We start from the raw sequence: 57,671 nt of genomic DNA on the forward strand, positions 1-57,671 counted from the left end.
CCTGGCCCACAACGCAACCCTAAATGCCGATGAGCTTGCCGCCATAATTAGTCGGTTCAAACCTATGAAAGCCAAACGCGGCACGCCATTATACCGGCAGGGCGATATCTGCGATAAGCTTTTCTTTATAAACAAAGGCAGCGTACGGGTTTATTATCTCTCGCAACAGGGGGTAGAACGCACGAGGCTTTTTGCTTTTGAAGGCATGCTCGCTACCTCGTTGGCAAGTTTTATCTCCCGCCAGCCATCGTTCGAATTTGTAGAAGCGTTGGAAGATACCGAATTGCTTGCCATTGCCCGCCACGATTTTTTTGCGCTCACCGAAACGATTGGCGGGTGGAAAGATTTTTATTGCCGCCTTTTGGAGTCGGCCTATATACACAATAACCACCGGCTGGAAAGTGTGGTTACCCTCAACGCCAAAGAGCGCTACGAGCAGGTATTGGCGCAAAACCCGCAGATAGTTCAGCGGGTGCCCAATAAAATAGTGGCCACCTACCTGGATATAAGCCCCGAAACTTTAAGCCGGCTAAAATCTGATTGAATTTATTGACCTGCATCAATGCGAATTGAAATACCTTGAGCTATCCTTGTTAAAATTATAAGCCAATGAATTTCGACCCGGAAAATAAAGTAGTACAATTATGCGCCAAGGGGATGCAGGCCGAGGCCGAGGGTAATATAGCTGAAGCAAACGCCTGCTTTATGCAAGCCTGGGAGGCTGCCAGCAACGATTTTGAACGCTTTACCGCCGCCCATTACTGTGCCCGCAACCAGCGCGACCCATTGGTTAGCCTGCAATGGAATTTAGATTCGTTAAAATACGCCGAAGCTGTTGCAGACGCAACGCTGAGGGCGCACTACCCGTCGCTGTACCTCAACATTGCCAAATCGTACGAAACATTGCGGAATATACCCGCCGCCGCCCGCTATTACCAGCTGGCAGCCGATAACGCCATCCATTTGCCCGAGGGCGGTTTCGGCAATATGCTAAAAGCCGGCATAGCAGATGGCCTGAACCGCACTGGCATTAAATCTTTCAGCAACGCTTCAATAGATGAGCTGATAAACGCCTGGTGCGAACGGAAAGCGTTGCGGCCACTATCGTTGGTGTTGCCCGCCTATCTCCCCTGCATGGGTACCGAAACCGACATCAACAAACTGATAACCGCCCTGAGTTATTTGAGTGCCACCCGATGCCTGGATGCGGAGGAGCAAGGGAAAGTGGACGGCATTATCGCGGAACTGGTGCACTGATGCCCCATCGTCATTGCGAGCGAAGCGCGGCAACCATCGGCAAGCAGAGCGGTAATGCGAAGCCGATTTGCTCGACCGACCTGCTTGCCGATGGTTGCTTCGTCGCTCCACTTCTTAACCCACCGCGCCGCTTCTCGCAATGACGCGGTTGTTAATCGGTGAAATCAAAAAAATCGGTGCAATCGGTGAAAAACCTACAAATACGTAATACCGTCAAAAATCGACTTGGTGTAATATAAAGGGCTAAAGGGTTCCCGACTTGCGTATTCGCATGATGCCTGTATGTTGGTACAATACAAGTTGCCGAATATGCTGGCGATGGAGGCATCGGCAGCATCGCGGCTGGTGGCAATTTTCACCAGTCCGTTTAAGGGTACCAGGCGCGTAGCATCAAACAAAACCCAATCGCCGCCCAGGTAGGCTTCGAAACAGGCATGAAAATCTGGCGGGTTCAGTTGATAGGCATAGCCCGTAAAATACCTTGCCGGGATAGTTAGTGCACGGCAAAGTGCAATACCCAAATGGGCAAAATCGCGGCATACGCCGGCTTGCTGGGTTACGGTATCGTAGGCAGATGTTTCCGAATCGGTAGAGCCGCTTAGGTATTCAACGTTGCGATAAATCCAATCGGTAATGGCAAACACCTGCCCAAAGGGGCTGCTGATGTGGCCGAAATTGTTATTGGCCATGCGCGACAGCTTGTCCGACTGGCAGTAGCGGCTGGGGTTAAGGTACGGCAGTACCGATGCGTCGCAGCGGCCCACAGGCATTTCTTCTACGGAAGAATAATCTTTCACCTCGTAATAGGTGTCAACCAGTGCTTCGTATTTAATGCTAATATGGCCGGTATCGGGCAACTCCAGCCGAACGAAGCGGTTTTCGCCGTTTGTGGCATTAAGTTCTTCTATTTTTATGTACGGATCTATAAATAATGTCTCTTCCAGCACCGTTTGATGTGCTGTCCTTAGCGCATGTATGTTTAGTATTAAGGTGCTCGGCGCTATGATATCATATTCTAACCAGGCCGATACTTTAAATTTCATGGTTGTTATTTAGGTAATTTGTCAAACGCTTTATCCATCCATTCGCCCGGGATGTTCACCAGCGCATTTTTTAATTCGTCGGCCCATTGTGCAGATATGTCTGCCATATCGCGCTGGGTATAACGCTGCTCTACCAGTTCGAAAGTATTCCTTTTATACAAGGCCACGTCTATCGGGAAATCCACGTTATTGCTGCTTACCCGGGTGCTATCGAAAGACAGGAAACCCGCCTTAAGTGCCAGTTTCATATCCGAACCGTCTTCCAATATACGGTTAAGAATGGCTTTTCCGTGCCCCGAGTTGCCTATTACCACAAATGGTGCGCCAAGGCCAAGCTCTACCCAATTACCCTCGGGGTAAAGCAGGAATAATTTATGTTCTTCGTCGTCCTTCAGCTGCCCGCCGATGATGGTGTTCAGGTCGAACCTGAAGCCGCTTTTCTCCAGCACGGCACGGTCCTCATCGGCCACGCGCCGCACTTGCTGGCCAAATGCATTCATGGCCTGGTAAAGCTGGGTAAACTCTTCGGTTTTCAGCAGCTCGTTAAAATAAACGATCGCCTTATCGCGCACCGAGCGCAGGCCGCTGGTCATGATGAACAGGGAGTGATGGTCCTTCTGTACGATGGTGATTTTTTTTTTAACGGTAGTATCGGTACCGCTGGTAATGCGGGTATCGGCAATGGCCACCAGGCCCTCTTTAACTTTTATGCCTAAACAGTATGTCATTGCAGTACAACAGCAAGGTACAGACTAAGTTTCAGCGTTTCTACTATTTAAACACAGACGAAACAGGGACGTTGCAGGGCGACGGCCGCAGGGGCACAAAACTATTGCTGCTGCTGTTGTTGCTGTTGGATAATCTCCATATACCTTTCGTAGCTGTTGCGCGGCGGGGTTGGTTTTTCAACCACGGGGAAAGTGGTGGCGGTAAACACTTCTTCGGGGTGGGGCAGCGGGCTTTCATCTTCGTAACCAACGGAAACAGAAACCGTCAGTATATGCTTAGCCGAACCTTTGTAAACGCCTTTCACCGGCGAGCAATCGCTAAAATTGCGCCCCACGGCCAGGCGGATATGATTTTCGTTGGCTATGCAATTGTTAGTAGGATCAAGGCCCAGCCAGCCATAGCCCGGCAAATAGGCTTCGGCCCAGGCATGGGTTGCGCCTTCGCCGCGCATACCATCGCGGTTGGGGCAAATATAGCCGCTTACATAACGGGCAGGCATGCCCACCAGGCGCAGCATTACCATGAGTATGTGCGCAAAATCCTGGCAAACGCCGGCTTTAAGTTGCCAAATTTCATCAAGCGTGGTTTCAACTGTGGTTACGCCTTTTATGTATTCGAAGTTTTTGTAAACGTATTCTGTAAACTTAAGTGCGGTTTGATAAGGGGTATCATTAGATTGCCGCACACTGTTTACGATGGGCGTTAATTCGCTCAACCCTTCAAAATATTCCTGCTTCAAAAAATCGATGTACGGCACGATGTATTTGATGTTGTACAGTTCGTTCCACTGGGCTACCGATGGCTCATCATCAACAGGCAATGGCCTGGGGTGTGTGCTTACCGACAATATAGAGTTTATCAGCAGCAAATTGTGCGGCTCGCTATAGGTAAAGCTGCCCACCTCGTTGCCATAATAATCTATATAAGTATCTATTTGGGGGTGGCCGGTAATATCCAATTCGTGTTTTAAAACCTCCTGGTAAATATCGGCTATGGGGTAAAGTATGATGCTGTTGGCGCTATCGCGCACCTGGCTGTCGTATGAATATTTGGTGACGTGCTGTATCTTAAATTCGGGCATGGGGGTCAATAGTTAATTTGGGGATTTGAAGATCAGTTAATTTGAAAATTCGGCAATTCGAAGGTTTGAAAATGCTGTCGCGGTATGTTAATCTTCAACTTTTCAAATCACCAAATTTTCAAATTAGCTTTTCTTCGGGTAGTATTTTTTCAAATTCAATTTATCAGGAGTTTGCAAAATAATATTCGTTGAGTGAGTTGCCAATTTTGTACAGGTCGTCTTTTATCAGCGTCAGAAACTGGTGTAGCCCTTGGTTGGTGATGCTTTTTACCGAACTGTATTTGATGCTGCTTTGCAACTTGCCTATCAGGAACGATATCTCGCGGTAATCGTTTACGTTGCTGTTGTTTTTTAGCCGCTCGAAATATCGCTGTATGTTGTTTACCGAATAGATAACCGAGCGCGGGAAATCGTTGTTGAGGATAATCTGCTCTATCACGTTTTGCGCCTCCAACCCGTCGCGGTAGGTTTTAAGGTACAACTCGTATCCGCCGATGGATAGCAGCAGGTGTTTCCAGTAAGTGATATCCGTAAGCAAGGTTGGATTGGCACTTGTGGGTTTGTATTTAATATCCAGGATATCGATAGATTGTATGGCCCGCTCCAGGTACTTGCCGATGTTCATGAAACTGCGGCCCTGGCCACGTTCCATGGTGATTTCGGCGGTACCGTAGTAAAGCATTACCTGTTTGATTACGATATCCAGCACCGTTATCGGGTCCTCCCGCTGCAGGCGGATATCAAGGTTAGGGTCTTTAACGGTATGGTAGTACTCGTTTAGGCACTGCCACAAATCCTTGGGGATATGTTCCTGCACGCTACGCGCATTTTCGCGGGCAAACGTAATGATGTTGAGTATGGAGTTGGGGTTATTTTTATCGGTAACCATGTACCTTAATACCGTGCGGCTATCATTGCCCAGGCGTTGTTCCAACTCTTCATCGTGCCCCGAAAATATGCGTATAACCGGTGCCCAATCGAATCCCTCGGTAGAATCCTGCGAGGAATTGTAGTTTATCTTCAGCATCCTCAGGATACCGTCGCTCCGTTCGATGTAACGGCTTAACCAATAAAAACTTGCTGCTACCCTGCTTAACATATGAGCCCCCTAGCCCCCTTAAGGGGGGACTTTTGATTAGTATTTTCTATTATTTCGAATAACATTTCTTGTCTCTTGATTCTAAAACTCTTGCCTCCGTGTTTTAACTCCTGCTCCCCCTTCAGGGGGGGGGCGGGCTACGCCAATACCCAGGTATCCTTGCTGCCACCTCCCTGCGAGCTGTTTACCACCAGCGAGCCTTCGTTAAGTGCTACGCGGGTTAAGCCGCCGGGCACTATCTCTATGCCATCGGGGCCGCAAAGGGCGTATGGCCTCAAGTCTATACGGCGTGGCTGCAATACGCCGCCGATATAACAAGGCGCCGCCGAAAGACTGATGGTTGGCTGCGCGATGAAGTTGCGCGGATCCTTCAGTATCTCCAGCTTATATTCTTCAATCTCTTCCTCGCTGGATGCGTGGCCCATCAACATGCCGTAGCCGCCGCTGCCATTCGTTTTCTTCACCACCATTTTGTTGATGTTCTTGAAAACGTGCTCGCGCTCATCCGGGTTGTTCAGGCGGTGGGTAGGTACGTTCTTCAGTATGGGTTCCTCGTTAAGGTAGTACTTAATCATATCAGGCACGTAAATATAGGTGGCCTTATCATCGGCCACGCCGTTGCCTATGGCGTTTACAATGGCCACATTGCCTTTGCGGTAAGCACCCATCAGGCCCGCTACGCCCAAAACGCTATCGGGGTTAAACACCAGTGGATCTAAAAACTCATCATCAACCCGGCGGTAAATTACATCAATCTGCTGCAGGCCGGTAGTGGTTTTCATGTACACCTTGTGGTTGTTCACTACCAGATCCCGGCCTTCTACCAGCTCTACGCCCATCAGGCGGGCAAGGGTGGTATGCTCAAAATAGGCCGAGTTGTATATACCCGGACTAAGCAGCACGATGGTAGGGTTACTTATTTGCCTTGGCGAAAGCGAAAGCAGGTTTTTGTACAGGATTGACGGGTATTCGGTAACGCTGCGCACATTGCAATTGGGCAATAAATCGGGGAAGAGGCGTTTGGTTATCTCGCGGTTCTCCAGCATATAGCTTACACCCGATGGCGTGCGCAGATTATCTTCCAGCACGTAGAAGGTGCCGTCGTAATCGCGTATCAAATCTATCCCCGCAATGTGTACATATACATCGTAAGGCACGTCCAGCTGGTACATCTCGCGTAGGAAATGCGGGCAGGAGTAGATGATATCTATCGGCACGATGCCGTCTTTAACAATGAACTGGTTGTGGTAAATATCCTTCAGGAACAGGTTCAACGCTGTGAGGCGCTGCTTGATGCCCCGCTCTACAAACTCCCACTCGGCGGCGGTAATAATGCGCGGGATGATATCGAAAGGGAAAATCTTCTCTATGCCCTCGCCGCTATTGTACACGGTAAAGGTAATGCCCTGGGTCATGAAAAGCCTTTTGGCCAGTTCCTCTTTTTTGTTGAGGTCATCCGGCGATTCTTTGGCTAAATAATCAATTACCTTCTTATAATGGTCGCGAACGATGCTTTTTTCGTTGTACATTTCGTCCCATACGCCGTTTATTAGATTGTATTTGTCAAAATGTTGCGATTGGTACATAAAAAACTCTCCCTTGTTGCCTAAAATATTGCCGGAACGGTCTATAAGATTGTAATAATAATCAAAAAACGCATTAAAGCCCTAATTTTTTTGGTAAATTATGAAAAAATTAAGGTAATTAATACAAGTTTAATATTTATCTCTCATTTTTTATCAAAAAAAGCAGTTGTATTTGTAAAAAGTGCCAAACTTATTTATCCGCATAGTGGAAACAAACACCTGCTTTTGCGCAAGCAATCGCAGACGCATAAATAGATGAGGGTAAGTTAAAAAGAAAAATGCCCCCGGTCAAGGGGGCGTTTTGGCAAATAGATTAACGCTATGTTATTCTTCTATAACCTTTACTCCCTGGCATTTGAGCGCCCCTTCCCCGTTTGTCCGTTTTTGATAAATCAAGTGACTATTTAATCAGCTCCAAAAAATGCTTCGAGGCATCGGTCTACATCTATAGTTTGTAGAGCAATTTAAGTACTTTGCAGATATATATTATGCAAAACAGGCACCTGCCATTCGTCGGCGTTTTTGTTTTAATCAGTTTTTTGCTGTTGGTGGCCGTAACCATGACGCACCGCACTTGCGACGCTTTAAATTATTATAGATTAAACTGGGATTTTTTAGGGGATGTTAGTTCTCAATTTTTGGCGCTTGCCCTGTTTGTCGGCGGCGTGGCCTTATATTTCATTGTCACCCGTTTGTTTAAATGGGATAACGAAATTTTCAAATACGCCTATTGGGGCTTGCTACCTCTTTTGGTGTTCCATGGCGCAATATTCACTGTAGGGCACAATTTAAAAGTTGGGGCTACCGAGCAATCTATCTGCAACAAAACCACCAGGGCAAAAAATCGCGGCGGCATGGTATCAACCAACTTAACGTTGAAGGAATACCAATACCTGCAGGAAAGCCGCGGTGAATTCCCCAACTTACCGCTAACGTCGAAAAATATTACTTTTTGGTTTAACGGAGGTGATTTTATCGGCGATTACACCCTCGAACTAACTTTTACCTGCAGCGTTAAGGAAACCATAGATAAAAGTAAGGGATGGACTGTAAAAAACATCGATAGAAATTCGGGAACGAAAATGGTGAACTATTTTGATTTCGACCGATAACAAAACAGCCCTGTATTTATTTTACCGGGCTGCCTTGTTGTCGCGTAAACACATTTTTTTTCGACCAAAAAGGGCATAAAATATGCCCTTTTTTTGATGTATTGTTACAAAAACACGGAGATTTTCGACGGTAATTTTGGCGATTTTGCCGAAAACGCGCCTATATCTCCGCCAAATATTTATGCACGAAACTGATAGCCATAGAGCCCTCGCCCACGGCCGAAGCTACTCGGTTCATGGCACCGGCACGTACGTCGCCGGCGGCAAAAATGCCTGGGATGCTGGTTTCAAGTAGGTATGGATCTCGTTTAGATTTCCACATCTTCTCGAAGTCCTGGCAACTGTTCAGGTCGCGGCCGGTTTCTACGAAGCCCTTGTCGTTTTTGATGACGGCTTTGCCCAGCCAATCGGTAAAGGGTTTGGCTCCGATGAAAATATAGAGCGCATCGGCATCCTCGGTGCGGGTTTCGCCGTTATCCAGGTTTTTGATCACCAATTGCTGCAGACGGCTCTCGCCTTTGGCTTCAACAATTTCACAGCAGGGAAGCAGGGTAATATTGCCCACGCCGGCAATCTGGTCGATAAGATATGAGGACATGGTAGCCGCTAAACTCTCCTTGCGTATCATGATATAAACGTGCCTGGCAAATTTGGAAAGATACATGGCGCCCTGCCCTGCCGAGTTCCCCCCGCCTACGATGTACACATTGGCATCCTTGCAGCTTGCAGCCTCCGTCATGGCGGCGCCGTAGTAGATGCCCGCGCCCGTGAACTTCTCTATGCCAGGCGTGGTTAACTGCCTGTAATCCACCCCGGTAGTTATCACAACCGATTTGGTTACCACCTCGCTGTTATCATCCATCACCACGGTTTTGTAATTGTCTTTCAGCCTGATTTCCTTCACCGATTGCGGCGAAAGGAAATCTGTACCGAAACGGGTGGATTGCGTAATGGCGCGCCGCGTAAGGTCGGCACCACTTAACCCGGCCGGAAAGCCCAGGTAGTTTTCGATGCGGGAACTGGTACCTGCCTGGCCGCCTGGCGCTTTACGCTCTATCAGCAAGGTCTTCAATCCCTCTGATGAACCGTACACCGAAGCGGCCAGCCCTGCGGGGCCGGCACCAATAATCACTACATCATACAACTCGTTCTTGGCCGACTGGCTCAAGCCAATCTTCGCCGCCACATCCCTTATGGCGGGGGTTTTCAACAGTGTGCCATCCGCAAATATGATGGCCGGGAGGTGTTTGGCGTCAAGCTTGTTGATGGCCGAAAGTTTTTTTGCCTCTTCGGAATTGGCATCCAGCCAAAGGTAAGGCACTAAATTTCCCGATAAAAACTCCTTGATATCGTGGGATTTCGGAGAAAACTGATACCCGATCACCTTTATCCCCTTAAAATCGGGGCGGTAGTTGCCCTGCCAATCCTCCAGCATGTCGGTTATGATGGGGTATAGCTTTTCTTCGGGCGGATCCCAGGGTTTGGTGAGGTAGTAATCCAGCTTTACATCGTTGATGGCTTTGATGGCTGCTTCCGTATCGGCATAAGCGGTAAGCAATACACGCTTGGCCTGCGGGAAAAAAGTTAAAGCCTTGCATAAAAAATCCACGCCTTCCATTTCGGGCATGCGCTGGTCCGACACGAACATCGCCACCACCTCGCCTTTGTTCTTCAGCTCCAGCAGGCTGTCTAGTGCCTCTTTTACCGAAGTGGTGCTCAGGATGCGGTAGTCCTGCCGGTAGTGGTTCTTCAAGTCGCGCGTAATGGCCCGCAATACTTGCGGGTCGTCGTCTATAGCAAATATGATAGGTTGATCCATGTCTTTCTAAATAAATTAATCGTCGTTTATTGGGAAGCAGATGATGAACTCGGTACTCCCCGGTACCGATTTTACTTTCACCGTGCCGTTATGCTGGCGTATGATGCGGGTAACCACATCCAGGCCCAACCCCGTACCTTTGCCCATGTCCTTTGTGGTAAAAAACGGGTCGAATATCTGCGATTGCAGTTCTTCGGGTATGCCGGGTCCGTTGTCTTTTATGGTTATTTCGACAAACTGCCGGTCTTTTTTTGTTTTTATTTCCAACAGGCCGCCGCCGTTTACCTCCATGGCATCTATGGCGTTGTCAATAACGTTGGTCCATACCTGGTTCAGCTCGCCGGCCATGGCTTTTACCTGTGGCAGGCTAAGGTCAAAATCCTCGGCTAATTTAATATTTCCTTTTTTAAGCTTATAATCGAGCATGGTGAGGGTGTTGCGTATGCCGGCGTGTATATCCAGCAGCTGCTTGTCGCTATCCCTATCCATGTGCGTAAACGTTTTTACCGAGGTAACCAATTGCGATATCCGTTGCGATGATTCTTTGATATCAGCAATCATTTTGGTGGCCAGCAGGTAATTATTTACCCAGGCCAGTACAATTTCTAACTCCTCCGAAACCGGCGTGCAGGCATTCATGTGGTCCAGGTCTTCCGGCTTAAAATCAAAGTCGACCAGGTTTTCGGCAAATTCGAGCTTTTTTATTTCGTGGTCCATCAGCCAGTCGCTCAGGTCGTCTTCGCGGTCGGCTTTATCCATCATGCTTAGTACCGGTCGGTCGGTTTGGTTGGCGCGTGTAACCAGCAGCTCGTTAATGGTATCCACCTTTTCAGGTGTCATATTCAGGCTTACTATGGCTTTAAACATGGCCGGCAGGTTCTGTATTTGCGCGTTGAGCGATGATGCCCCCCTGCTGATGGCCGCTGCCGGGTTGTTCAACTCATGCGCCAATCCTGCCGATAGCTTGCCCAGGGCAAACATTTTTTCGTTTTGTTGCTGCAGCGAAGTAAAATCGCGGATGCGGCTGGTCATGGTGTGTACCAGCGCTTCGGTCAGTTCGTAATGGAGTTGGGTGGCTTCTTTTATCTTTTCGGCCGGCACCCTAAAAATACGTCCTTTTTTGGTGCACTCGCCAAAGCCCGGCGTTTTCTTGGCTCGCGAAAATGGCAGGTAACCGGTAATTCCCTGCTCGCGGATCACGGCTACCTCGCGAAACTTCCCGTTCTGCATTACACATATACGTATGCGGCCCTCCAGTATAACGGAGGTCATGTTTACGGGTTCGCCCACTTCAAATATGCGCTGGCCTTCTTCCATCTCTACTATTTCGCCGTTATCTAAAAACCACTGCAGCTGTTCATCGGGCACCTCGGCCAGCACGGGGATAGCTTTTAAATCGTCTAAGGATATTGCGTTCATTATTCTTCGGGTATATAAGGGCCGCCTGGCACGCCCCAGCCCCATTTGGGCATTGGCGCATCGTGCTGCAAAGGGTTATCGGTTAATTTGGAATTGATTACGGCTATGCGGCTGCCCCACTCCAGGTAAGCCACCAGTGCCGACCGGAACTCCGGGTCGTCGGCCAGGCCAAGCTCATCTACGCTTTGCAGCAGCAGGGCTATCCATCGCTGGCGCTGTTCTTCGGTAAGCAGTTTGCCTACGTGGTGCGCCACCATTTTTGCATGACTGCCGTCATCGTCTTGCGTGTATAATTGTGGGCCGCCAAAAACTTCGGCGATAAAATGCGCTACGTGCTTGCTATGCACAGCCGACATGTTTTTGAACACGGGCTGTAGCAAATCATCGCGTAGCACCTTATCATAAAAAACTTCGGTAAGTTTTTCTAAGGCATCGTTGCCACCCACCCAGCTATACAAGGTTGGTATGTTTTTCATAGTCCATAAAATTAGTAATAAAAAAGGTTTGGTTGCAAGGAAGGGTTGTCTGAACTCGAATTTCAAAGAATTTGCGGAATTGGCAGAATTATTTTAGCAGGCTGGAGAAATCGGCATAAGCTCGTAGCATTCTGCTAATTCTTTAATACCATAAAAACGACGACGCCCTCTTGAGCGCCTCAAAACAAACACCCGCGAAAAATTCGAGTTCAGAAACTATTTTCAAATAAATTTGCGTAAGCAATTACTTACGTATTATATTTGTAAGCGAACGCTTACATAATTGAAAGGATTTGATGAGAAGAGATGTTTTCCAGGCCATTGCCGACCCAACACGTAGGGACATTATTAATTTGATAGCTTATAAACCGTTAAACTTAAATGCGATAGCCGAGAACTTTGAGGTGAGCAGGCCCGCCATCTCGCAACACATCAAAATACTGATGGAATGCGGGCTGATAGAAATGAAGAAGCAGGGCCGCGAACGTTACTGCGAAGCCAAACTTAGCCAGTTAAACGAAGTAGCGCAATGGATAGAGCAATACCGCAAGCTTTGGGCCGATAAGTTCGACAGGATGGACGAGATACTGGAAGAGTTGAAAAAAGCCCCACCTAAATCCTCCCCGGAAGGGAGGACTTAAAAAAGTAAACGCTTAATATCTGAACTCGAATTTTAAAGAATTTGCCGAATTCACAGAATTAATATAGGCGACATTCTGCCCATTCCTCAAATTCGTTCAATTCGAGTTCAGAAATTGAGCCGCTTCCGGCCCGTTAAATGGTCGCATTAACACCCTGCCCGCACGGATATGCGGCAGTAATTTTGGATAAACTTAAAACTAAAATATTATGCAAAAGATCAGTCCGTTTTTATGGTTCGATGGCCGGGTAGAAGAAGCCCTCGACTTTTACACATCTGTTTTTAAAAATTCGAAAATAACAGATAAGCGCCATTACCCAGGCGATACCCCGGAGCATAAAGGCAAGGTTTTCACCGCCACTTTTGAGCTGGAGGGCGTAGAATTTATGATATTGGATGGCGGCTCGCATTACAAGATTGACAGCCCCGCAATTTCCTTCTTTGTGAAGTGCAAAGACCAGGCGGAGGTTGACGAACTTTGGGATAAAATTGCCGAAGAAGGCAAGCCATCGCGCTGCGGCTGGATTACCGATAAATACGGCGTATCGTGGCAGATCATTCCTGATGCATTAGGCAAATACCTTGGCGGTGCCGATGCTGCAGGTGCGCAACGCGCCATGCAGGCTATGATGAAAATGGTAAAGATAAACGTGGCCGAATTGGAGGCTGCTTATTACAACAAATAACCCATTATGCGGACTCCAAAAGACGTCGCGGAGTATTTCTCCTGGTTCCCACGGGAAACGCAGGGTGCCATGAGCCTGGTAAAGGATGCCATATTAAAGGTAATGCCCCAGGCCGAGGAAAGCATTAGCTATGCTATGCCCACCTATAAATACAAGGGGCTGTTGGCACATTTTGCCGCTTACGAGCATCACATTGGGCTTTACCCCGGCTCATTGGCTATAGAAATTTTTGCGGAGGACATTGCAGGCTACAAGAGTGCTAAGGGCTCGGTACAATTCCCGCTGGGTAAACCGATGCCGCTCGACTTGATTACCCGCATCGTAGAATTCAGGTTGAACGAAAATTTAAAGACACCGAAAAAATCTAAATAATACACCTATGGCAAGCAAGAACGAAACAACCATTAAAGCCGAACCCGGCAAACAGGAACTATTCATCACCCGCGAGTTTGATGCCCCGCGCGAACTGGTTTTTAAAGTATTTACCGACCCTGAACTGGTGCCCCGCTGGCTCGGCCCGCGCGAACTGACCATGAAGATTGATAAATGGGATGCCCGCAGCGGCGGCCATTACCGCTATTTACACTCAGATGCGCAGGGCAATGCCTTCGGTTTCCATGGCGTAATGCACGAGGTAACAGCCCCTGAACGCATCATCCAAACCTTCGAATTTGAGGGCATGCCCGAGCGTGGCCATGTTTCACTGGAAATAGCCCGGCTGGAAGAGCTACCCGGCGGCCGCACCAAAGTTGTAGTGCAATCCATTTTCTCATCCGTTGCCGATAGGGACGGCATGATACAGCACGGCATGGAACGCGGGGTTAAAGATTCGCACTGGCGGCTGGATGAGCTTTTTGAAGAAATGCAGAAATAAACGCATAAGGCTTGTATGCAGATGCTTATATTTGATAAACCCAGCATATAAGCATCTGCATTCATGATTTATTACACCATTCCCTGTGCTCCACACCTATCGCCTTATGTGTGCTTTTTCTGGGTGCTGGAGCATGATAGGGTTACGGCAGCACAGCCTTACATTCACCGGTCTATGGCAGATGGCTGCTGTGAAATGATTTTCCATTGTAAAGGCCGCTTTACCGATATCGCCGCCAACGGCACAAGCAACCCCTCCTTTACATCAGGCGTTGGCGGGCCTTCCCAAAGTTTCAGCAGGTTTCATACCCAGGAAGCCTTTGGCATTTTTGGTGTGTACCTTTACCCCTATGCGATTGCGGCCTTGTTTGGCGTGCCCGCATCTGCCATTGCCAATCAGCAGGTATCGCTTTCAAGCCTGCTCGGACAGGCGGGGACAGATATAGAGGAACAGGTGATGCTGGCGGCTACTAATCATGAACGCGCCGCTATCGTAACCACCTTTTTTGAAGCACAATTACAGCACCGGTATCAACAGCCAACAGCAGTTTTCAGTGCTATTAGCTATATCATCAAAAGCAAAGGCACGGTTACGGTTGATGCGTTGGCACAAAAGCATTTCCTCTCCACCCGGCAGTTCGAGCGCAGCTTTAAGGAGTTTGCGGGCTTCAGTCCCAAATTATACTCCCGCATTATTCGTTTCCAGGCAGCGATTGAAAAGTATAAGGATAAAAACCGTTCGCTTACGGAGATTGCTTACGATTGCGGCTACTACGACCAATCGCACTTTATTCATGATTTTAAGGAGTTTTCGGGATATCATCCAAAAACATATTTCGCGGGCAATAACGAGGGCACCGATTGGAAGGAAGCGGAATGATGTCGCATTTTTCCAATTTTGGCCATGCCGACCGGACTACTTTTGATGTATTATTTAATTAATCGACCAACAACAATGGAAATCCCAAAAGTACACCAGGCCATTATGCCTTACCTGATGCTGAAAAACGCCGCAGCATTTATTGATTTTACCAAAACTGTTTTTAATGCCGATGCGGGTATGCAGCGCATGCGCGACGATGCTGACACCATTATGCACGCCGAGATTATGATCAGCGGCTGTACCATTATGTTCTGCGAAGCCAGCGATCAATGGGCCGTAGCTAACGCCAACCTGTTCATTTATGTAGACGATGCCGACGTAACCTACGCCCTCGCCATTGCTAATGGCGCATCTACCGTAATGGAACTAAGCGACCAGGACTATGGCCGTACCTGCGGCGTTACCGACCCATTCGGTAACACCTGGTGGATAACGTCGGTTAAAAAGTAGCGCTGCTTTTATTGTACCGAGGCTGCCCCAAAGGCGGCCTTTTTTGTTTTATGGAGTGACATTCCGGTTAGTTATGCTATATATACGTAATATGTTGGTTACCATCGTCTAAATCAAAACAAAAGAGGCCGATAACCTTTGTTACTTAAATATTGTGCAATGCCTAAGTGGTTAAAAATTTTATTGAAGATACTGGGAACTTTAATACTGCTATTCATCCTGACAGCAGTGGGGATAACCATTTACGTGGCCAACAACAAAGAGAAGGTGCTGGCGCAGGTCATCAAAAAACTCAACGAGAATTTGGATGGCACCCTTACCGTAGGCGATATCAAGCCGTCGTTCTTCAGCAACTTCCCGGATGTATCGCTGGCATTGAAGGATGTGGTAATCCGCGACAGGCAGTTTGCCAGGCACCATCATACTTTATTGGAGTCGAAAGACTTCAAAGTATCGGTAAATGCTGCGGCCTTATTCAGGGGTGCTATCAGCATCAATAATATCGCCATCAATAATGCATCTATAGATCTGTACACAGATAGCACCGGCTACAGCAATACGGCGGTTTTCAAAAAGAACAAAAAAGACAGCATCAAAACAGAGGCTAACGAAGGCAATTCTTCAACCCAGTTAAAAAAGTTCAGCCTGGCCAACGTAAACTTCACCATCAACAACCAAAAGGCAAACAAACTATTCAACTTTACGGTGGACCAGCTCAACGGCAAAATGAATTACCCCGATACCGGCTGGCACGCCGCCGTGCATTTGAACGTGTTGGCAAAAAGCCTTGCCTTCAATACCAAACGCGGCAGCTTCATCAAAAACAAGCAGATACAAACTGATTTGGAGGCCGGCTTTAACGAGAAAACCGGGAAGATTTCTGTAAAATCAAATAATTTCGATATAGGCGGCGATGTATTTGGCCTGAACGCCCTGTTTGTTACGGGCAAAGGCGATGATAGCTTTGCCTTTCACCTCACAAACGACAACCTGCTTTGGCGGCGCGCTGCTAGTTTGCTGGCACCCAATATTGCCAAAACACTTAACAGGTTTAATTTAGATAAGCCGATAGCCGTTAAGGCTGATATATCCGGTAGCTTTGGCGGTGGCGACCCTTACTTTTATGTTTCTGCCATAGTTGGTAATAATCGCCTTACCATTCCTGGTGCCGTGATAGATGATTGTAATTTCAATGCCGTTTTCACCAATGAAAATATCAAAGGCAAAGGTTTCACTGATGCCAACTCCATCATCCGGCTGGCAAAATTTAAGGGTAGTTATAGCCATTTGCCTTTTACCATTGATACGGGCAGCGTTGCCAACCTGGAGGTACCCATAGCAACCGGAAACTTTAAAGCGAATTTCCCCGTCACCAACTTCAACTATTTGCTGGGCAGCAAAGTGGCCAAATTTACCAAGGGCTCGGCCGACATGAACCTACGCTACAAAGCCGATGTCGTTAACCTGAAACTAAATAAGCCCATAGTACAGGGCACTATCAACCTAAAAGATGTTAGCATCAGCTACATCCCGCGGAACCTTAACCTCAGCAACTCCTCTATATCTATGAATTTTATAGGAAACGATCTGCTGCTGAATAACATCCGCTTGCAAAGCGGAAAAAGCATCGTACGGATGGAGGGGCAGGTAAAGAACTTCCTGAACCTGTACTACAGTGCCCCCGAAAAAATATTGATTGACTGGCAGGTGACCAGTCCGCAAATTTATCTGGCGGAGTTCATTGGCTTCCTAAACAGCACAAAACCATCGGCGGCGCCGGTTAAACGCCGCAACAGCGGCAACGTAGTAGAACAGCTGGCTACCGTACTGAACAGCGCAAGGGCCGATATGCACATGCGCATAAACGAATTGCATTATCACAAATTTTTGGCAACCAATGTAGCCGCCGATTTGTTGTTATCAGAAGACGGCATCCGTATAAACCAGGCTAGCCTGAAAACGTCTGATGGTTCGCTTAGGCTGAATGGCAACCTGGTGCAGAAGGGAAAAGTGAACGATTTTATCGTGGCCAGCACCATAAGCAATGTAAACGTAAGCAAGTTTTTCTATGCGTTCGATAACTTCGGGTTGACGGATTTAACCAGTGAAAATCTGAAGGGCTACCTTTCGGCAAGGACAAGTACCGTAGGCTCTATCACCAATACAGGCGACATCGTAAAGCATTCGATAAGAGGCAAGGTGCTGCTTAATTTGAAGGATGGTGCGCTGTTGAATTTCAAGCCGATCAGAAGTATTGGCAAGTTTGCTTTCCCTTTCCGCGATGTGGATAATATCATGCTATCGAGCCTGGATGGCGATTTTGATTTGATGGGCGACAAGATTATCATCAACCCTATGGAGATCAGCTCGAGCGTGCTCAATATGGATGTGGCCGGCGTTTACGGCTTAACCAACGGTACCGATATTGCGCTGGACGTGCCTTTACGCAACCCCAAAAACGACGCGCAGATAACCGATAAAGAAGAGTTGAAAAAGAAACGCTTCAAAGGCATCGTGTTGCACATACGCGCACACGAAGAAGAAGGTAAGCTAAAGATAGGCTGGAATAAAAACCACAAGTAGCTTCTATGGATTAGGCACATCTGAAATCTGCACACCTAAAATTTACACATTTATTACCATACCAATTGGTATATTTGCAATATGGAAAGCAAATTATCCAAAGCAGAAAAAACCCGGCAGTTCATTATCGAAACTACGGCCGATGTATTTAATACAAAGGGATATGCGGGTACCTCCATGTCTGACATTACCGACGCCACCCGCCTAACCAAGGGCAGCATCTACGGAAACTTCGAAAATAAGGAGGATGTGGCGCTCGCCGTTTTCGACCATAACCACGCCAGGGTAAGGGCAGTAATAAAGCAGCAAATGGCGCAGGCAAGCACTTATTATGAGAAATTGATGGTTTACGTAAAGGTTTACGACCATTTTACGCGCACCAATTACTTCCCAAAAGGCGGCTGCCCTATTTTAAATACCGCGATAGAGGCCGACGACACCAATCCGCTGTTAAAAGAACGCGCCGCCAAAGCCGTACTCGATTGGAAAGAGCGGATACAGGAATTGATCAAAGAAGGCATCGCCGCTAAAGAATTCAAGTACGATGTAGACGACTCGCGAATCGCCCTTTCGCTCATCGCGCTGATAGAGGGCGGCATCATGATTGCCAAAGTGACTGATAGCCAGGCCAATTTAAACCAGATAATGAAGACTGCCGAACTGCTGATAAAAATGATGCGCGTCTAAAAAATTTGACATAAAATATACCAATCGGTATTTTTTATAATGTAATATTGCGTCCTCAAAACAAAGCATGAGTGCCCGTTTAAAATAGGATTTCACACCAAATAAAAAATACCGATTGGTATAATAACATGTCTCCCTTAAAAAGAAAACTACTCATCTTCACCGTTATCCTTGCCGCGATAATGGAACTGATAGATACCTCGATAGTGAACGTAGCCCTATCGTACATGAGCGGCAACCTGGGTTCAACACTCGAGGACACCTCCTGGGTTATCACCTCCTATGCCATAGCCAACGTCATCATCATCCCCATGACCAGCTTCCTCACCGCCAAGCTGGGCCGTCGCAACTATTATATCGGCTCCATTATCCTGTTTACCTTCTGTTCGCTCATGTGCGGCCAGGCAAGCAGCTTGTGGGTACTGGTGCTGTTCCGCTTTTTGCAAGGATTGGGCGGCGGCGCACTGCTCTCGGTATCGCAGGCGGTAGTATTCGAACTGTTCCCTAAAGAAAAACAAGGTGTGGCTAGCGCATTATTCGGCGTGGGCGTGTTTCTGGGGCCAACCATCGGGCCAACCCTTGGTGGTTTTATTACCGAGCAAATCTCCTGGCCATGGATATTCTATATCAACATTCCCATAGGCATCGCTGCCGCGGTATCTTGCTACTTCCTGCTTACCGAGGCACCTATTAAGGTCGTCGTTAAAAGCATCGACTGGACGGGCATCGCGCTGCTGGCCATTGGCGTAAGCACCCTGCAAACCGTACTGGAGCGTGGCGAAACCGAAGATTGGTTCGAGACCAATTACATTATATGGTTTACGGTGATAGCCATAGTCGCTTTAACTGCGTTCGTACTTTGGGAGCTGAAAACCCCGCATCCGGTGGTAAACCTGCGCGTGCTCAAAAGCAAAACGCTGAGCATTGCTGCCATCCTCACCTTCGTTACCGGTATAGGCATGTTTACCTCGGTGTTTTTAACGCCGGTAGTTGCACAGCGCCTTTTGGGCTTTACGCCCTCCCAAACGGGCTTGCTGCTGTTGCCTGGGGCTATACTGGCCATTATCGGGCTGATGATATCCGGAACGCTTTTGCAAAAGGGCGTGCCTGCGGTGGCTATTATAGCCGTAGGCTTTTTCTGCTTCATTTATTTCAACTGGCGTATGGCCCAAATAACGCTGGAATCGCCTGCATCAGAAATAACCTTTACGCTTGTTTTCCGTGCATTGGGGTTAGCATTTTTGACGGTGCCGCTAACGGCACTGGCAGTTTCCTCGCTCGCAGCGAAAGACGTGCCGCAGGGGGCCGCGCTCAACAACATGATGCGCCAGCTAGGTGGCTCGTTCGGTATCTCTATCATCAATACCTATTCGTTCCAGCGCATCGCATCGCACAGGGTAGACCTCATAACCCACATTACCGCCACCAACAGCATCGTTACAGAGCGGCTTAACCGATACGTGGCCAACTTCCAAAGCCATGGCATGGGCCTGCAGGAAGCCAAACTGAGGGCCATGAAACTGCTGGATCTCACGGTTGTAAAGCAATCAACCCTGATGAGCTACCTGGATAGCTACCTGCTCATCGGCGCTCTGTTCGTGCTGGCGCTGCCGTTGCTGCTTTTTGTGTTGAATGCCAAAAAGCCTGTGCCCGGGGTAATCATATCCGACCATTAAATAAACAAACATCTATACATAACCATAAACAAAATAACATCATGAAACTGATCAATAAAACAGTACTGGTAACCGGCGGAGGCTCGGGTATCGGCTTAGAAATCGCCAAGCAATTAAGCGAAAAGGGGAATAAAGTAATCATCACCGGCCGCAGCGACGCAAGGCTTAAAGAAGCCGCCGAAAAACTGAATGGCGTAGACACTTTCGCCTTCGATATCACCAATGCCGAAGATACTGCCAGGCTGGTTGCCTACCTTGCTGCCAATCACCCTACCCTGGATGTGGTCGTAAACAACGCAGGGCAAGCCTTTTACTATAACCTGGCTACAGAGGCCGACAGCTACGAAAAAGCCAGTGCCGAAATACTGACCAACTACACCGCCATATTGCGTCTTACCGATAAACTGCTGCCTACCTTATCGGCACAGCCAGAGGCGGCCATTGTAAACGTCAGCTCCATTTTGGGCCTTGCGCCGCATTACGTTATCCCAACCTATTCGGCCAGCAAGGCGGCTTTGCATGCCTATACCCAATCGTTAAGGTATGCGTTGCAGAAGGCCGGGAGCACCGTAAAAGTATTCGAGTTGATGCCTCCGCTGGTAAACACCGATTTCTCCAAAGAAATAGGTGGCGAAAACGGCATACCGGCATCGCAAGTGGCGGCCGAACTGCTTGAAGGCCTGGAGAACGATATTTTTGAGATACACGTTGGCGGCACCGCCGATTTTTACAAGGGCTTCTTCTCTAATTCTGCAGCAGCGTTTGAAACATTAAACACTCGCGGCGAATAATCTTGCGGCATGGGAGGACGTGGGCGGAAGTAGTACTGGCTTAGCACCAGATAATTAATGCAAAAGGGCGGACAGCTAAACGCCGTCCGCCCTTTCATGAATAGCGTAGTCGTCTACTTATTCGCCAACTCCGCAGGCACCGGCTTCATCAATAAATATTGATAGATAAACCTGTTCGTCTCCATAGTTTGATGGGCAGCCTTCTGCGGATCGCGGAAGCCGTGGCGCTGGCCCGGGTACAGCATAAACTCGAAATGCTTGCCCTCATCCTGCAGTTTGCTTATTAGCTGTATGCTGTTTTGGGCGTGCACGTTATCGTCCATAGTGCCATGCACGATGCGTAAAACGCCTTTTAGTTTATCGGTATAGGTTAAAACCGAGCTGTGTTTGTAGCCTTCGGGATTGTTTTTGGGCGTGCCCATGTAACGCTCGGTGTAATGGCTGTCGTAAAGGCTCCAATCCATTACGCCGAAGTTGGCAATGCCGTGGGTAAAGTAATCTGCACCGTAGGTTAATGCATAAGCGGTAATATAACCGCCGTAGCTGCCGCCTGTGATGCACATTTTGGTTGGATCCACATAGCTAAGGGTGCGCAGGTATTTCACCATCTCTATATAGTCGGCCATTTCCCATTTGCCCAGGTCTTTATACATATAATTCTGGCCAACTTTGCCAAAATGGCCCGATGCGCGGTGGTCCATAGCCACCTGTATCATACCCTCTTTGGCCCACCATTGCGCCATGCCGCTAAAACGCCAGGTATCCATGACGGTTCCGGCGTTCGGACCACCGTAGATGCTGATCATCACCGGGTACTTTTTATTAGGGTCGTAATTAAGGGGCAGCATAATAGTCATCGGCAAATCGAAGCCATCGGCCGTTTTCACGCGGATAAGCCTGGTGGTGGCCAGTTCGTAATCGCCATATTCGGGGCCTTTACTATCGCCGATTTCTTTGATCAATTTGCCTTTAGCATCGAACACGGCCGTTTTTGCCGGGGTTGCCACGTTAGAGTAGGTATCGGTAAAATAACTCCCCTGCGGCGACATGGAAACCGAGTGGTTAAACTCCCCTGCCGTTAGGCGGGTGAAACCCTTGCCGTTGAAGCCGGTTTTATACAGATCTACCCGCGCGCTGTTCTCCTTACGGGCTGTAAAATAAACCTGCTTGTTTTTTTCATCAATGTACTGGATGCCGGTAACCGTGTAGTCGCCGGTGGTTATTTGCGATTTTAGTTTACCATCCATACCGTACCAGTAAATATGCATCCAGCCGCTCTTATCGCTCATCACAATGAAGCCCTGGTTGTTCTTCAAAAAGTTGACATCCTTAAACCAGCTGATCCAGGTTTTCTGCTTCTCGTCGTAAATTTCTTTTTTGGCGCCGGTTGCCGGGGTAACGGCGTATAATTTCAGGTCGTTCTGGTCGCGGTTCATCCACTGCATCCAAAGTTCGGTACCATCGGGCGACCAGATAGGCGTGCCCAGGTACGTATCGTCGTTCTCGTTGAAATCGGCCCAAGTTATTTTATTATTCGGCACATTATAAAAGGCCAGTTTTACTTTAGGGTTCGGGTCGCCCGGCTCTGGGTAGCGGGTCAGTTCTGTAAAGCCATGCTGCCCTTCTGAATTGTATAGCGGGAACATGGGTACCTGCGTATCGTCGAAGTGCATCCAGGCCAAAGTCTTGCTATCGGGCGACCACCAGAACGCTTTGTAGCGTGATGAGCGGCCCAATATCTCCTCGTAATACACCCATGATGCATAACCGTTGTAGATAACATCGGTACCATCGTTCGTAATCCTTTCCGATTTGCCGCTGGCGACATCCAGGATGTACAGGTTACCCGCAAAGGTATAAGCTACCTTGCTGTTATCGGGCGATAGGGTGGGGTTTTGCTCTTCGTCGCTGGTTTTAGTGAGGCGGCTTTCGGTGCCGTCTACCTGTTTCAGGTAAATATCTTTATCGTGTACGCTCACTGTCATGTTGGTGACCGGCGGGGTATAAGGCGTTTCGGTACCGGTAAGAACATCGACGGATACGCTGCCACCACCATTGCCACCACGACCACGGCCTGCGCCTTTTATGTAATGGCTATCGTCGGCCCAGCCGGTGATGTTTGGCAGCGCTGTGATAGTTTTATTGGGCTCGTTCTTGAGCATTTGCCCGGTAGTAAGCTGCTTTTTTTGCGCTTGCGCGGATAATGCCGATACGGCCAGCGCAACCAACAGCGCCCGGCGGAGGTGGAGAGATACAGTCATAAGATCAGTAAAAAGTTTAACCGCTAATTTTGTAAAATTCAAGCAGATTGTGGGCCTTGTAAGCGGAATTTTACAAGCGGGGTGGGGGGTATGGCTTAAATGCAAAAAACACCGAGAGAATTGCTCCTTGTGCTTTTTGTTTTCTATTATAGTGATGGGTTTGAAACCATCGCTATATATTAAAAGGGAAATTATATCATGCCGTCATGCCGAATTTATTTCGGTACCCCATCATAAAAGCAGCCAAATGCTAAGTCGCCATGCAAGCTGCCTACTCCATAGGAGTCCTGTAGACAGGATGACGTTTGTATTGTGTTTCAAATACTCGAGGGTTCAAACCCATCGCTACATGGCCATCCTATTTTAGCATCGGGCAACGCAACTTATCCTTTCGCTTTCGCGGCAATCTCCGTCAACGCCTTTACGAATTTATCCAAATCGGCAATGGTGGTGTACACGTGCGGGGTTACGCGCACGCAGCTGAGATTTTGCCAAACAATGCCTACCACATGTATTTTATAGGTGTTCCATAGAGCGCTGTCGAGTTCGGCGGGTGTCATGCCATCTATGCTTACGCCGCAGATGGCGCAGGAATATTGCGCCTTTAAGGAGGTATGGATTTTGACTTTTGGGATGAGCTGAGCCTTTTCGGCCCAGTAGTTCTTGAGGTAACGGATGCGGTCTTCCTTACGCTTGGGGCCAATGGCCTGGTGGAAGTTGATGGCTTCGCCGATGGCCTGCTCAATGGCGAAGCTACGCGTACCCAGCTGCTCGAATTTGCGTATATCCGCGCTCTGCGGTTTATCGGCGCATGTGAGGGGCCAGGTTTTCTCGATATGGTCTTTACGTATCCACATCATGCCGCTGCCGATGGGTGCCGAAAGGAACTTGTGCAGGCTTGTGCCGAAGTAATCGCAATGTAAATCGGGTATCTTAAAATCGATAAGGCCGAAAGAATGCGCTCCATCTACCACCACTTCTATCCCTTTGGCATGCGCCATATCGCATATTTTGCGTACCGGCATCAGCTGGCCCACCCAGTTTACCATATGGGTTACATGTATCAGTTTGGTTTTCGGGGTGATGGCATCGGCATAGGCTTTTACGATTTGCTCGTCGTTTTCGATAGGGAAATTAAAGCTGAGCCGATTGTAAACGATGCCCTCGCGCAGGGCACGCTGCTCGTAAGCATGCATCATATTGGGGTAATCGAATATCGAACCGATTATCTCGTCGCCACGGTTGAGGGTGATGCCGTAGATGATGGTATTGAGCGCCTCGGTAGCGTTGCGATTGATGGCAATTTCATCAGGCAGGCAACCGGCAAGCGCGGCCAGTTTCTCGCGCAGTGGCTCGCGGCCCGCATCCAATATGCGCCACATGAAGTATGATGGGCCCTCGTTGCAAAGCGCGTTGTACCTATCCAGTGCGCGTTGCACCACTGTGGGGGCAGGTGATACACCGCCATTATTCAGGTTGATGATGCTGGGGTTTACCGTGTAGGCTTGTTGTATGGTTGCCCAGTAATCCTCATCCGCAGCCACCTGTTCAGGCGTTAAATGTGACACCCTTGCCGATGCTCTTTCGAAACTTTCGGCATGGGCGTGGTTGAACATACTGGCGGCACCGAAGGCACCGGCCAGTGCTGTGGCTTGCTTGAGGAAAATGCGGCGATTGTTGTGGCTCATGATGAGGTGAATTTAAGCAATTGGGGGAGGAATTGCAAGGAGGGAACATGTAGTTTCAATTCACCATAAGTCCTTTGGCAATCACCATCCTCTTGTATAGAAATCCACCTTTTCTATACATATCATCTACAACATGTATAGGAAATCCACCTTTTCTATACATATTATCTACAACATGTATAGGAAATCCACCTTTTCTATACATATTATCTACAACATGTATAGGAAATCCCCTTTTTCTATACATATCATCTACAACATGTATAGGAAATCCCCTTTTTCTATACATATCATCTACAACATGTATAGGAAATCCAACTTTTCCATAGGGGTTTAAATAGAATTAAAACCTGGATTTATTGTTTGTATAGGGGGGGCTTGTTGCCTTATTTCCGGGTCATTTTTAAATAACTTAAATAAAGGAACATTTATATAAAAATTACTTCTTCCTATTTTTTCCTTAGTTAAGAACCCTTTTGCAACTAACGAATTAACATATTTAGTTGCTGTTAGCCGTGATACTATAAGTTCACTCATGACAAAGTCAATTTTGGTATAAGGATGCCTGAATATGTTATTTAACAAATCCTGGCTGTACATTTTGGGAAGTTCTTTCCGGATTCGTATTTTATAATCTTGCATCAAGGCGCGCATTTCGCCTATTAAAACGATAGTTTCCTTTGCGGTTTGCTCTACACCATTTAACATATAAATTATCCACTCTTCCCAATCGCCATCATCTCTAACCTTTTGCAGTAGTCTATAATAATCGCCTTTATTACTGATTATATACCTACTTAAATATAGTATTGGTAAATCAAGCAAATCTTGAATAACCAGATACAAAATATTTAAAATACGTCCGGTTCGCCCGTTACCGTCATAAAACGGGTGGATGCTTTCGAATTGGTGATGAATTACAGCCATTTTGATAAGCGGATCTAAATCACTTACAATAGCATCGTTCATAAACTTTACCATATTGTCTATCAATTCGACAATGACATCGTAAGATTGCGGCGGTTTATAGACACTTTCACCGGTAGATTGATTAACCAATTCTGTCCCGGGTAATTTCCGGAAACCGGCATCGTTTTGTTCTAGGATTTCTTGAATTTCTACAATGTAACTGGTTGTTAGAATTTTTTTTCTTCTGACCAAATCAAAGCCGTGTTTTAATGCTTCTGCATAATTATTCACCTCCTTTGCTGAAGCGGTTGTTATAAGTTCCTCAAAAAGTTGTGCTTTATAAAGTTCATCATGGGTAGTGATTATATTCTCAATGGCCGAACTATCTTTGGCTTCTTGCAAGGCCAAAGTATTAATCAAAATACTTTCATTGGGTATAGTCGCAGCAATGCCCTTTAATTCGGCTAATCTTCTGTGGGCAGAAGGAAGCTTTTTTAAAATTGCTTTTGTTTCTAAATCTTGCTTAGGCGGCAGTAAAGGGATGTCGTAGTGCATTTAAAGGTCATTCTTACTGAAAGTTATAAATATAGCAGTAATTAAATACGCAGAGCATTACAATCTAATTCCTACAACAACACCCCACCCAGATCAGCAGGCGAGTAATTGATGGATTTCAGCGTTTTGTTATCCTGCGCGCGGTACACTAAAAACAGGCCGTCCTCTTCTTTGTGGTAGGCTTCGCTACCGTCTTTGGCTTTGTAGTGGGCGATGGTCTGCTCGGCTTCTTCTACGGTTTTGCAGGCCTTGCTCATGTTAGAGCGGTGCACTTCATCAAACAGCGATTTGAATTTCTCGCCCAGGCCAAACTCCAGTATGGCACCAGCCAACACGTATTGTATATCGGCAAGGGCATCGGCTATTTCTACCAGGTTGTTATCGGCAATGGCTTCCTGTAGTTCTTTTACTTCCTCGGCCAGCAGCGAAACGCGCAAAGCGCAGCGTTCTTTTGAGGGTATAGCAGGGCTGCTTACTACGGGATGCTTAAATGTTTTATGGAATTCTGCAACCTGGTTGAGGGCGTTGGGTTCTTGCATGGCGGGATGTTTTTATTTTTCGGCGGCAAGATATTAATTATTTTTATGGGGATAAAAAATCGCAATCACAATGCTTCATAATTTTAATTCCGCTATCTTGTATCGATATGAAAACCTCTCTCCTTATCTTCTTTTGTTTACTATGTTCGCTCGGTAGAAGCAATTGTTACGGGCAAAACGGAAAAAAATCAGCCCCTAAAATTTATCCTGAAACACAACTAGGACTCAATCATTTCAAGCGATTGACAACGCCTCAAGGCAAAATCATCGATTATGCGTTTGTTAAGAATTCAAGGGTATATTTTTTGCAATGGGGTACTAAAACCTATCTCCGTACGCACCCAGACACGTTGACACTTGATGACGCACCCGTACGAAACCCTCTTTACATCGCTGAAGGCAAAGATTATATCTTGATGCGTTACGGTTGCGGTTCGCCTTGTTGGGTTGGGTTATTCTTGCCTATGGATAAAAACAAAGAACCAAGAGAAATTCATGAATATCAGGCTTATGATTTAGTCCATAATCTTGTGGCCTATTTTAATTACGATTCACCGTCTGCGGAGATAGTTGTGGAAAACTTAAAAACAGGAAAGAAACAAAGAATAGCGGTCAAAAGTCCCTGTACCAGCGCTTTTCCCGGATACTGCGGCAGCATGTACATTAAACATAAGGTTTTGTACTACGATTGGTCGCCCACAGCGGGCGATAAGCCTGATAACGTTAGCCGAAAAATTAAAATACTGATATAACCCCTAAATCGTCCTAATCACCCTGCACGGGTTCCCCGCCGCAAATACCCCTGCCGGTATATCTTTGGTGACTACACTGCCCGCACCGATGGTGGTATTGCTGCCGATGGTTACGCCGGGGCATATGATTGCGCCGCCACCCAGCCAAACATTATTGCCTATGGTAATGGGTGCCGCAAGCTCCGGGCCTTTGATGCGCTCTTCGGCCGCGAGCGGGTGGTACGCGGTATATATCTGTACGTAGGGGCCGCACATAACATTGTCGCCTATGGTTACCAGGGCACAATCCAGTATAACACAGTTGAAATTCATGAAGAAGTTTTCGCCGGCGATGATGTGCGCGCCGTAATCGCAAAAGAAGGGGGGCTGTATATCGATGGTACTGCATTTGCCCAAAAGCTGTTTGAGCACTGCGTTTTTCTTCTCCAGCGGCTCGGCCATCATTTGGTTGTACTGGCTAAGCAGCACGCGGGCGTTATCGCGCATATCGGCAAGTTCTTTATCGCCGGCAACGTATAATTCGCCATTTAGCATTTTCTGAAGTTCGGTTTTCATTTTGGTAATTGAGTCATTAGGTCATTGAGTCATTCGCAAGGTAGGGAATTTGGCAGAAAAGGGCGTGTGTTTTTGCTCGCGAATCGGTGCGAATCTACCTAAACAAAAAAGCGGCACACCCTTAATCCGGATGTGCCGCCTTCCTTTTAATCGATAAGTGTTACGATGCCAGGTAAAGCGTAATGGCTTTCAACGCTTCTTCTTTGTTTCTTGCGGCGGTCCATTTTTCTTTTACAGATTGATCGCCCAACTCGAATAACCTTTCGAACAGCAGCTTGCCATCTTTTTTGCCGCTCAGTTTAATGGTGGTGTTTTTGGCGAAAACATCGTCCCACACGGCGCGCACATCAGTCCAGTAGCTTTGTTGGCTGGCCCACCAGGTTTTGGCGAAGGCAAATTTGCCTTCATCAACACGGGTAAACTCTTCGTAACCTTTTTCCTCTGCGAGCAGTTTATCGCCATCAGCGCCGCGGATTACTTTTTTATTGTCCTGCTCGTACATCCAGCCTTGCGGGGTAATGTATATGCGGTTGCCGCGGTGCAGCACATTATAGTCGTTGCGTTTGGTAAACTCGCGGCGGGGCAGGGGCGAGTCGGTTTCGCTTTGCCACTGGTGGCGGCCATCTACATGTACCCAGGTGCCAATGCTTTCGTAACGCGGACTATCATCTACCTGCAAAACCTTTTGTACCCAGCGGCCTTTGGTATCGGCAGATGCGAGGCTTGTTTTTTTCCAGGTGTTGTCTTTATCGTAGGCCAGAATGGTAGGCTGCTCGTAAACCCAATCTTCGCGCCAGTGTTTGATAACGGTGCTGTCGCCAACAACCAATAAATGCTGTATCACTATTTTCTTAGGCGAATCTTCTACTATAACGGCCCACTCATATCCCCAGGAATGGTAACGCGGATGGAACTTGTAGGCGGTATCGGGCGCGAAGGTTTCGGCGTAATTGAACGTAACTTTATAAAAGCCGACCAGGGATTTGATGGCTTGCCTGTCTTGCTCAAGTTTCGATTGCGAAAAAGCGCTTATTGCAACGGTGCAGATTAGGAGGATTAGGATGAGTTTTTTCATTTCTTATTTAGATTTAATCTAATTACAAAGAAAGAAGAATATTTAATCATTCGCAAAAAAAACCGGGAAAATAAAATCGCTGATTGGGTGTTTGTAATCAATAAGTTAAACCGTATTTTTGAGCCATGGTAAAAAGGCAAGGGGCATTGTTATTGGCGTTGCTGTACGTAGTTACAGTGGCCGGCTTTGCTTTGAACCTGCATTACTGTGGCAATTATGTTGCCGATGTACAGATAAACGCCCCGGCAAAAACCTGCGGCCAGCCGATGGCCAAAGGCAAAATGAATTGCTGCAAGGATAGCAAGCTGGACGTGAAGGTGAAAGACGACCACCAGAAAGAATCCACTTCATTTTTCTCAAGGTTGTTTGTTTTCGATTTGCCGAAGTTTGCCTGGGCAGATTTCCTTTTTTTCGCGCAGCCCGCAGCATCAGAAAGCGTTTCTGACCGTGGGCCCCCGGGCCTCTCTGGCGGCGGGATCGCTGTTTTCATCAAGAATTGCGTTTTCAGAATTTGATAGATTGATTAATCACCGCATTAATTAATCATCCATAAAAATTCAATTCGTAAAATCATGAAAACCCTTAAAATATATATCCTACTATTGGTGGCAACCGTTTCTGTTGCCAAAGCACAATTCACCAAAGCCGAACTGCAGGTTAGCGGCCTTACCTGCTCGCTGTGCGCAAATTCTACCGAGAAAGCGATAAAAGCACTACCTTTCGTAAGTGAAATAAAACCCGACCTTATCCGCAATATATTCAATATAACCTTTAAGCCAGGCGTGCCGGTAGATTTTGAGCAGATTGCAAAAAAAATAAAAGGAGCAGGCTTTTTTGTAAATTATTTTAAAGCCACCTACAACTTTGCCAACACCCCCGTTGCCGAAAGCGCCTTTACGTACGGCGGCGATACCTACAGGATAGTGAACGCCGACAAACCCCTAACCGGCGAAGTGCTGCTAACCGTTGTGGATAAAGGCTTCGCGCCGAACTCGGTATCTAAAAAGTACCTGGGCAAAACGGTGGATACCCCTGCAGCATCGGGCAAAACTTATCACGTTACTATTTAAGCAGCTTCTTAAAATCCTTATTTTATGAAAGCTATTTTATTGGCCTGCTGCCTTATAGCAGCTGCGTGCACCGCTTTTGGGCAGGAGCTATATGTCAACACCGAACCGGCCAGCAATATGGCCGCGCATTCTCTCGGTATCCGCTTAGAGAACCAGGGCTTTACCTCGCCACAATTTAAAAACCGCACAACGCTGGAGATGATGTATGGCGCAACCGGCAAGCTGATGGTACACGCCTCGGCCTACATGTCAGATTTTTACCGGCAGAGCCAGCATCTGGAGGGTGGCAGTGTTTACGCTAAGTATCGTTTCTTATCGGTAGATACGGTGCAATCGCACTTCCGCGGGGCGGTGTTTGGCAAGGCGGCCATCAGCAATAATCCTTTTAACACGCAGGAGATTGCTTTAGAGGGCGATAATAGCGGTCTGCAGGCTGGGCTTATCTTCACCAAGCTTATCCATAAGCTGGCCTTATCCGGCTCGGCAAGTTACTTACGGGCCTTTGATAATAGCGGTAGCGCACCATCAATAGGCGGAGCCAAGAATGCCCTGGCGTACACGCTATCTGCCGGCTATTTATTGCTTCCTAAAAATTACCACAGTTACAAGCAGGTTAATGTAAACGTTTATGCCGAACTGCTTGGCAAAAGTAACCCCGGCTATGCGCAAAACTACCTGGATGTGGCGCCAGCCCTGCAGTTTATCTTCAACAGCGTTTGCCGGTTGGATTTTTCGTATCGGGCACCGCTGTTCAACAATATGGACCGCTTCAGCAAAAACATGTATTTGGTACGGTTCGAGTACAACTTCTTTAATTTATAAACAGGTGGCGCGGCAATCCGCGCCGCCTTAAATGAAAAACCCCTCATGAAAAAATATATTTTAATGGTAGCCTTATCGGCCACCACGGCAGCAGTACAGGCGCAGGATATGAGCCATATGCAGCACGTGAAAAAAGACACCACGGCAAAAAAGCCCATGCAGCACGACCATGCCGCCATGATGCGCGGCATGCAAAATGATACTACCCATAAAATGGGCATGATGAGCAGCCAGTTCTCGCTGGATTTGCCCATGAATCGCGATGGCTCCGGTACATCGTGGCTGCCCGACGAAACGCCTATGTATATGTACATGATACACGGCAAAAAATGGATGCACATGATACACGGCAGCATTTTTTTGCGCTATAACAAACAGGATTTGTTTAATAAAGGGAGCCGCGGGGGAAGCCAGGTCGATGCACCCAACTGGCTAATGTATATGGCCCAGCGCAAGGTGGGCAAAAACGGCCTGTTCGCCATCAATACCATGTTTTCATTCGATCCCTTTACCGTTGGCTCGGGCGGGTACCCGCTGCTTTACCAAACCGGCGAATCGTACAAAGGCAATAAACTGGTAGACCGCCAGCACCCGCACGATTTATTTGCCGAGCTAAGTATTGCCTACACCCAACGCATCGCCAAAAACACAGACATATCCCTATCGGTTGGTTACCCGGGCGAGCCCGCCTTAGGGCCGCCGGTTTTTATGCACCGTCTATCAGCTATGAACAATCCCGACGCGCCGCTTAGCCACCACTATGCCGATGCCACGCATATCGATTTTGGTACAGCAACACTGGGTTTCAGGTATAAAAACGTAAAGTTGGAAGGTTCGGCATTTACCGGCCGCGAGCCTGATGAGCACCGCTACGGCTTCGATAAGGCGCGGTTCGATTCTTATTCGGTACGCCTATCCGTAAATCCATCAAAAGAATGGGCCTTGCAGGTATCCAACGGATGGCTGCACAGCCCGGAGGAAGCCGAGCCTTTGGATAATGTGAACCGTTTCACAGCATCGGCCATCCATACCAAAATGCTGGGTGATGATAGTTTTGTGGCCACTACATTGGTTTTCGGGCAAAACCATCACAACAGCAGCGGCGCTAACGAGCCGGCTGTACTGGTAGAAAACAGTTATCAGTTCCGCAAAAACGCTATTTACGGCCGGTATGAGTATGTGCAGAAAGATGCCGGCGAATTAGACTTGGAAGCGCTTTACCCCACCGACCCGCGTTTCAACATCAACGCCTTTACGCTGGGCTATAACCGCATAGTGGCCAACTTTAAACAAACCAATCTAACAGCAGGATTACAGGCAACGGCAAATTTTTCGCCGGCTGCATTGAAGCCTTTGTATGGCAGCACGCCAATTGGATTCCAGGTGTATTTGCGTGTTACACCAGCGCTGATGAAAATGGGCGGCAAGCACAAGATGGATAAAATGATGGATATGAATATGTAGGCTATAATTAAAGCCTGGTTAAGAAAATAGCGATGGGTTTTAAACCATCGCTATTTATCTGAACTCGAATTTTTCGCGGGTGTTTGTTTTTAGGCGCTCAAGAGGGCTGCGCCGTTTTAAGGGATTTAAGTAATGGACAGAATGAAATTAATCAGTATCCGTAAATTCTGCTCATTCGGTAAATTCCATAAAATTCGAGTTCAGACATTTTATTGATTCACCCCAAAAGCTTCCCAACCCGCGGCGGTAGCGCGGGTACAGGTCATGGCCTGCGTGCCGTTTTCGCTGGAGATGAATTTGCCGTTGTTGCCTCTAAAGGTAACCTTGCCATCGCTGGTGGGCACCCAATCGAATTTTTCCCAATCGCCAATGGTGGCGCGGTTACAGGTAATAGCCTGCGTACCGTTTTCAGATGATACGTATTTGTTTTGGCTGCGCAGGGCAACTTTGCCGCCACCTGCATCAACCACGGTAAATTGCTCCCACGCCGATGCGGTAGGGCGGTTGCAGTTCATGGCTGCCGTGCCGTTCTCGCCGCTTACGTATTGGTTGTTGAAGCCTTTTAACGTTACCGTTTGCCCTATAGGCGCGGTAGTACCAGTGCCGCCGCTGATGCTATAAACCCTTACGTAATCTACCAGCATATTGGCAGGCAGTGCGCCATTGTTGATGGTATTGCCGGGCAAATCGCCGCCTACGGCAAGGTTCAGTATCAGGTAAAACGGAAGCTGGAACTCCTCGGTGCTGTTGATGTTGTTCTGGATATTGCCGGTGTGGAACAATGTACCATCTACATACCATTTAATGCTGTTGGCATCCCACTCTACAGCGTACAGGTGGTAATTGGTAACAGTTACCGGCGTGTTGCCGCCATAATATACGTGCCCGTTATTGTTCCAGTGCATGGTGCCAAGGGTAACATTGCTGGTATTGGTTTGCTCCATAATATCAATTTCGCCGCATTGTGGCCAGCCTACCGTACCAATATTGGTTCCCAGCATCCAAAATGCAGGCCAGCTGCCCTGGAAAGCAGGGAGCTTAATGCTCGCCTCGATACGGCCGTACTTCACCGAGAATTTGCCCGAAGTGGTGAGCTTGCCAGATGTGTACGGCTGCCCGCCCATGCTTTGGTTTTTCGCGGTGATAACGAGGTTGCCACCCGATACGGCCACGTTCCCGGTGGAATAATATTCCTTCTCATTATTTACGTTGGGGTTGCCCACATCTATGCCCCACTTGCTGCCATCTACACTGGTTCCGTTGAACTCATCCGACCAAACCAGCGTTAAGGCCCTTGGTGTTGCGGTCGCAGCGGTGCTGGTGGTTTTATCATCTACCGGAGATTTTACGTCTTTTTTACAGGAAACTGCGATGATACTTAACGCAAGCACCAGGCCTGCGCCTTTCATAAAGTTTAATAATTGCTTTTTCATAAATTTTGGTATTTGTAGGTAATTGATTTTATGGTGTAATAGCGGTTGTCCTATTCCCTCCTTAGGGAGGGGTGCGGCTGACCGTGTGCAAAGGCAGGGAGGGGTTAGCCATTAAACCGGCTATTGCATGGTTGGTTAACCCCTACCTCCTCCTTCCCCAAGGAAGGAATCGCACATTCCCCGCGCTTTTTTTGCCCATAGCGATGGGTAATTGTCTGAACTCGAATTTTTCGTGAATATTAATTTTTAATGATACTCAAGAGGGCTTCGCTGTTCAACGAATTTTAGGAATGAGCAGAATTTTGTTTGCTGTATTCTTTAATTCTGCTTATTCGGTAAATTCCATTAAAATTCGAGTTCAGACATTTTATTGGTTCACCCCAAAGGCTTCCCAGCCCGATGCGGTTGCGCGGGTACAAGTCATGGCTTGCGTGCCGTTTTCGCTGGAGATGAATTTACCGTTGTTGCCCCTGATGGTTACTTTGCCATCGGTAGTGGGCACCCAATCGAATTTCTCCCAGTCGCCCACAGTGGCGCGATTACAGGTGATGGCCTGTGTGCCGTTTTCGCTGCTTACATATTTACCCTGGCTTTGCAAGGCTATTTTGCCGGCGCCCGCGTCAACTACGGTAAACTGTTCCCAGCCGCCTGCAGTAGCGCGGTTGCAGTTCATAGCCGTAGTACCGTTCTCGCCGCTTACGTATTGATTATTGAAGCCCTTGAGGGTAATGGTTTGCCCGATAGGCGCGCCTGTACCCGTGCCGCCGCCCGGTGTCCCGCTCCATTTAAAGGTAACTACCGCACCTGCTGCCAGGCTATAGGTGAATGATTCCGTTCCCCATTTTACCTTGAAGCTGGTTGTGCTGCTGCCGCTGTTTGATGCGATGAGCACTTTGGTACCGTCGCTGTTTTTGAAGGCTACATTCTGGATGCTGCCGGCAATGTTAGATGCTATGCGCACTGCGCCGGGGCGCACCAATTTAGAGGCGTGGGCAATAATGTAATAACCAACATTGCGTGTAATAGAAGTGCCGCTAACGGTGATACCGCCCAGGCAAGTACTGCAGCCACCATTGGTATGCGGGTTGTTGTTAGGGTCGGCGGCAAGGTTCCACTCCAGCACGTTGCGGCTCCAGTTGCGGGTTGCACCTATGATGAGGGTGTTGATGTGCCAGCCCAGGTCGCCACCAAAATTGCTTGGTGCACCTACCCATTGCTCGGTAAAGTAAACGTTTTTGGTAGGATAGGCATTGTGCACGCCGGTAAGCGCGCTGATGTCGCCTGCATAAAGGTGGAAGGCTGAGCCGTCTACATAACTGCCTGCCTGGCCCACTACGGTTGTGGCATAACTGGGTACATCGGCATTATGATCGTAAGCGATGATTTTGGTATTGAAGCCGGCCGCTCTAATTTGCGGACCGAGGTTATTGTTGATGAACGTAACCTGCTCGTTGGCCTGCATTACCATGCTGGGGTTATTATAGGGGTTCAGCGGCTCGTTTTGCGGGGTGATGGCATCAATGGTAATACCCTGCGCCTTCATGGCCTGCAGGTATTTTACGAAATAACGGGCATAGGCATCATAGTAGGCGGTATTGAGGCTGCCGCCGGTGTAGCCATTATTGCCCGTAGTGTTCACCTTCATCCAGGTAGGGGCCGTCCATGGGGTGGCGATGATTTTGATGGATGGATTGATGGCGATAATCTTCTTGAGGATGGGCAGGAAATCGGTATTCTCCTGCGCCAGGCTAAAGTTGTTCATGTTTACGTCTCCGGCGGTTTGGTTATACGTAAAATCCGAAGAGCTTAAATCCGATGCGCCGATACTGATGCGCAGGTAGCTAATGCCGATTTGCCCTGCACCGGTGCCGAACAGTTCGTTAAGCACGTTGGCCTGGTTGCCGCCTAAGCCGTTAAGCAGGCTAGCGCTGCCGCCTGTTAGCGTAAACCCAAAGCCATCTATGCCCTGGTAGGTGGTGCCTTCGTCAACCGTGATGGTGTTTGGGTTGGTACCGGCGTCTGCCGCAAAACTTACGCTACCCTGCGCCAGTTTACTGCTTTGATCGGCGGTGGTGAGGAAGGTGGTTACTGCGCTGGTGGCATTGCGGGCCTCGGTAGTAGAGGTTTTCTGCCCGTCGATAGTTTGGGTACGGGCATCTTTTTTACAAGCGTTTACCAACAGGGCAAAGGTGATAAGCACCGTAGCCAGCAGCTTGATTTTGTAATTGATCTTCATAGTTTTTGGTATTTGATTTTGGTTGTTAATTGGTTTCTGTACAGGTAAATAATTGCGCCGTTGACGCCTGCAAGCCGTTAACTTCCATGTAAACCAAAAGGCACGCTAAAACCAGTCGGCAATAGGCGCTTATAGGTGTTATCAGGAAATCAGGCAGACGCAGATATAATCGGTTAAGGCAAATTTAAAGTAATTTTTGCGTTACAAACAAATGTATTTGTTTATAAAATACTGATAATTAGATAATTATGTGGCGTTTGATACGCTTGCCTCACAGGCTTAAAACCGGCAAAACCTGCTTTAAACGTGTTAAAGCAGGTTTTACAAGAAATAAAAAATAGTTGCGATACGCTTGCCTCACAACTTACTTTTTAAGCAATATAGCTATGGGGAATAAGCGGATTAGTTTTAGAGAGTAGAGGCCGGAGATTGGAGGTTAGGAAGTACTCCTAAACAAATCGTCATTGCACGAAGCAATCTCTACGCAGGACAAGCGGACATGCAATTCGCTCTGCTTAGCGGGAGATTGCTTCGTGCCTCAATGACGTGGTGGTGAAGACGATTGGTTTACCACCTATCCCAAAACGCAGGCGGCTCTATGCCTAAGGCGCGCAGATAAACGGTGCCTTGTGCGCGGTGGTGTATCTCGTTATCGATAAAATAAAGGATGCTGTTGATGATAGTGTTCTCGTACTGGCCGAAAGCTTTCTCTACATCATTAAAATGCTCCGCCGGTATTTGTGGCCAAAGCGTATCAAGTTGAATAGTTACCTCATCCCAGGCGGCCAATAGTTCGGCCTTTGATTTGATGTCGGCTTCGGGGTTAAAGTGGTCCATTTCGGGCGTGGTAGACCAGTTGCCGGTAACGATGCCATTTATACCGCCGCTGGTAAGGCCAATAATTTCTTTTGCCAGGCCGGCATAAGTGCGCATTCCGCCTATCGAGAATCCAAAAAGTTCATTCTCCGGGAAGGCAGCCAATACCTTACGGCTGAGTTTACGATGTCCCTGCCAATGGTTTAAAAGCGCACCTGCGGTTATTACGGCTACATCGGTGTTGGTAGTTTCCATTACTTGATTTTCCATGATTGCTTGTTGTTTTTATTTGTTGATACAAAGATGGGATGGGGTAATGACAGCAGTATGTCAGCAGGAGAACCGGGATTAAGCGGATTTTTAGGATTAAACAGATGTGCAGGATTTTTTTATTTATTCTTATTCTTAAAATCCGAGAAATCGTATAAATCCGTTTAATCCCGGTTCAGACCTCTACTCCTCCGATGTATCAATCACCAATTTACTCCAACCCTTACTCCCTGCATTCTTGATTTCTTTTTTGCGCGCTTCCATGGCTTTTTTAATACGGCTGCTGTAGGCCCAGCAGGTGCTCTGGCGGATGGAGAGTATTTCCGACAGCTTGTGCGACGATATTTTGCCCTTGGTGCTGTACATCAAAAATATCATGTAAAAGGCCTTGTTGATGGGGATGCGTGTGTTCTGTAAAATGGTGTATGCAATTACCGATTCCTCATACCCGCATTTTGAGCAGCGGCGGCTATAGGGTAAATGGCCGTGACCGTAATGCGTATTGCTGCATTTTTTGCAGGCGTAGCCGTGCTCCCATTTCAGGTCGGCCAGGAATTTGAAGCAGGTTTCGCGGTCGGGGTAAATTTTGCTGAACTCCTCAAAATCCACCTCGGCGCTCATCACGCGGTCGTGCGTAACCTTTTCAATATCGTTATGAAGGGTAAGATTGTCTTTCTCCAGCAGCACGTTCATGCGCGATATTTCTTCGGATTGCTGCTGCAATAGCTGGTTTACTGCGGTAAGCTCTTCGTTCTGCAATTCGATGAGCGATGATTTTTCGATGAGTTCGCTGGTACGTTCGGCCACCTGCACCTCCAGGTTACGGTTCAGCATATCCTTCAGTTCCTCATTTTGCTGTAGTTGTTTGATCATGCGCAGCTGGGCCTGGTCTTTCTCTCGCTTCAGCATGCGCACCCTATCGCCAATGGCAAAGGTGATGAATAGCATCTCCATAATAAAACAGAAGCTGAGGCTGTAAAAGTTGAGCGCGGTAACCGGCAGCCACCACAAATTGAGCGCGATGAGCGATTTGATAATGAAGCCCGTAAACAAAAAGCTATAGCCAATAACAAAAAACCGCGCCGGGCGGTAACCTTTGTATAGCACGTAGCAACCCGATATAAACGCTACCGAAAGTGGGATGATCTCGATAATTTTATAGGAGAACCAGGTTTTATCTACCGTGAGGCAAAGCAGAAAAAACGCAGTACGTGCGATAATTACCGCGTTGAGCACCTTATTAAAACGTGGGGCATTCTCTTTAAGGTTTAGCAGGCTCTGGGCAAAAAGCATGGCGAAGGTGCTGGCCAAAAACAAAGCAATGCCATAGGCATAGTGGTTCCATTGCGGGGCGGTTTGCCACAGGTATTGGTAGGCAATGCCATCGGTACACATTTCATACAGGCCTATGCTGAGGTTGTAAACGATATAATACAGGTATTGCCGCTGCCGCATAGCAACAAACATCATGAAATTGTACAGGCCGAAAACCAGTATCATCCCATAAAATATCCCGAAGTAGAAGTACTCGTCTAGCGCATAGCTAATGAACCAGCTTACTGAGCGTAGCACGATGATAACATTGGCCGATTGGTGCGAACGGAGCTTGATATAGTAGTAGTTTTCGCTTTTGACATCATTGCTTATGTTGAGCGTAAAGTTTTTATGCGCGTACAACCGCTGAGTAAACGGGCGGTTGCTGCCCAGCAAAGTTGCGGTGTAAGCGCCACCGGCTACAGGCGAGTAAACGGTGATGCTATCGATAGTTTGATCGAAAAACTCCAGTATCCAGTTGTTTTGGGTGGGGATGCGCTGATCCAGCCGTATGCGGTACCAAAAAGTGGCATCGCCATCCTGTATCTGTGGTGTTGGCAGGGTATTGCTTACGAAGCGGCTGCTGTATTTGGTGCTTACTTCGACAAAACTGAGTTTATTCGTAGTGTCGCGCAGCATCTCCAGATCGCCAAACCTAAACACATGTTGCTTGGCAGTATCTGCAACCGGCACAAGGATTTGGGCAGATGCAGGCAAGGCGACCGCAAACAGCAAAGCAAAAAGGCATACAAACTTCAAGTACAGGTTATACATAAGTATCTGGTAAAATACCCCTTGCGCGCGGGGAGCGCAAGGGTAAGCGTTTATAATCCTATCGCAAGTTAAACGATTTATTGAATTATGCCTATATAAAGAAGTTTTAGGCCTTACTTCACGGGCACTCTCAGCCCTAAGGCTTCTATGTATCCCCGCTGCGGTGCGCAATTGGCAAACTTGCAGTTCTCTAAAAAGGCGTATAGTGCCTGTTTTATCTTGGCCCTATCGGTAGGGGCTGCTTTGCGTATCTCCTCAAAGTTGGCGCGGGGCTTTTCGGTGTAGTCTACTATTTCCTTGTAACCATCGGGTACGTTAAAGCTCATGAAACCGCGTGTGTTATCCAGCTTTTTGTAGGGCCAGTAATGCCAGCCAATGTTGTTCTGCTCGCACACAATGCGGAAATCGCGCACCCACTCGTCGGTGTTTTCGCCGGTTTCGCCCACGTAGATGGGTACGTTATACTTATCGCGGAAGTCGATGTAATCCTGCACCACTTGTTTGGTGGCATCGGTCCAGTATTTGTGAAAGGTGTAAACCAGCTTGCTATCAAACGGCTTGCCGAAGGGCTTGAAATTGCTATCCCACTGCGCGCCGCCCAAAAAGATAAGGTGGTTTTTATCTACCGTGCGCACAGCCGCAGTAATCTGCTTAAAGGTTGGCTCCAGGTGCGGGTTCAGCTCATCCACCTTAAAATAATGGGCAATGGGTTCGTTCAGCAAATCGTACCCTAAAATGATGCTTTCGTTTTTGTAATGGCTGGCAATACGTTTCCAAATGTCGGCAGTTTGCTGGCGACTGGCCGCGCTGGTGAACAGGAAAGGGTAGCCCACGCCGTCATCGATATTATCGCCGGTTTGGCCGCCTGGTGCGCAGTGCATATCCAGCAAAACGTACAGGTTTGCCTGCTTGCACCAGCCAATTACCCTATCCAGCAGTTCGAAGCCGCGGTTGGGGTTATTCATGCCCATGTAGGTTTCTGCAGTGAACAATTTATAATTGAAGGGGATGCGGATGGAGTTTGCGCCCGATGCTTTGATGAATTTGATATCGGCCTGGGTGATGTAGCCATCCTGGAATTTTTTCCAGAAAAGCTTCGTTTCTTCCGGACCAATCAGCTCTTCGAATGCCTGGTTGATGAGCCTTTGCGAATTAACGCTCTTGAACCCGAACATGTAACCCTCGGGTACCAGCCAGTTACCGAGGTTGGTGCCGCGGATAAGAAAGGGCTTGCCATTGGTACCGATGATTTCCTTGCCTTTTGTGGTGATGAATTTAGGCGCTTGCGCATGCAAGGCCCCGATACCCGCGGTGAGAAACGCGAGCAGGATAATTGCTTTTTTCATTTTGTGAGATATGGTGAGATTTAGTTGATTGCTTATTTTTCTATCATCTTATAAAAGTGCACATAATCTACATTCATGGTAGCCGGGAAAACGGTATCATCAACACCTTGTTGCCCACCCCAGCTGCCGCCAACAGCGATATTCATGATCAGGAAAAAGCTTTGATCGTACGGGTACACCGATGAGCCGCTGCCATTGTTAACGTAGGTGTAAATCAGGTCGTTGTCAACATAGCCACGTACAGCGTAGGGTGTCCAATCTACGCGGTACACATGGTATTCTGTGTTGAATGTGGGAACCATTTTAGCGTCGCCTTTTCCGTTTGCACCGTTAAAGGTTTGGTTGTGTACAGTAAAGTGGATGTTCCCCGGGTCGAATCCTACCATTTCCATAATATCGATTTCACCTGAATTGGGCCAGTTACCGTATTTGCTTTCCTGTGGCATCATCCATATAGCGGGCCAGGTGCCTTTGCCGGTCGGCAGTTTGGCCTTAACTTCTATCCGGCCGTATTTGGCAAGCTGCAAGCCTGCAGATACTAACCGGGTGGAGGTATAGTGCATGCCGCCCATATCTTCCTTTTTTGCGGTGATGCTCAGTTTGCCGTCGGCTACTGCTACGTTGTTGCCGGGAGTATAGTACTCCAACTCCGCATTGCCCCATCCGCCGCCGCCGGTTTCGTATTTCCAATTAGCAGTGTTTGGCGCGCCGGCAATATCAAATTCGTCGGCAAAGTAAGGGGTGGTTTCAAACACCCAGCCCTTGTCCTCTATGGCAGGGGTTGTGATAACGGTGGGCGTTTTTGTACCCGGGTCGTTTTTTTTGCCGCAGGCTGAGAGTACCACGGCAATTATGATGCACGCGAGTGCACTAACAGATTTTTTCATGGATTTAGTTGGCGTTTATAAATGGCGTATAAGCAACACAAATGTAATCTATTTATATCGGGATATTTAGCAGCTAATATTTGTGCGGGCGTGTTCAATATCCGTAATTTGCCTACAAACGGCAGATTTGCCATTTATCAAAAGGAGAATAGCATATGCATATCGGTAAGGCATTTAAACAGACGGCAAGGATGCTGTTTTGCGGTATGGCTTTACTGGCAATTGCCCCTGCGGGCCTTTTTGCCCAACAAGTACGTATTGCTATAGCCGCCAACCTGCAGCCTGTAATGAAAGCCCTGCAGCAAGATTTTAAGCAGAAAACAGGCATCGGGATAGAGGCGATCCCAGGCCCATCGGGTGCATTGGCTACACAGATTATGAATGGCGCACCTTTCGACGTATTCCTGTCGGCCGATACTACTTTCCCCAATCAGCTTTTCAAAAGCGGCTTCGCTACCGGTAAGCCAGTGATATATGCACAAGGTGCGCTGATTATCTGCAGCACCCAAAAGCTGGATGTTGCGCAGTGGCAAAAGTTGCTGAAGGGTGCATCGGTAACAAAAATAGCCATAGGCAACCCAGCCATTGCCCCCTACGGCAAAGCCGCCGAAGAGGCCATGAAACACGAGCATATTTATGCCGCCGTACAACCTAAGCTGGTATTGGGCGAGAGCATAGCGCAGGTGAATACATACATTACCACGGGCGTAGTGCAGGCTGGCTTTACCACACTATCGTTGGTGAAGGATCCTGCGAATAAAACAACCTTTTACTACCAGCTTATCAATCAACGGTTTTACAAACCTATTGAGCAAGGCATGGTACTGATAAAAAATGTCGCGCCAAACCCAAATGCCGAAAAGTTTTACCGGTATATTTTAAGCCCGGCAGCAAAAAAAATATTCATTAGCTATGGCTACCAGGTAAAATAACCCCGATAAGTATGGATCTGCAACCCATTTGGCTCAGCCTTGAATTAGCCGGCGTAACCACCCTGCTGTTGCTGGCTATTGGCTTGCCGCTGGCCTGGTGGCTGGCCCAAAAGCAATCGGTTATACGACTGGTGATTGAGGCATTGCTCACCATGCCGCTGGTGCTGCCGCCATCCGTATTGGGTTTTTATTTGTTGCTGGCTTTTAGTCCGCAACATGGGGCGGGCAAATGGCTGCGCGAGATGTTCGATGTGCAATTCGTATTCAGCTTTTCGGGACTGGTGCTGGCATCTGTAATCTATAGCATCCCGTTTATGGTAAGCCCGGTAAAATCGGCCTTTCAGCAGTTGCCTACATCGCTGTCGCAGGCATCATACACGCTGGGCAAAACCCCATGGCAAACTTTTTGGCATGTGCTGTTGCCCAATATCAAGCCCTCGTTGTTTACGGCATTGGTGCTTACTTTTGCGCATACGCTGGGCGAGTTTGGCGTAGTGCTGCTGATTGGCGGCAACATCCCGGGCGTTACGCGGGTAGCCTCTATCGCGGTGTATAACGCGGTAGAGCAGCAGGATTATGCATCGGCCAATAATTACTCATTGGTGCTGTTCGCCATCACTTTCGTGCTGGTTGCCGGCGTTTTCGTGTACAATAAATACCAGGTAAAAAGCCCCCTCGCATGATCCGCATCCACATAGAAAAAAGGCTGAAAGCTTATAACGGCATACAGGTATTGCGGATAGAAAAGATCATTGCGCCCGGCAACATCCTACGCGTTACCGGCCCATCCGGCGCGGGCAAAACCACTTTGCTGAAGATGATTGCCGGTTTGATTACGCCGGATGCAGGCACGATTAACGTTGGCGACACAGTTTGGTACGATTCGGCGATGAAGATCAACGTTACCCCCCAACAAAGGCAGCCGGGCTTCGTTTTCCAGGATTATGCGCTGTTCCCCAACATGACCGTACTACAGCACCTGCAATACGCCACGCAGGATGCTGAGTGGATTGACAAATTATTGGTCATAGGACAGTTGGCAGCATTCGCCCATCACAAGCCCTTGCATCTATCGGGTGGGCAGCAGCAACGGCTGGGCATATTGAGGGCCTTGGCCATCAAACCCCGTTTATTGCTGATGGACGAGCCTTTTAGTGCACTGGATGTGAAAATGAAAACCCGACTGATAGTCGACTTGCAACTGGTTTTCAAAGAATTAAACGCAACGGCCATCATCGTAAGCCACAACCCGCAGGAGTTGGATGGCGTGTGCGACGATGAACTGGTGCTGGGCGGGGAGGAGTAAACTTAACGAGCCAAAAGCTAAAGAACACGATGATTTAATTTAAGTATCCTTTATTCGTATCTAATCGTTTTATTAAACGCCTCAAACTTGGGCAAGTTGATATCATAGGTGCCAGGCGTCGCCATAAAATTGATAACGTAACCTATTCCGTTTTTGTAAACAAAAACTAATTTGCCTTTATATTGAAGCCCGTTCATTACAGGATAAATTATTCGGGCATTTGGGTTGGTTTTATCTGTTTCTGTTTTAGCAGGCGTTTTGGCAAGCTCTATCCGTATAAGATCATCTACCGAACTGATGCTTTTTTGTTTGTATGCCGTTACCGATATGGAGTTTGCAATATCGGTTTTTTCTAATTCGCTGTAAACTGCCGGCAGTTCCCAGTCAGCTATAGTGCTATTGGCACCACTATCTTTCCCAAATTCACCATAAAGCTTCCAGTTATCCGGCACGCTTAATTTAAACTTGAAGGGATTGTTTCTGTACTCTTTTACCTTAACAACTGCGGATGGGGTTTGCGCCAGAAGTTTTCCTACGATTGTCAGCGCGAAAAACATAAGCAATGCGGCTTTTTTCATTTGATAAGATTTAGCATATAAATATAAGTACCCTGGTATTAATAAACTACATCTTACCATCAGTTCTTTCTGATTGTAAATCTCTTCTTTGCGAGCAAATTGAACAAAGTTGGGTTCCGCTATATCGGGTTATTAAAAGCAAAAGAGCACGGTGCCATTGGCGCGTGCTCTTTTACTTTATGTCTTGAAAACCGATTTTAGTTGGTAAAACTCAGCAAATCAATAGTGAATACCAGTACCGAATTTGCAGGGATACCGGCGCCAGGCGAACTATTGCCATAGGCCAATGCCGATGGTACGATCAACAACATACGGCCGCCCGATTTAAGGAAGGGGATGCCCTTTTGCCAGCCTTGTATAAAGCCCGATAATGCGTAAGTAGTGCCGGTGCCGGCATCGAACTGTGTACCATTAAGCAATTTACCAACATAGTTAACCTTAACGGTAGATGATAGCGTAGGATTAGCACCGGTGCCTGGGGTGATAATCTGGTAATAAATACCCGATGCGTCTTTGGTTGCGGTGATGCTGGTGTTTGCAGCAAGGTAGGCTTGTATAGCTGCGTCGTCTGCTGCGGCTTGTTTAGCTGCATCAAATTTCGCTTCTTTTTTACAGGCCGAACAGCCGATTACCAATAAACTCAGGATCAGTATATATTTTTTCATGTTAATAGTAACGGGTGTTTGCTGTATTATGATACAGTGGTTTTTATTTTTAGTTCGTTCATTTGCGCTTCCGCAATGGTTGATGGTGAATCGATCATCACATCGCGGCCCGAGTTGTTCTTAGGGAAAGCGATAACATCGCGGATAGAATCCAGCCCGGCGAAGATAGAGGTAAGCCTATCGAAACCGAAGGCAATACCGCCATGCGGAGGTGCACCATATTCAAATGCATCCATCAAAAAGCCGAATTGTTTCTGCGCCTCTTCTTTCGAGAATCCCAGGTGCTTGAACATCAAGGCCTGCAATTCCCTATCGTGGATACGGATACTGCCGCCGCCAATTTCGGTACCGTTAATTACCAAATCGTAAGCGTTGGCGCGAACGTTTTTAGGGTCGGTATCCAACATGGCGATATCCTCCGGCTTCGGCGAAGTGAAAGGGTGGTGCATGGCGTGGAAGCGTTCGCTTTCGTCGTCCCACTCTAAAAGAGGGAAATCCAACACCCATAGGGGCGAGAATTTGTTTTTATCGCGTAAGCCTAAGCGACTGCCAATTTCGAGGCGCAGCTCATTCATCTGCTTCCGTACTTTATCGGTTTGGCCGGCCAGTATCAATATTAAGTCGCCCTGTTCTGCTTCAAAAGATGCAGCCCAGTTGGTCAGTTCGTCTTCGCTGTAAAATTTATCTACCGATGATTTTAGTGTGCCATCGGTATTGTAACGGCAATATATCAGGCCGGTAGCGCCAATTTGCGGGCGTTTAAGCCATTCGGTCAGTTCGTCTAATTGTTTACGGGTATAGCTTGCGCAGCCTTTGGCATTGATGCCTACAACAAGCTCGGCATTATCAAAAATGCTGAAGCCTTTTCCTTTTACGATGTCGTTCAGTTCAACGAATTCCATCCCGAAACGGGTATCCGGTTTATCAGAGCCATATAAACGCATAGCATCCGCATATTGCATCCGCGGGAAATCGCCAAGCTCCAGCCCTTTTACGGTGCTGAACAAATGACGGGTAAGGCCCTCGAATATGTTCAGGATATCTTCCTGGGTAATGAACGACATCTCGCAGTCTATCTGGGTAAACTCCGGCTGGCGATCGGCGCGCAGGTCCTCGTCCCTAAAGCATTTTACGATCTGGAAGTAGCGGTCGAACCCGCTCACCATCAATAGTTGCTTAAAGGTTTGCGGCGATTGCGGCAGGGCGTAAAACTCGCCGGGGTTCATGCGGCTGGGCACCACAAAGTCGCGCGCGCCTTCGGGTGTAGATTTAATCAGCACCGGGGTTTCTACCTCGATGAAATCAAGTCCGTCTAAATACTTGCGTATCTCCTGCGCCATTTTGTGCCGTAGCACCAGGTTTTGGCGGATAGGGTTACGGCGCAGATCCAGGTAGCGGTATTTGGCGCGCAGCTCTTCGCCGCCGTCGGTTTCATCCTCAATTAAAAAGGGAGGTATCTTTGCGGCGTTCAGTATCTCCAGTTCGGTAACGGTGATCTCGATTTCGCCGGTGGCTATTTTGGTGTTTTTGTTAGAACGCTCTACCACTTTGCCGGTAACTTTTATCACGAACTCGCGGCCCAATTGGCGGCCGGCTTCGCGCAGGTTAGCGTCGGTATCAGTATTCAAAACAAGCTGGGTGAGGCCGTAGCGGTCGCGTACGTCAATAAAAGTAGTACCGCCCAGGTCGCGCGATTTCTGTACCCATCCGCAAAGGGTGATGGTTTCCCCTAAATTGCTGATATTTAATTGCCCGCAAGTGTGTGTTCTAAGCATAGTTCCTTTTTAAAAAGTTCGCAAAAGTACATTTTTTTGAGATATGAGATGTGAGATATGAGAATTGAGATAGAAGAAAATTCGGAAAACGAGCCTTTTAATTGGCACAAATTGGATAATTAAGCCTTAGATGGGAAACTTACGATGCCTGAAGATGAAGCGGATCAGCTTAGTCAATAAATAAAAACAAACTATGCCGGCTTGGCCGATTGCGCCATCTTCAACTTCAACATAGGCTTTTCTACCATGTACCAGGATGCGGCCGCCAGCGCCAACGTAAGTAGGAAAGATGTGCCGAAGTTGGCCGCCACGCCCCATTGCGGGAATTTTAGCGCCATAAACTGCTGTATAGGGAAAGCATAAATGTACAATCCATAAGAAAAATCGCCCAGTTTATGGAATACCTGTAACTGCAGCGCGGGATGGTAGGCCACGACAAAAATACCATAGGCCAATGAAATGTTGAACGAGGTAACCAGCAACGGCGACCTGAAATGGAAGAGCACCGCAGTAATGAAGAATAACCCTATTGCCAGGGGTATATTGATGATGATTTTATTACCGAATAGATACGCCAAAGCACCCAACAAGAACACGGCCCCCCAGGCCAGCACAAAATCCATATACCAGGGTGCGTAAACAATGCCCGCAAAAAACAAAGCTACCAAAAGCAATGCAGGGGTTGCACGCGCCAAAACTTTAAATTGCTTCTGCCACAATAGTAGGAGTATGCCCCATAATAAAACTACGGCATATAGTAGCAATTCGCCGGCCAGCGTCCATAGTGAGCCGTTTACCTGCTTGGTATAGGGAATCGTTTCGAACACGCCGGGCAGCGTATTATCCAGGTTGTGCACGGTAAAAAGTCGCCACGCGAAATCGTACACGCGCTTGTCGGCAAAATAATCATGGAGACTTAAGGTGGTGGCAAGCGGACCGATTACAAATGCGCATAGCACGGCCGCTACGAGCAAGCCCGGGAATATGCGCAAGGCTCGGGCCCAAACGAAGCTGCCTAAGGTAGGCTGCCGGTAAAGGCTTTTGGTAATGAGGTAGCCGCTGATAACGAAAAAGATTTTTACCCCCAACGACCCGAATTCAATAAAGCCCACCAGCCGGACAAGCGGCTCGCGGTCGTGATGGCCGGTAGCCAGGTACGAATGCCCGAAGATAACCATGGCAGCAGCGATAAAACGAAGCAGATCGAAATTGTTGTTGCGCCCCTGATCGAGCTGTTTGATGGTTATCATGCTTTACAAAGCTAAAAATTAGTTTAAAATGCAAGGGGGAAATCCTATCTCTTAACCATTATATGTAAATTTGATATGGTTAAGCGTGTGGCTGAGTGGTGAAGGCTATTGTCGAAAGACGGTATGTTGTTAAAACGACTCGAGGGTTCGAATCCCTCCACCTTAACTCTTTAATAAAAGGAACAATTGATATGGCAACAATGGATGAAACGGAATACCTGCTGTCTTCCGAAGCTAACGCGGAGCATTTGCGACTCTCAATAGAACAAGCAAAAAGGGGAGAATTTACAGAACTTTCCTTACAGGACATTTGCGCTCTGCCCAAACATGTAAAGGAAGGCATAGAAAAAGCAGGAAGCAAGCCGCTGAAGGGAAAACCATCTCGTTAGACGAAGTAATAGTGCGGCTTAATAGAAGATGAACTAACTGTCTCAAATCTCACGTCTCAAATCTCACATCTAATTCCTATATTTGCCACATAATTCTCAAGGGGTGCCTTGCTTTGGTGTACTAAAAATAATCTGCAGGTTATTTTACCAAACTGAAAGACAGGCTGAGATCAAACCCATTGGAGTTGAATTTTCCCGCGTAGCGGCACAATATTTTGTGTCTCGATAAAGCGCATCAGAGACACAAGATATTGTGTCTCTACAATTCAACCCCATGCACCTGATCCGGGTAATGCCGGCGTAGGGAGAGGTAACAAGTTAAGTGTACTGCCGTTTTATCCCGGCGGCAGATGGTTTAACTCATTCATTGTTCAACACATTTTGAAAAATTTATTTGCGGCGCTCTTCGCCCTGCTGTTGCCTGTTTTGGCATCGGCCCAGTTTTCTATCAGCGGAAAAATCACCAATCAAGCCGGCGAAGCACTGCCCGGCGCAACCATCAGTCTTGTAAACCTTAACCGGGGCGCACAAACCAATGCAAGCGGCAATTACAGTTTTGATAACCTGCCCGCAGGCAATTATTCGCTGATAGCTACTTACATCGGCTACCAGGCGCTTACAAAAACGACTACGTTAAGTAGTAATCAAACCATAAATTTTACGTTGTCCAAAGGCATTTTCAGTGCCGAGGAAGTGGTGGTAACCGCCACGCGTGCGAGCAAAAATTCGCCCACTGCATTTACCAACCTTAGCAAAAAGCAGCTGGAAAAAAACAATTTTGGCCAGGACCTGCCTTACATGCTTAACCAAACGCCATCGGTGGTTATTACTTCCGATGCAGGCGCGGGCATAGGTTATACGGGCATCCGTATCCGCGGCAGCGATGCCAGCCGGGTAAACGTTACCATCAACGGCATCCCGTATAACGATTCGGAGAGCCAGGGTTCCTACTTCGTGGATCTGCCGGATATTACTTCCTCCATCAACAACATACAGGTGCAGCGCGGGGTGGGTACATCAACCAATGGCGCAGGCGCGTTCGGTGGTAGTATCAACATCCAAACCACTACCCGCCGCGATACAGGCTACGCCGATATCAATAACTCGGTAGGCTCCTATGGTTCGATGAAGAATACAGTCAACCTGGGTACCGGTTTACTGGGCGGGCATTTTAGTGTAGATGGCCGCTTGTCGCGCATCAAATCTGATGGGTATATCGATAGGGCATCATCGCAATTGAAATCCTTCTTCGTAAGCGGGGCTTACTATGGTGCAAACAGCACTTTGCGAGCCAATATCTTCTCGGGTTACGAGCGCACCTACCAGGCCTGGAACGGCGTGCCCGATTATATCATCAGCGATAACAACCTGCCCAACCACCGCACCTACAACGAGCTGGGCATATTGCCCGATGGCAGCTATTATAAAGACCAGGTAGATGATTATACCCAAAACCACTATCAATTATTGTACGACCAAAAGCTATCAGATAAGGTATCCTTCAGCGGAGCGCTGCACTATACCAAAGGCAAAGGCTACTACGAAGAATATAAAACCGATGCCAGCGTTGCCAACTATGGACTAACGCCTGTGGTTATTGGCGGCGATACTATTAAAAATACCGATCTGGCCCGCCGCCGCTGGCTGGACAATGATTTTTACGGTATTACCTACGCGTTGAAGTATCAGCCGCAAAGCAACCTTAACTTTACGCTGGGCGGTGCTTATAACCGTTACACCGGTGCGCATTTCGGCAATATTATCTATACGGCGCAGAGCGCAGGCATACCGCCCAATTACGAATACTACCGCGACGATGCCAAGAAGAACGATTTCAACATCTTCGGCAGGGGCGAATACAAAACCGGGGATGTTACCCTGTTTGCCGATATGCAGTACCGCCGTATTTATTATTCTTTCCTCGGTTTCGACAGGAACCTGAACAACGTGCAGCAAAATGCCACGCTCAACTTTTTCAACCCTAAAGTGGGCATCACTTACCAGTTGAACGAAAACAACAACATCTACGCATCGTTCGCCGTGGGTAACCATGAACCCAACCGCGACGATTACACCAACAGCACCCCGGCAAGCCGGCCAAAAGCCGAGAACCTGAAGGATTTCGAAGCAGGCTACCGTACCAGCGGAGATGTATTCCGCGGCGGCATCAACCTGTTTTATATGCTGTACAAAAACCAGCTGATATTGACGGGTGCTTTGAATGATGTAGGCGCACAGATACGCAACAACGTAAAGGATAGCTACCGTGCCGGTATAGAGCTGGATGGCCGACTGCAAATTACCCGGGCGCTAAGCTGGGCAGCAACGGCCACCATTAGCACAAATAAAATAAAAAACTACGGCCAGTTCCTGAATAATTATGATGATGGCAGCCAGGCATTTATCCTGCTGAAGAAAACGGATATTGCTTATTCGCCATCGTTCATTGCTTCCAGCGAGTTGAGCCTTTCGCCGTTCAAAGGCGGAGAGATTGCCTTCATCAGCAAATACATCAGCAGGCAGTACCTGGATAATACTATGAACACCAACCCGGCGGGTTTTGGTTCAGCAGGCAGTAACGCCTTTGAGACCGACAGGCTGTTGAAGAGCTATTTCGTGAGCGATGTGCGCCTGCGGTATAATTTCAGCGTAAAATCCGTAAAAAATATTGGTCTTGGTTTGCAGGTGAACAACATCTTCAGCAAAAAATACGAAGCTAATGGCGCAACCTACCCGGATATTGAAGGCGGGCAGGTAGTGAACTATAACTATTACTTCCCTCAGGCGCCGCGCAACTTTATGGCCTCGGTAAGCTTAAGTTTTTAGGCGGATGCACAGCTGGATAGACCTTTTCATAGAACAAATAAAGGCAACCACCTGGCTGGAGTGGCTGGCCGTGATACTTGGCGTTGCCGAAGTATTGCTGGCCCGCGCCAATAAAGTGTGGCTATACCCAACGGGTATAGCCGCTACTTTGATATCTATTTATCTCTTACTGAAAGTTGCCTTGTATGCCGAATGCCTGCTGAGTTGCTATTACGTAGTGATGAGTGTTTACGGCTGGTATTATTGGATAAAAAAGCAAGGGCAGCCGCCCGTAAAAGTAAGCTACAGCAACCGTACCGAATGGGCGATAACCCTGCTCATCTCATTCGCAGGCTGGGGCCTGCTGTATTTGCTGCTGGTAAACTTTACCACTTCTACTGTGCCCATTTGGGATGCCTGGGTGTCCTCAACCGCATGGGCGGGGATGTGGCTACTGGCGCGGCGCAAAATAGAGAACTGGGTGCTGCTGAACATCAGCAACCTGTTCGCCATACCACTGCTTTATCACAAAAACCTGGTGATGTTTGCCGTACTTACGCTGATACTTTTCGTGGTAGCCATTTTTGGATATTACGATTGGCGAAAGATAATCATCAAAGAACGCTTAACCGCTGATGCAAACTGATATGGAGCATCCTTCGACGCTTTTGCTGCCCCACTGGGTAGATACCATACGCAGCCACGCCGCGGAGGCCGAGCAATTGGGCAAGTTGCACCCTGCACAGCTGGAACTGGTGTATCAGCAGCAATGGTTTAACCTTTTGGTACCAGATGCTTACAACGGCGAGGAAATGCCGTTACCAAAGTTGGTAGCATTAGAAGAGGCCCTGAGTTGGGCCGATGGCAGCCTGGGCTGGGTTGTTACACTTTGCTGCGGCGCCGGTTGGTTCGGGGGATTTTTACACCCCGAAGTTGCATGGGAGGTATATGGCGATGTACAATGCTGTATTGCCGGCAGCGGCGCAGCAACAGGTACTGCCGAAATAACGGGCGATGGTTATATCATCAACGGCAGTTGGAAGTACGCCAGTGGTGTGCATCATGCTACCTACATCACCGTTAACTGCGTAATTACCGATGCAGGCGTGCCCTTGTTGAATGCAGAAGGTACAGAACTGATACTGCCTTTCATCATCAAAATTGCCGATGTTGCCCTGTTGCCCGGCTGGAAGTATATGGGTATGATAGCCACCGGCAGCGATGCTTACGAGATAAAGGATGTTTATGTAGATAAAAGCCATTGTTTTAAGATAGAAGCCGAAGCCGCGGTAATAGATGCGCCGCTATACCGCTACCCCTTCATGCAGCTGGCCGAGGCAACGCTAGCCGCTAATCTGGCCGGCATGGCCGTTCATTTTACCGACCTTTGCAAGCCTGCCTTTGCGCACAAAGCTACCAACCTGCGCAGGGTAAGCCCCGCCAATGTAGCTACCATGGTGGATGCCCTTGAAGCGCAAACCGCGTTGCTGAATCAAAACCGTTCGGCATTTCATGAAGTTGTAACTGCTTCGTGGCAGCAGTCTGATGACGATAATTTATTGCAACAGGTGAGCCATGCCAGCAGGTTATTAGCCAAAATCGCCCGCGAATGCGTAGATACGCTTTACCCATACTGCGGCCTGTTGGCGGCATCACCCGATACCGAAATAAACAGGGTTTGGCGCGATCTGCATACCGCCAGCCAGCATGCGCTGCTTACGTTTATGGTCTGATACGGCGCAGCGTGCTATGCGATATTTGCTCATCCCCGGTATTGCCGCCGCTGTTGTATAGTTTATTTTGTGTATTCTCGTTGGGCAATTTGCTTAACGGGATGTTTTTCATATATTTAGCTACGCGTACGATATACTTATTATTTAGCGCCAGCCCCTGATCACAACATGAAGAATACCCCGAATTGCCCGGATGGTATCCGCTGCGCAAGAGCAAAACGGAAACACGGATACGTAACTTTGTTTTTACTAGCTGCTATTTTCATTATCCAGAGCTGTAAACTCGATCCGCCCTTAATACCCGATTCCTTAACGCATCCCACCCCAACCGATACTATCCCCACTACGCCGCCTATCGGTACCACCGACACCGTTGTAACAGATACAATTACCCCTGCAGCTGCAAGGTTTAACCAACTTAAGGCATGGAATGCCTTTAAAGGCAGTGCCAGCGGCCGGTACGATCTGTTGCTGATAGGCGACTCCTACACCCAGGGCAATTTTTATAGCTGGCGTTTACGCGGGAAATTACTGACCGATGGTTTTAGTGATGGTGGACCGGGATATGACAGCTTTGGCCGTTGGGACCCGATGTTTATGTTTTCTATAGACGCTTCGATGGATCTGCAGGAACTGACCTTTGATTACGACCCATTGCTATGGGATACCAGCCCCGGCAATTACTACGGCCCATGTGGAAACGTTACCAACACAACCTCTAATGCCCTCATAACTGTAAGCTCGAAAGTATTGCTTAACACCATGACCATTATTTATGAGCGGCATGCAGGTGCCGGGAGCTTTAGGTACCGGGTAAACGGCGGCGCGTGGACAACCGTAAGCACAGCCAGCACTACCGAAGATATCGGCAACGTGGTGGTAGACGTTTCTGCCGAAGGCGACAATATCGATTTGGAGATAGAGCCCCTGGCGGCCGGTGAGGTGTTTTGCGGCGTAGCAGGGCACAGGGACGGCGACGGCGAAATACTCACCATGCACAAAGTAGGCAGCTCGGGCACCACGGCAGATTATTTTGCACATAATCCGCTTTGGCAAGAATCCATAAAGCTGCTGGAGCCAAAGGGCGCGATTATCATGTTCGGCACCAACGAGATGGATAATAATGTGGAACCTGCGGCTATGCGGGTGAACATCCAGCATATCATCGATCAGCTTAAGCAGGCGCAGCCCAACTGCGATATCATGATCATGTGCCCGCCCGAGACCTTATACGAGAATGAGCAGCCCCGCAAATATAAAATTTCCAACTACGCCGACATGCTTTTTAGGCTGGCACTGGCTAACCACGCAGCCTTTATAGATTTTGCTAAAGTTTTTCCCCATTTTAACCAGGCATCCGTCGATGCGGACATCATGTCGGGCGATAGGAAACACCCCGGCGATGCAGGCAGCGAACTGATGGCCGAAACCATTTTCAAGGCATTTAAAAGATAAACGCAGATATTTTAACCTTTAGGTAACGCAAAAATCACACGCAGATTGGTTATCAATATGGATATTTGCGCCGTTTAAATGTTTCGATATGAAAATCAGGCACCTATTATTCGTGGCTTTGCTTGCCGCAACTTCGGCATCCGCCCAAACAAAAAAATTAAATCCAACATCGGCTAGTACGCTTCCACGCCCCAAACTGGTAGTAGGCCTGGTGGTAGATCAAATGCGCTGGGATTACCTATACCGCTATTACGACCGTTACCAGGCCGGCGGCTTCAAGCGTATGCTGAACGAAGGCTTCACCTGCGAGAACACCCTCATCCCTTATATCCCTACTGTTACTGCTATAGGCCACTCCAGTATATATACCGGTTCGGTGCCCGCCATACACGGCATGGCCGGCAATGATTTTATTGTGCAGGCCACAGGTAAATCTATGTACTGCACGGCCGATTCTACCGTGAACACCGTTGGCAGTACATCTGTGGCAGGTAAAATGTCGCCGCGCAATTTGCTGGCCAGCACCATTACCGATGAACTGAAACTGGCTACCAACTTCCGTTCTAAAGTTATCGGCATTGCGTTGAAAGATCGTGGGGGTATCCTCCCGGCAGGGCACGTAGCCAATGCGGCTTACTGGTTTGATGATGTCAGCGGCAACTGGATAACCAGCACTTTTTATATGAACGATTTACCTGCCTGGGTAAAAACCTTCAACAGCCAAAAAAACGCTGAGAAATATTTGAAGCAGGATTGGAATACGCTGTACCCTATCGGTACATACGTGCAAAGTGCGCCCGATAACAGCGCCCGTTATGAAGGGAAATTCAACGGGGCAGACGCACCCACCTTCCCGGTAAAAACATCTGAACTGTACAAAGGCAACGCGGGGATGATACGCAGCACGCCCTACGGCAATTCGCTAACGCTGGATTTGGCAAAGGCTGCCATAGATAACGAGCAGCTGGGCAAAAACGTGGTTACAGATTTTTTAGCTATCAGCCTTTCGTCTACAGATTACATCGGGCACCAGTTTGGCCCAAATTCGGTAGAAGTAGAAGATACCTACCTGCGTTTGGATAGGGACTTAGCCGCTTTCTTCAGCTACCTGGATGCTAAAGTGGGCAAGGGCAATTATACTGTATTCTTAACTGCCGACCATGGCGCCGCGCACAACCCACAGTTTTTGATCGACCATAATATCCCGGCAGGTTATTGGGATGAAGGCGTAGCCCGTACACAATTAAACACCCTGCTGGAAAATAAATACAAGGCTAAAAACCTGGTTTTGGGCTTGAATAATTACCAGGTGAACTTTAATTATGCTGTTATCAACAAAGATGGCATCAGCGAAGAGGCCTTGAAGGCAGATTGTATCCCCTTTCTGCAGAAACTGGCAGGCGTAGCTTATGCGGTTGATATGCAAAAGGTGCAAGCGGCCAATATCCCCGAAGATTTACGTACCCGTATCATAAACGGCTACAGCGCCGAACGCAGCGGCACCATCCAGATAATACTGAAACCAGGTTGGTACGGCGGGCACGGTGGCACAGGTACCACCCACGGCACCTGGAACCCATACGATGCACATATCCCGCTGGTATTTATGGGCTGGGGCGTTAAACATGGCAGCCTGGTACGCGAAACGCATATGACGGACATAGCCGCAACCATTGCAGCGCTGCTGCACATACAAGCACCAAGCGGTAACATAGGCACTGCCATAGGCGAGGTGTTGAAATAGAGATTTGAGGCCGGAGGTTAGAGATTGGCAGCTTCCGCAAAAAACTGATTAGCTTTGGGGCTGTGCTTTTGTACAGCCCCTTTATGTTTATAAAAAACCCGACATTGAGAAAATACATATCCAAATTCCATTACCTAACGCAGGATTTGCCTAACCGCAGCCACATTGAGCAGGCGCAAATTGCCTGCCAGGCCGGGGCCAACTGGGTGCAGTATCGCTGCATGACCAAAACCGACGAGGAGCTTATCGCCGAGATACATCAGATAGCCTCCGTCTGCGATGACTGGGGCGCTACGCTGATATTAACGAACCACTACCACTTGCTTGATAGAGTAGATGCGCAAGGCGTGCATATCGAAGATTTCGATGCCGATTTTGCGGCCATCCGCGAGGCAATTACAGATGAGAAAACTTTGGGAGCCTCTGCCACCAATATTGAAGCTTTGCTGCACGTGCAAAGTAGCGGCGTGGTAGATTATTGCGGTTACGGCCCCTTCGCACATACCGATACGAAACCCAATAACAAGCCCTTGCTGGGTTACGCAGGATATTATGCCTTGGAAAAACAGCCGATAGATATCCCCGTGATAGCCGTCGGTGGCGTTCAGTTAACCGACGTAGAGCCATTATTTGCAACTGGTATTTACGGCATTGCGGTTTCTGCTGCGGTGAATTTGGCCTTGGATCCCGCTGAAGCGGTGAAGGAATTTTATAGGAAGATATATTGATTTGTCATCCTGAGCGATAGCGAAGGATCTAATAGCCACGATGCGATTACGATATGCTAACCGGCGAATAGATGCTTCGTTCCTCAGCATGACAACGGCGTTAAAACATCGGGTGATTGTTCGCCGATTTGGCGGGCACCTCCTGTATCACGTCCCAATGCTCGGCTATCTTGCCGTTTTCTATCCTGAAGATATCGATAACCGAGATGGTTTTATCGCCCATTTTGCTTTTGGTGTGTATGTACACCAGGTTGCCATCGGCGCTAAGGTGTTGTATATCTATTTTGGTTTTTGGCGCGCCTTTGAACCAAAGCGTAGCACCATCTTTCAGGGCGGCTTTGCCATCGGGCAGGGCGGGGTTATGCTGTATGTAATTATCGGCCAGGTATTGGTCGGCCGCAGCGATGTTCTTATCGCCAAAAAACTCCTGGTAAAACTCAACCACCATTTTTTTATTAAGCGATAGCTGCGTGGCCTGCCTGCTCAATGAATCGGCGGTAGCCTGTACATTCACGTTAGCCTGGTTACCACAGGAAGCAAGGGCGATAGCTGCTGCTGCCAGCAAGGCGGGGATCGTTTTTTTCATGGTTAAATATATCGATTTTTTGATATCCGAAATGCACGGATAGGTTTGTGGCGTATTTTTACATTGTGA

The 57,671-nt window shown here is 48.0% G+C and carries 55 protein-coding genes and 1 tRNA gene (2 of these 56 cut by a window edge); 30 read left to right on the forward strand and 26 right to left on the reverse strand.

All coding sequences use genetic code 11. The features are described 5' to 3' along the window. Positions 1-544: the 3' portion of a Crp/Fnr family transcriptional regulator gene (locus AC1DYT_RS14585; protein ID WP_477470311.1), read on the forward strand. Its footprint begins 23 nt before the window's first position; only the last 544 of its 567 coding nucleotides appear in the window; the start codon falls outside the window, past its left edge; the stop codon is at positions 542-544. A 65-nt stretch (positions 545-609) separates the two neighbouring features. Then, positions 610-1,257 (forward strand): hypothetical protein, encoded by a 648-nt coding sequence (locus AC1DYT_RS14590; protein ID WP_477470312.1) that lies wholly within the window; start codon positions 610-612, stop codon positions 1,255-1,257. A 194-nt stretch (positions 1,258-1,451) separates the two neighbouring features. Here the strand turns inward: AC1DYT_RS14590 and AC1DYT_RS14595 are convergent, their stop codons facing one another. From AC1DYT_RS14595 to AC1DYT_RS14615, 5 genes are all read right to left on the reverse strand, one after another. After that, positions 1,452-2,300, reverse strand: a complete 849-nt coding sequence (locus tag AC1DYT_RS14595) for a transglutaminase-like domain-containing protein (protein ID WP_477470313.1) — start codon at positions 2,298-2,300, stop codon at positions 1,452-1,454. A 5-nt stretch (positions 2,301-2,305) separates the two neighbouring features. Further along, a complete protein-coding gene (locus tag AC1DYT_RS14600) occupies positions 2,306-3,028 on the reverse strand; it encodes a proteasome-type protease (protein ID WP_477470314.1) in 723 nt (240 codons plus the stop codon). Positions 3,029-3,129: 101 nt separating this feature from the next. Beyond that, a complete protein-coding gene (locus AC1DYT_RS14605; protein ID WP_477470315.1) occupies positions 3,130-4,110 on the reverse strand; it encodes a transglutaminase family protein in 981 nt (326 codons plus the stop codon). 163 nt (positions 4,111-4,273) lie between these two features. Beyond that, complete coding sequence (locus AC1DYT_RS14610; protein ID WP_477457384.1) at positions 4,274-5,209, reverse strand: alpha-E domain-containing protein; 936 nt, start codon at positions 5,207-5,209, stop codon at positions 4,274-4,276. Positions 5,210-5,346: 137 nt separating this feature from the next. After that, positions 5,347-6,795 (reverse strand): circularly permuted type 2 ATP-grasp protein, encoded by a 1,449-nt coding sequence (locus tag AC1DYT_RS14615; RefSeq protein WP_477470316.1) that lies wholly within the window; start codon positions 6,793-6,795, stop codon positions 5,347-5,349. Between the two features lie 488 nt (positions 6,796-7,283). Between AC1DYT_RS14615 and AC1DYT_RS14620 the strand changes: the two genes are divergently transcribed. Further along, positions 7,284-7,907, forward strand: a complete 624-nt coding sequence (locus AC1DYT_RS14620; protein WP_477470317.1) for a hypothetical protein — start codon at positions 7,284-7,286, stop codon at positions 7,905-7,907. 160 nt (positions 7,908-8,067) lie between these two features. On the opposite strand, the gene AC1DYT_RS14625 is transcribed toward AC1DYT_RS14620, so the two are convergent. From AC1DYT_RS14625 to AC1DYT_RS14635, 3 genes are read right to left on the reverse strand one after another with little or no spacing between them, the layout of a single operon-like run. Further along, positions 8,068-9,726 carry an NAD(P)/FAD-dependent oxidoreductase gene (locus AC1DYT_RS14625; RefSeq protein ID WP_477470318.1) on the reverse strand — a complete coding sequence of 553 codons (1,659 nt, stop codon included), beginning with the start codon at positions 9,724-9,726 and terminating at the stop codon, positions 8,068-8,070. A gap of 15 nt (positions 9,727-9,741) precedes the next feature. After that, positions 9,742-11,145: an ATP-binding protein gene (locus AC1DYT_RS14630; protein WP_477470319.1), complete on the reverse strand. Its 1,404-nt coding sequence runs from the start codon at positions 11,143-11,145 to the stop codon at positions 9,742-9,744. Next, the gene (locus AC1DYT_RS14635) at positions 11,145-11,621 is read right to left on the reverse strand and encodes a group II truncated hemoglobin (protein WP_477470320.1); all 477 of its coding nucleotides are present in this window, start codon (positions 11,619-11,621) and stop codon (positions 11,145-11,147) included. Before AC1DYT_RS14635 ends, AC1DYT_RS14630 begins: the two co-directional genes overlap by 1 nt. Positions 11,622-11,917: 296 nt before the next feature. Between AC1DYT_RS14635 and AC1DYT_RS14640 the strand changes: the two genes are divergently transcribed. The 10 genes from AC1DYT_RS14640 (at position 11,918) to AC1DYT_RS14685 (ending at position 20,890) form a co-directional block, all read left to right on the forward strand. After that, positions 11,918-12,262 (forward strand): ArsR/SmtB family transcription factor, encoded by a 345-nt coding sequence (locus AC1DYT_RS14640; RefSeq protein WP_477470452.1) that lies wholly within the window; start codon positions 11,918-11,920, stop codon positions 12,260-12,262. A 208-nt stretch (positions 12,263-12,470) separates the two neighbouring features. Further along, a complete protein-coding gene (locus tag AC1DYT_RS14645) occupies positions 12,471-12,947 on the forward strand; it encodes a VOC family protein (RefSeq protein ID WP_477470321.1) in 477 nt (158 codons plus the stop codon). Positions 12,948-12,953: 6 nt separating this feature from the next. Then, the gene (locus AC1DYT_RS14650; protein WP_477470322.1) at positions 12,954-13,319 is read left to right on the forward strand and encodes an iron chaperone; all 366 of its coding nucleotides are present in this window, start codon (positions 12,954-12,956) and stop codon (positions 13,317-13,319) included. Between the two features lie 7 nt (positions 13,320-13,326). Further along, positions 13,327-13,821, forward strand: coding sequence for an SRPBCC family protein (locus AC1DYT_RS14655; RefSeq protein WP_477470323.1), 495 nt, complete (start codon positions 13,327-13,329; stop codon positions 13,819-13,821). Between the two features lie 63 nt (positions 13,822-13,884). After that, positions 13,885-14,700, forward strand: a complete 816-nt coding sequence (locus AC1DYT_RS14660) for a DUF6597 domain-containing transcriptional factor (protein WP_477470324.1) — start codon at positions 13,885-13,887, stop codon at positions 14,698-14,700. Positions 14,701-14,775: 75 nt separating this feature from the next. Then, positions 14,776-15,153 (forward strand): VOC family protein, encoded by a 378-nt coding sequence (locus AC1DYT_RS14665; protein ID WP_477470325.1) that lies wholly within the window; start codon positions 14,776-14,778, stop codon positions 15,151-15,153. A gap of 159 nt (positions 15,154-15,312) precedes the next feature. After that, positions 15,313-17,736, forward strand: a complete 2,424-nt coding sequence (locus AC1DYT_RS14670) for an AsmA family protein (protein ID WP_477470326.1) — start codon at positions 15,313-15,315, stop codon at positions 17,734-17,736. A gap of 81 nt (positions 17,737-17,817) precedes the next feature. Then, a complete protein-coding gene (locus AC1DYT_RS14675; protein ID WP_477470327.1) occupies positions 17,818-18,423 on the forward strand; it encodes a TetR/AcrR family transcriptional regulator in 606 nt (201 codons plus the stop codon). A 128-nt stretch (positions 18,424-18,551) separates the two neighbouring features. Next, positions 18,552-20,099, forward strand: a complete 1,548-nt coding sequence (locus AC1DYT_RS14680; RefSeq protein ID WP_477470328.1) for a DHA2 family efflux MFS transporter permease subunit — start codon at positions 18,552-18,554, stop codon at positions 20,097-20,099. Positions 20,100-20,140: 41 nt separating this feature from the next. Then, positions 20,141-20,890: an SDR family oxidoreductase gene (locus AC1DYT_RS14685; RefSeq protein ID WP_477470329.1), complete on the forward strand. Its 750-nt coding sequence runs from the start codon at positions 20,141-20,143 to the stop codon at positions 20,888-20,890. A 113-nt stretch (positions 20,891-21,003) separates the two neighbouring features. Here AC1DYT_RS14685 and AC1DYT_RS14690 read toward each other — a convergent pair whose 3' ends face one another. The 4 genes from AC1DYT_RS14690 to AC1DYT_RS14705 form a co-directional block, all read right to left on the reverse strand. Further along, the gene (locus AC1DYT_RS14690; protein WP_477470330.1) at positions 21,004-23,151 is read right to left on the reverse strand and encodes a S9 family peptidase; all 2,148 of its coding nucleotides are present in this window, start codon (positions 23,149-23,151) and stop codon (positions 21,004-21,006) included. Between the two features lie 383 nt (positions 23,152-23,534). Then, the gene (locus tag AC1DYT_RS14695) at positions 23,535-24,839 is read right to left on the reverse strand and encodes an aminotransferase class V-fold PLP-dependent enzyme (RefSeq protein WP_477470331.1); all 1,305 of its coding nucleotides are present in this window, start codon (positions 24,837-24,839) and stop codon (positions 23,535-23,537) included. A 333-nt stretch (positions 24,840-25,172) separates the two neighbouring features. Then, on the reverse strand, positions 25,173-26,303 hold the full coding sequence (locus tag AC1DYT_RS14700) for a Fic family protein (protein WP_477470332.1): 1,131 nt from the start codon (positions 26,301-26,303) through the stop codon (positions 25,173-25,175). A 71-nt stretch (positions 26,304-26,374) separates the two neighbouring features. Then, positions 26,375-26,842 (reverse strand): pyrophosphohydrolase domain-containing protein, encoded by a 468-nt coding sequence (locus AC1DYT_RS14705; protein WP_477457478.1) that lies wholly within the window; start codon positions 26,840-26,842, stop codon positions 26,375-26,377. A 107-nt stretch (positions 26,843-26,949) separates the two neighbouring features. On the opposite strand from AC1DYT_RS14705, the gene AC1DYT_RS14710 reads away from it, so the two are divergent. After that, positions 26,950-27,594 carry a hypothetical protein gene (locus AC1DYT_RS14710; RefSeq protein WP_477470333.1) on the forward strand — a complete coding sequence of 215 codons (645 nt, stop codon included), beginning with the start codon at positions 26,950-26,952 and terminating at the stop codon, positions 27,592-27,594. A gap of 3 nt (positions 27,595-27,597) precedes the next feature. Here AC1DYT_RS14710 and AC1DYT_RS14715 read toward each other — a convergent pair whose 3' ends face one another. Beyond that, the gene (locus AC1DYT_RS14715) at positions 27,598-28,149 is read right to left on the reverse strand and encodes a sugar O-acetyltransferase (RefSeq protein ID WP_477470334.1); all 552 of its coding nucleotides are present in this window, start codon (positions 28,147-28,149) and stop codon (positions 27,598-27,600) included. Positions 28,150-28,309: 160 nt separating this feature from the next. Further along, entirely contained in the window at positions 28,310-29,224 is a 915-nt protein-coding gene (locus tag AC1DYT_RS14720; protein WP_477470335.1) for a DUF6607 family protein, read from the reverse strand. 125 nt (positions 29,225-29,349) lie between these two features. On the opposite strand from AC1DYT_RS14720, the gene AC1DYT_RS14725 reads away from it, so the two are divergent. Genes AC1DYT_RS14725 through AC1DYT_RS14740 form a run of 4 tightly spaced genes read left to right on the forward strand, consistent with a single transcriptional unit; the run spans position 29,350 to position 32,580 of the window. After that, positions 29,350-29,739 (forward strand): HYC_CC_PP family protein, encoded by a 390-nt coding sequence (locus tag AC1DYT_RS14725; RefSeq protein WP_477470336.1) that lies wholly within the window; start codon positions 29,350-29,352, stop codon positions 29,737-29,739. A gap of 57 nt (positions 29,740-29,796) precedes the next feature. Beyond that, entirely contained in the window at positions 29,797-30,294 is a 498-nt protein-coding gene (locus tag AC1DYT_RS14730) for a heavy-metal-associated domain-containing protein (protein ID WP_477470337.1), read from the forward strand. 24 nt (positions 30,295-30,318) lie between these two features. Continuing rightward, positions 30,319-31,116, forward strand: a complete 798-nt coding sequence (locus AC1DYT_RS14735; RefSeq protein WP_477470338.1) for a hypothetical protein — start codon at positions 30,319-30,321, stop codon at positions 31,114-31,116. Positions 31,117-31,161: 45 nt separating this feature from the next. Beyond that, positions 31,162-32,580 (forward strand): porin family protein, encoded by a 1,419-nt coding sequence (locus tag AC1DYT_RS14740; protein WP_477470339.1) that lies wholly within the window; start codon positions 31,162-31,164, stop codon positions 32,578-32,580. 209 nt (positions 32,581-32,789) lie between these two features. Here AC1DYT_RS14740 and AC1DYT_RS14745 read toward each other — a convergent pair whose 3' ends face one another. The 6 genes from AC1DYT_RS14745 to AC1DYT_RS14770 all read right to left on the reverse strand — a co-directional run bounded on the left by AC1DYT_RS14745 (position 32,790) and on the right by AC1DYT_RS14770 (position 41,656). Continuing rightward, on the reverse strand, positions 32,790-34,013 hold the full coding sequence (locus AC1DYT_RS14745) for a family 16 glycosylhydrolase (RefSeq protein WP_477470340.1): 1,224 nt from the start codon (positions 34,011-34,013) through the stop codon (positions 32,790-32,792). A 367-nt stretch (positions 34,014-34,380) separates the two neighbouring features. Further along, positions 34,381-36,249 carry a glycoside hydrolase family 30 beta sandwich domain-containing protein gene (locus AC1DYT_RS14750; RefSeq protein WP_477470341.1) on the reverse strand — a complete coding sequence of 623 codons (1,869 nt, stop codon included), beginning with the start codon at positions 36,247-36,249 and terminating at the stop codon, positions 34,381-34,383. A gap of 567 nt (positions 36,250-36,816) precedes the next feature. Further along, complete coding sequence (locus AC1DYT_RS14755) at positions 36,817-37,335, reverse strand: DinB family protein (RefSeq protein WP_477470342.1); 519 nt, start codon at positions 37,333-37,335, stop codon at positions 36,817-36,819. 183 nt (positions 37,336-37,518) lie between these two features. After that, positions 37,519-39,423 carry a 7TM diverse intracellular signaling domain-containing protein gene (locus AC1DYT_RS14760; protein WP_477470343.1) on the reverse strand — a complete coding sequence of 635 codons (1,905 nt, stop codon included), beginning with the start codon at positions 39,421-39,423 and terminating at the stop codon, positions 37,519-37,521. A gap of 113 nt (positions 39,424-39,536) precedes the next feature. Further along, positions 39,537-40,769, reverse strand: a complete 1,233-nt coding sequence (locus AC1DYT_RS14765; protein WP_477470344.1) for a glycoside hydrolase family 5 protein — start codon at positions 40,767-40,769, stop codon at positions 39,537-39,539. Positions 40,770-40,801: 32 nt separating this feature from the next. Next, entirely contained in the window at positions 40,802-41,656 is an 855-nt protein-coding gene (locus AC1DYT_RS14770) for a glycoside hydrolase family 16 protein (RefSeq protein WP_477470345.1), read from the reverse strand. A gap of 155 nt (positions 41,657-41,811) precedes the next feature. On the opposite strand from AC1DYT_RS14770, the gene modA reads away from it, so the two are divergent. Genes modA through AC1DYT_RS14785 form a run of 3 tightly spaced genes read left to right on the forward strand, consistent with a single transcriptional unit; the run spans position 41,812 to position 43,894 of the window. Further along, entirely contained in the window at positions 41,812-42,588 is a 777-nt protein-coding gene (gene modA / locus AC1DYT_RS14775; protein WP_477470346.1) for a molybdate ABC transporter substrate-binding protein, read from the forward strand. Between the two features lie 11 nt (positions 42,589-42,599). After that, positions 42,600-43,271: a molybdate ABC transporter permease subunit gene (gene modB / locus AC1DYT_RS14780; protein WP_477470347.1), complete on the forward strand. Its 672-nt coding sequence runs from the start codon at positions 42,600-42,602 to the stop codon at positions 43,269-43,271. Further along, on the forward strand, positions 43,268-43,894 hold the full coding sequence (locus AC1DYT_RS14785) for an ATP-binding cassette domain-containing protein (protein ID WP_477470348.1): 627 nt from the start codon (positions 43,268-43,270) through the stop codon (positions 43,892-43,894). Before modB ends, AC1DYT_RS14785 begins: the two co-directional genes overlap by 4 nt. 50 nt (positions 43,895-43,944) lie before the next feature. Here AC1DYT_RS14785 and AC1DYT_RS14790 read toward each other — a convergent pair whose 3' ends face one another. The 4 genes from AC1DYT_RS14790 to AC1DYT_RS14805 all read right to left on the reverse strand — a co-directional run bounded on the left by AC1DYT_RS14790 (position 43,945) and on the right by AC1DYT_RS14805 (position 48,162). Next, positions 43,945-44,472, reverse strand: coding sequence for a hypothetical protein (locus tag AC1DYT_RS14790; protein WP_477470349.1), 528 nt, complete (start codon positions 44,470-44,472; stop codon positions 43,945-43,947). Positions 44,473-44,669: 197 nt separating this feature from the next. After that, on the reverse strand, positions 44,670-45,137 hold the full coding sequence (locus AC1DYT_RS14795) for an FKBP-type peptidyl-prolyl cis-trans isomerase (protein ID WP_477470350.1): 468 nt from the start codon (positions 45,135-45,137) through the stop codon (positions 44,670-44,672). A gap of 26 nt (positions 45,138-45,163) precedes the next feature. Then, positions 45,164-46,912 (reverse strand): aspartate--tRNA ligase, encoded by a 1,749-nt coding sequence (aspS, locus tag AC1DYT_RS14800; protein ID WP_477470351.1) that lies wholly within the window; start codon positions 46,910-46,912, stop codon positions 45,164-45,166. A 191-nt stretch (positions 46,913-47,103) separates the two neighbouring features. Further along, a complete protein-coding gene (locus tag AC1DYT_RS14805; protein WP_477470352.1) occupies positions 47,104-48,162 on the reverse strand; it encodes an acyltransferase family protein in 1,059 nt (352 codons plus the stop codon). A gap of 80 nt (positions 48,163-48,242) precedes the next feature. On the opposite strand from AC1DYT_RS14805, the gene AC1DYT_RS14810 reads away from it, so the two are divergent. The 5 genes from AC1DYT_RS14810 to AC1DYT_RS14830 all read left to right on the forward strand — a co-directional run bounded on the left by AC1DYT_RS14810 (position 48,243) and on the right by AC1DYT_RS14830 (position 53,089). Beyond that, positions 48,243-48,328: transfer RNA gene (locus tag AC1DYT_RS14810), tRNA-OTHER, on the forward strand. A gap of 25 nt (positions 48,329-48,353) precedes the next feature. After that, positions 48,354-48,551, forward strand: coding sequence for a hypothetical protein (locus tag AC1DYT_RS14815; protein ID WP_477470353.1), 198 nt, complete (start codon positions 48,354-48,356; stop codon positions 48,549-48,551). 381 nt (positions 48,552-48,932) lie between these two features. Then, positions 48,933-51,377, forward strand: coding sequence for a TonB-dependent receptor (locus AC1DYT_RS14820; protein WP_477470354.1), 2,445 nt, complete (start codon positions 48,933-48,935; stop codon positions 51,375-51,377). 4 nt (positions 51,378-51,381) lie between these two features. Continuing rightward, positions 51,382-52,002, forward strand: coding sequence for a nicotinamide riboside transporter PnuC (gene pnuC, locus AC1DYT_RS14825; protein ID WP_477470355.1), 621 nt, complete (start codon positions 51,382-51,384; stop codon positions 52,000-52,002). Position 52,003: 1 nt separating this feature from the next. Next, positions 52,004-53,089, forward strand: coding sequence for an acyl-CoA dehydrogenase family protein (locus AC1DYT_RS14830; protein ID WP_477470356.1), 1,086 nt, complete (start codon positions 52,004-52,006; stop codon positions 53,087-53,089). Here AC1DYT_RS14830 and AC1DYT_RS14835 read toward each other — a convergent pair. Beyond that, positions 53,079-53,201, reverse strand: coding sequence for a hypothetical protein (locus AC1DYT_RS14835; RefSeq protein WP_477470357.1), 123 nt, complete (start codon positions 53,199-53,201; stop codon positions 53,079-53,081). The genes AC1DYT_RS14830 and AC1DYT_RS14835 overlap by 11 nt on opposite strands. A 56-nt stretch (positions 53,202-53,257) precedes the next feature. On the opposite strand from AC1DYT_RS14835, the gene AC1DYT_RS14840 reads away from it, so the two are divergent. The 3 genes from AC1DYT_RS14840 (at position 53,258) to AC1DYT_RS14850 (ending at position 57,016) form a co-directional block, all read left to right on the forward strand. After that, the gene (locus AC1DYT_RS14840) at positions 53,258-54,544 is read left to right on the forward strand and encodes an SGNH/GDSL hydrolase family protein (protein ID WP_477470358.1); all 1,287 of its coding nucleotides are present in this window, start codon (positions 53,258-53,260) and stop codon (positions 54,542-54,544) included. An 88-nt stretch (positions 54,545-54,632) separates the two neighbouring features. Continuing rightward, positions 54,633-56,288, forward strand: coding sequence for an alkaline phosphatase PafA (gene pafA / locus AC1DYT_RS14845; RefSeq protein WP_477470359.1), 1,656 nt, complete (start codon positions 54,633-54,635; stop codon positions 56,286-56,288). A gap of 104 nt (positions 56,289-56,392) precedes the next feature. After that, on the forward strand, positions 56,393-57,016 hold the full coding sequence (locus AC1DYT_RS14850) for a thiamine phosphate synthase (protein WP_477470360.1): 624 nt from the start codon (positions 56,393-56,395) through the stop codon (positions 57,014-57,016). Positions 57,017-57,116: 100 nt separating this feature from the next. Here the strand turns inward: AC1DYT_RS14850 and AC1DYT_RS14855 are convergent, their stop codons facing one another. Further along, entirely contained in the window at positions 57,117-57,602 is a 486-nt protein-coding gene (locus AC1DYT_RS14855; protein WP_477470361.1) for a nuclear transport factor 2 family protein, read from the reverse strand. 65 nt (positions 57,603-57,667) lie between these two features. Between AC1DYT_RS14855 and AC1DYT_RS14860 the strand changes: the two genes are divergently transcribed. Continuing rightward, on the forward strand, positions 57,668-57,671 hold the start of the coding sequence (locus tag AC1DYT_RS14860; RefSeq protein WP_477470362.1) for a hypothetical protein. 383 nt of this gene lie beyond the right edge of the window; 4 of the gene's 387 nt are visible here — the first part of the coding sequence; its start codon is at positions 57,668-57,670; its stop codon lies beyond the right edge, outside the window.

The sequence above is a fragment of the Mucilaginibacter sp. P1_D10 genome (assembly GCF_056406215.1).

Coding starts and splice junctions, on each gene's coding strand:
- AC1DYT_RS14830 (WP_477470356.1), top strand. CDS start 52,004: ATGGAGCATCCTTCGACGCTTTTGCTGCCCCACTGGGTAGATACCATA.
- AC1DYT_RS14840 (WP_477470358.1), top strand. CDS start 53,258: ATGAAGAATACCCCGAATTGCCCGGATGGTATCCGCTGCGCAAGAGCA.
- AC1DYT_RS14815 (WP_477470353.1), top strand. CDS start 48,354: ATGGCAACAATGGATGAAACGGAATACCTGCTGTCTTCCGAAGCTAAC.
- AC1DYT_RS14625 (WP_477470318.1), bottom strand. CDS start 9,726: ATGGATCAACCTATCATATTTGCTATAGACGACGACCCGCAAGTATTG.
- modA (WP_477470346.1), top strand. CDS start 41,812: ATGCATATCGGTAAGGCATTTAAACAGACGGCAAGGATGCTGTTTTGC.
- AC1DYT_RS14730 (WP_477470337.1), top strand. CDS start 29,797: ATGAAAACCCTTAAAATATATATCCTACTATTGGTGGCAACCGTTTCT.
- AC1DYT_RS14760 (WP_477470343.1), bottom strand. CDS start 39,423: ATGTATAACCTGTACTTGAAGTTTGTATGCCTTTTTGCTTTGCTGTTT.
- AC1DYT_RS14670 (WP_477470326.1), top strand. CDS start 15,313: ATGCCTAAGTGGTTAAAAATTTTATTGAAGATACTGGGAACTTTAATA.
- AC1DYT_RS14610 (WP_477457384.1), bottom strand. CDS start 5,209: ATGTTAAGCAGGGTAGCAGCAAGTTTTTATTGGTTAAGCCGTTACATC.
- AC1DYT_RS14635 (WP_477470320.1), bottom strand. CDS start 11,621: ATGAAAAACATACCAACCTTGTATAGCTGGGTGGGTGGCAACGATGCC.
- AC1DYT_RS14765 (WP_477470344.1), bottom strand. CDS start 40,769: ATGAAAAAAGCAATTATCCTGCTCGCGTTTCTCACCGCGGGTATCGGG.
- AC1DYT_RS14680 (WP_477470328.1), top strand. CDS start 18,552: ATGTCTCCCTTAAAAAGAAAACTACTCATCTTCACCGTTATCCTTGCC.
- AC1DYT_RS14835 (WP_477470357.1), bottom strand. CDS start 53,201: ATGAAAAACATCCCGTTAAGCAAATTGCCCAACGAGAATACACAAAAT.
- aspS (WP_477470351.1), bottom strand. CDS start 46,912: ATGCTTAGAACACACACTTGCGGGCAATTAAATATCAGCAATTTAGGG.
- AC1DYT_RS14645 (WP_477470321.1), top strand. CDS start 12,471: ATGCAAAAGATCAGTCCGTTTTTATGGTTCGATGGCCGGGTAGAAGAA.
- AC1DYT_RS14600 (WP_477470314.1), bottom strand. CDS start 3,028: ATGACATACTGTTTAGGCATAAAAGTTAAAGAGGGCCTGGTGGCCATT.
- pnuC (WP_477470355.1), top strand. CDS start 51,382: ATGCACAGCTGGATAGACCTTTTCATAGAACAAATAAAGGCAACCACC.
- AC1DYT_RS14615 (WP_477470316.1), bottom strand. CDS start 6,795: ATGTACCAATCGCAACATTTTGACAAATACAATCTAATAAACGGCGTA.
- AC1DYT_RS14805 (WP_477470352.1), bottom strand. CDS start 48,162: ATGATAACCATCAAACAGCTCGATCAGGGGCGCAACAACAATTTCGAT.
- AC1DYT_RS14740 (WP_477470339.1), top strand. CDS start 31,162: ATGAAAAAATATATTTTAATGGTAGCCTTATCGGCCACCACGGCAGCA.
- AC1DYT_RS14630 (WP_477470319.1), bottom strand. CDS start 11,145: ATGAACGCAATATCCTTAGACGATTTAAAAGCTATCCCCGTGCTGGCC.
- AC1DYT_RS14710 (WP_477470333.1), top strand. CDS start 26,950: ATGAAAACCTCTCTCCTTATCTTCTTTTGTTTACTATGTTCGCTCGGT.
- AC1DYT_RS14755 (WP_477470342.1), bottom strand. CDS start 37,335: ATGGAAAATCAAGTAATGGAAACTACCAACACCGATGTAGCCGTAATA.
- pafA (WP_477470359.1), top strand. CDS start 54,633: ATGAAAATCAGGCACCTATTATTCGTGGCTTTGCTTGCCGCAACTTCG.
- modB (WP_477470347.1), top strand. CDS start 42,600: ATGGATCTGCAACCCATTTGGCTCAGCCTTGAATTAGCCGGCGTAACC.
- AC1DYT_RS14640 (WP_477470452.1), top strand. CDS start 11,918: ATGAGAAGAGATGTTTTCCAGGCCATTGCCGACCCAACACGTAGGGAC.
- AC1DYT_RS14715 (WP_477470334.1), bottom strand. CDS start 28,149: ATGAAAACCGAACTTCAGAAAATGCTAAATGGCGAATTATACGTTGCC.
- AC1DYT_RS14745 (WP_477470340.1), bottom strand. CDS start 34,013: ATGAAAAAGCAATTATTAAACTTTATGAAAGGCGCAGGCCTGGTGCTT.
- AC1DYT_RS14725 (WP_477470336.1), top strand. CDS start 29,350: ATGGTAAAAAGGCAAGGGGCATTGTTATTGGCGTTGCTGTACGTAGTT.
- AC1DYT_RS14700 (WP_477470332.1), bottom strand. CDS start 26,303: ATGCACTACGACATCCCTTTACTGCCGCCTAAGCAAGATTTAGAAACA.
- AC1DYT_RS14855 (WP_477470361.1), bottom strand. CDS start 57,602: ATGAAAAAAACGATCCCCGCCTTGCTGGCAGCAGCAGCTATCGCCCTT.
- AC1DYT_RS14735 (WP_477470338.1), top strand. CDS start 30,319: ATGAAAGCTATTTTATTGGCCTGCTGCCTTATAGCAGCTGCGTGCACC.
- AC1DYT_RS14785 (WP_477470348.1), top strand. CDS start 43,268: ATGATCCGCATCCACATAGAAAAAAGGCTGAAAGCTTATAACGGCATA.
- AC1DYT_RS14795 (WP_477470350.1), bottom strand. CDS start 45,137: ATGAAAAAATATATACTGATCCTGAGTTTATTGGTAATCGGCTGTTCG.
- AC1DYT_RS14595 (WP_477470313.1), bottom strand. CDS start 2,300: ATGAAATTTAAAGTATCGGCCTGGTTAGAATATGATATCATAGCGCCG.
- AC1DYT_RS14695 (WP_477470331.1), bottom strand. CDS start 24,839: ATGAGCCACAACAATCGCCGCATTTTCCTCAAGCAAGCCACAGCACTG.
- AC1DYT_RS14690 (WP_477470330.1), bottom strand. CDS start 23,151: ATGACTGTATCTCTCCACCTCCGCCGGGCGCTGTTGGTTGCGCTGGCC.
- AC1DYT_RS14650 (WP_477470322.1), top strand. CDS start 12,954: ATGCGGACTCCAAAAGACGTCGCGGAGTATTTCTCCTGGTTCCCACGG.
- AC1DYT_RS14675 (WP_477470327.1), top strand. CDS start 17,818: ATGGAAAGCAAATTATCCAAAGCAGAAAAAACCCGGCAGTTCATTATC.
- AC1DYT_RS14770 (WP_477470345.1), bottom strand. CDS start 41,656: ATGAAAAAATCTGTTAGTGCACTCGCGTGCATCATAATTGCCGTGGTA.
- AC1DYT_RS14790 (WP_477470349.1), bottom strand. CDS start 44,472: ATGAAAAAAGCCGCATTGCTTATGTTTTTCGCGCTGACAATCGTAGGA.
- AC1DYT_RS14590 (WP_477470312.1), top strand. CDS start 610: ATGAATTTCGACCCGGAAAATAAAGTAGTACAATTATGCGCCAAGGGG.
- AC1DYT_RS14685 (WP_477470329.1), top strand. CDS start 20,141: ATGAAACTGATCAATAAAACAGTACTGGTAACCGGCGGAGGCTCGGGT.
- AC1DYT_RS14655 (WP_477470323.1), top strand. CDS start 13,327: ATGGCAAGCAAGAACGAAACAACCATTAAAGCCGAACCCGGCAAACAG.
- AC1DYT_RS14605 (WP_477470315.1), bottom strand. CDS start 4,110: ATGCCCGAATTTAAGATACAGCACGTCACCAAATATTCATACGACAGC.
- AC1DYT_RS14620 (WP_477470317.1), top strand. CDS start 7,284: ATGCAAAACAGGCACCTGCCATTCGTCGGCGTTTTTGTTTTAATCAGT.
- AC1DYT_RS14750 (WP_477470341.1), bottom strand. CDS start 36,249: ATGAAGATCAATTACAAAATCAAGCTGCTGGCTACGGTGCTTATCACC.
- AC1DYT_RS14660 (WP_477470324.1), top strand. CDS start 13,885: ATGATTTATTACACCATTCCCTGTGCTCCACACCTATCGCCTTATGTG.
- AC1DYT_RS14665 (WP_477470325.1), top strand. CDS start 14,776: ATGGAAATCCCAAAAGTACACCAGGCCATTATGCCTTACCTGATGCTG.
- AC1DYT_RS14705 (WP_477457478.1), bottom strand. CDS start 26,842: ATGCAAGAACCCAACGCCCTCAACCAGGTTGCAGAATTCCATAAAACA.
- AC1DYT_RS14720 (WP_477470335.1), bottom strand. CDS start 29,224: ATGAAAAAACTCATCCTAATCCTCCTAATCTGCACCGTTGCAATAAGC.